The organism is Pseudomonas sp. KH_046_1, from assembly GCF_057839025.1.
In genome coordinates, this window is record NZ_CM174481.1 from 170,195 (window position 1) to 227,048 (window position 56,854).

Below are 56,854 nucleotides of genomic sequence, written 5' to 3' on the forward strand. Positions count from 1 at the left end.
GCCCTGGACCGGCAAGAGCTGCGGGTCCATTACCAGCCGGTTCACGACCTCAAGACCAGCCGCCTGATTGGCGTCGAGGCGCTGGTGCGTTGGCAGCACCCGCAGCGGGGGCTGGTGTCGCCAGCGGAATTCATTCCGGTCGCCGAACGAACCGGTCTGATTGCTGAAATCGATGCCTGGGTCATGACGCAGGCATGTCGGCAGATGTGCCAGTGGCAGCAGGGCGGGGTGGTGCTGTCGTTCGTCGCGGTCAACATTTCTTCGCGTCTGTTCGCCCGTCGAGAGCTGTATCAGCAGGTGGCGCAAATCCTGCGCGAAACCGGGCTGGAGCCGGCGTTTCTGGAGCTGGAAGTCACCGAAAGCGCGGTGATGGAGGACCCGGAAGTCGCACTGGAACAAATGCATCGCCTGCGCGAGCTGGGTGTGCGCCTGGCCATCGACGACTTCGGCACGGGTTATTCATCGCTGCTGCGGCTCAAGCGCCTGCCGGTGCAAAAGTTGAAAATCGACCAGGGCTTCGTCGCCGGGTTGCCGTGGGATGAGGACGATGCGGCGATTTCACGGGTGATCATTGCCCTGGCCCAGAGCATGGGCATGCAGGTGCATGCCGAGGGGATCGAGCAGGTCGAACAGGCTGCTTTCCTGCTCGAGCAGGGGTGTGATCTGGGGCAGGGTTACTGGTTCGGGCGGCCGGTGCCGGCGGTGCAGCTCGATTGGATGCATGCGCCGGTGATTGGATAGGCGCAAACCCTGTGGGAGCGAGCTTGCTCGCGATAGCGGAATATCAGTCGACATTTCTGGTGACTGATACTCCCTCTTCGCGAGCAAGCCCGCTCCCACAGGTTTTTTTGTGTGTCTGAAAAAGGGTGATTCACCTCAAACCCTTGTCCCTCCAGTTAATCTCTTATGGTTATATAAACATTCTTAAATAGTCTTTTTAAGAATATCTGTGTCTCTCTAGTATTGCTCTCAAGCCGCAAGCAGTGCCGACACTGCGAGGCAACCTCTCAGTTGAAGGAGCAGCAATATGAGCGCATCCCTGCGTAGCGTCGACGGTCAAGACGAAGCCACCATCCTGCGGGAAATCCAGAGTGCCCTGCGCGATCTGCGCTTTGGCGCCGTGGAAATCACCGTGCATAACGCCCAGGTGGTGCAGATCGAGCGCAAGGAGAAATTCCGTTTGCAGCAGCCGGGCAACAAGCCGGGCTGAGGCGAATCAGGCAACGCGATATCCCATAAGAAAAAGCCAACAAACCAAGAATTCCAGGAGCTTTCACCATGTCGTCGATTCGTCATTTTGCTTTGGCCGCCCTGGCCAGCGCCCTTTTTGCCGGTTCCGCCGTTGCCAAGGACTACGAGCTGCTCAACGTGTCGTACGACCCGACCCGCGAGCTGTATCAGGACTACAACGCCGAGTTCATCAAGTTCTGGCAAAAGGACCACGCCGGTGACTCCGTGAAAATCCAGCAATCCCACGGCGGTTCGGGCAAGCAAGGTCGGGCGGTGATCGATGGCCTGCGTGCCGACGTCGTGACCCTGGCCCTGGCCGGTGATATCGACGAAATCGCCAAGCTCGGCAAATCCCTACCGGCCGACTGGCAAAAACGCCTGCCGGACGCCAGCACGCCTTACACCTCGACCATCGTGTTCCTGGTGCGCAAGGGCAACCCTAAAGGCATCAAGGACTGGGGCGACCTGGTCAAGAATGACGTCTCAGTGATCACGCCGAACCCGAAAACCTCCGGCGGTGCGCGCTGGAACTTCCTCGCGGCGTGGGCCTATGGACTGAAAGCCAATGGCGGCGACGAAGCCAAGGCCAAGGAATACGTACAGACCCTGTTCAAGCACGTGCCAGTGCTGGACACCGGCGCTCGCGGCTCGACCATTACCTTCGTCAACAACGGTCAGGGCGACGTATTGCTGGCCTGGGAAAACGAAGCCTTCCTGGCCCTGAAGGAAGAGGGCGGCGCCGACAAGTTCGACATCGTCGTGCCTTCGCTGTCGATTCTCGCCGAGCCACCGGTGGCGGTAGTCGACAAGAACGCCGAGAAAAAGGGCAACGAGCAGATCGCCGAAGCCTACCTCAAGCACCTGTACAGCCCGGCCGGCCAGGAAATCGCGGCGAAGAACTTCTATCGTCCACGTGACAAGGACGTGGCCGCCAAGTACGCCCAGCAGTTCCCGAAACTGGAACTGGTGAGCATCGACAAGGACTTCGGCGGCTGGAAAACCGCACAGCCGAAATTCTTCAATGACGGGGGCGTGTTCGACCAGATCTACCAGGCGCAGTAATCTTAAATAGCCATCAACGAGCCCCAATGCAAGTCAGCTAAGGTGCTTAAAAGGTGGGAGCGGGCTTGCTCGCGAAGGCGGTGTATCAGGCGACATTTACGTTGACTGGCACACTGCTTTCGCGAGCAAGCCCGCTCCCACATGAATTGCCTTCAGCTGATAAACCTCCAACCAAGGACTTTTATGTCGCGTCGTATCTCCCCCGTCATACCCGGCTTCGGGCTGACGCTGGGCTACACCTTGGTGTACCTCAGCCTGATTGTGCTCATACCACTGGCGGCGATGTTCGTGCATGCCGCTCAACTCACCTGGGATCAGTTCTGGGCAATCATCTCGGCGCCACGGGTGCTGGCCGCATTGAAGCTCAGCTTCGGCACCGCCCTGTGTGCCGCGATCATCAACGGCATCATCGGCACGCTGCTGGCCTGGGTATTAGTGCGCTATACCTTCCCTGGACGAAAAGTGATCGATGCAATGATCGACTTGCCGTTCGCTTTGCCCACGGCGGTAGCCGGTATTGCACTGACAGCGTTGTACACCCCTACCGGTCTGGTGGGTCAGTTTGCAGCGGATCTGGGTTTCAAGATCGCCTACACCCCTCTGGGCATCACCCTTGCCCTCACTTTCGTGACACTTCCATTCGTAGTACGTACCGTACAGCCAGTATTGGCGGATATTCCCCGTGAAGTGGAAGAAGCGGCAGCGTGCCTGGGTGCAAAACCGTTGCAGGTTTTCCGCCATATCCTGCTGCCGGCACTGCTTCCGGCATGGCTTACCGGTTTCGCTTTGGCCTTTGCCCGCGGGGTCGGCGAGTATGGTTCGGTGATTTTCATCGCTGGCAACATGCCGATGAAAACCGAGATTCTGCCGCTGCTGATTATGGTCAAGCTCGACCAATACGATTACACCGGCGCTACCTCCATTGGTGTACTGATGCTGGTGGTTTCCTTTGTCCTGTTGCTGCTGATCAACTTGTTGCAGCGGCGCATCGAAACCCCATAAGGAGGCGCACCCATGTCCCAATCGTCTATTGCTGCCGCTTCCTCGAATGCTGCCCGCCGTGGCAGTGCGACTTCGCGGCGAATCCTGATCGGCCTTGGCTGGCTCATTTTTGCGCTGTTCCTGTTGCTGCCGCTGTTCATCGTGGTGTCCCAGGGCCTGAAGCTCGGCCTCGGGGCGTTTTTCACCGCGATCTTTGAGCCGGACGCGCTGTCGGCACTGAAACTCACGGTCATCGCCGTACTGATTTCGGTGCCGCTGAACCTGGTGTTCGGTGTCAGCGCTGCGTGGTGCGTGAGCAAGTACTCGTTCCGCGGCAAGAGCATGCTGGTGACTTTGATCGACCTGCCATTCTCGGTGTCGCCGGTGATCGCGGGACTGGTCTATGTGCTGATGTTCGGCGCCCAGGGCCTGTTCGGCCCATGGCTTTCGGACCACGACATCCAGATCGTCTTCGCCCTGCCGGGCATCGTGCTCGCGACGATCTTCGTCACCGTGCCGTTCGTGGCGCGGGAACTGATCCCGCTGATGCAGGAACAAGGCACTCAGGAAGAGGAGGCCGCGCGCTTGCTCGGGGCCAACGGCTGGCAGATGTTCTGGCACGTCACCGTGCCCAACATCAAATGGGGCCTGATCTACGGCGTGGTGTTGTGTACCGCGCGGGCCATGGGGGAATTCGGTGCGGTGTCGGTGGTTTCCGGGCACATTCGCGGGGTGACCAACACCCTGCCGTTGCACGTCGAGATCCTCTACAACGAATACAACCACGTGGCCGCGTTCGCCGTGGCGAGCCTGTTGCTGATCCTGGCGCTCTTCATCCTGCTGCTCAAGCAGTGGAGCGAAAACCGTATTAACCGCCTGCGCGCCAGCGCCGCGGAGGAATAATTCATGTCGATCGAAGTGCGTAACGTCAGCAAGAATTTCAACGCGTTCAAGGCGCTGGACAACATCAGCCTGGACATCCAGAGCGGCGAACTCGTCGCGTTGCTCGGCCCGTCGGGCTGCGGCAAGACCACGCTGCTGCGGATCATCGCCGGCCTGGAGACCCCGGACCGGGGCAACATCGTGTTCCACGGTGAAGACGTTTCCGGCCACGACGTACGTGATCGCAACGTCGGTTTCGTGTTCCAGCACTACGCCCTGTTCCGCCACATGACGGTGTTCGACAACGTCGCGTTCGGCCTGCGCATGAAGCCGAAAAACCAGCGCCCGAGCGAAAGCCAGATCGCAACCAAAGTTCACGAACTGTTGAACATGGTGCAACTGGACTGGTTGTCGGATCGCTATCCGGAACAACTCTCCGGCGGTCAGCGCCAGCGTATTGCCTTGGCCCGAGCGCTGGCGGTGGAGCCGAAAGTGCTGCTGCTCGACGAACCCTTCGGTGCCCTCGACGCCAAGGTCCGTAAAGAGCTGCGCCGCTGGTTGGCGCGCCTGCACGAAGACATCAACCTGACCTCGGTGTTCGTGACCCACGATCAGGAAGAAGCGATGGAAGTCGCCGACCGCATCGTGGTGATGAACAAGGGTGTGATCGAGCAGATCGGCTCACCGGGTGACGTTTACGAAAATCCGGCCAGCGATTTTGTCTATCACTTCCTCGGTGATTCGAACCGTCTGCACCTGGGCGAAGACAAGCACGTGCTGTTCCGCCCGCACGAGGTGTCGCTGTCACGTCATGAACTGGAAGATCACCACGCAGCGGAAGTGCGCGATATTCGTCCGCTGGGCGCGACGACGCGGGTGACGTTGAAGGTCGAAGGGCAGAGCGATCTGATCGAGGCCGAAGTGGTCAAGGATCACGACAGCCTGATCGGGCTGGCGAAGGGTGAGACGCTGTTCTTCAAGCCGAAGGTTTGGCAGAAGGTTGCCAACATCTAAAGCAAAAGCTTCGCGAGCAAGCCCGCTCCCACAGTGGATCGGGGTTGAGCACAAAACTTGTGGCCAACCCAAAAAACCTGTGGGAGCGGGCTTGCCCGCGATTGCTATCTAAACAGCGGCACGCTTCGGATTGACCCGCACCCTACCCGCCCGCGCCTCGATCTGCTCTTTGAGCTCATGCCGCATCCCCAGCATGAACGCCAGCTCCGCCACCACGAACAACGGCCCGACAATCAATCCGGTCACGTCATCGACAAATGCCGGTTTGCGTCCTTCGTAGTGATGGCCGACAAACTGGATCGCCCAGCCGATCACGAACATCGCCACGCCGCTACCCAGCCAGACCAGCGTGCTTTGCTGCGCCAGCGCATGACCTGCCCACACCGACAGCCCGAGCAACACGGTCATCAACACGCCCAGGCGCAGCTCCAGGCGCAGGTAAAACCACGCCGATGCCAGCGAGACGAGCACCGCCGGTGACATCCATACGCCGCCCAGCGACCACTCCGGCCGCGACAGCAACACCGCGACGGCCACCACGATCAGCGGAATGCCGATAAAGTGCGAGGCGATGTTGCGCGGGTCACGGTGGTAGGCGGCGTATTGACTGAGGTGGTCGACGAGGCTTTTCATTGTTGTTCTCCTGTGGGGTGATTGATCATGCCCCGGGGCCACTTCCCGCTCTGTCAGCCAGGCGACAATCTTTAGGAGTTTTCATGGATATGCAGGTCTGGCGTCCACGCCTGATGAGCGGTCAGTGGTTCAGCCATTTACCTGTTTCCCTACAGGATAGCCTGCTGTCGGCGGCCAGGCTGCGGCGGCTGTCGCCGGGCCAGCGGCTGTTCAAGCGTGGCGATCCACCCTGCGGCCTGTACGCGGTGCTTGAAGGCGCGGTGCGCGTCGGTGCCGTGAGCGAGCAGGGCAAGGAAGCGTTGCTGAGCCTGGTGGAGCCGCCGCACTGGTTCGGCGAAATCTGCCTGTTCGATGGCCAGCCACGCACCCACGATGCGTACGGCGTGGGCCAGTGCACGCTGCTGCACATTCCCCAGAACACCTTGCTGGCGCTGCTAAACGAGCATCCGCAGCATTGGCGACAACTGGCCTTGCTGATGAGCCAGAAACTGCGCATGACCTTCATCAACTTCGAACAACTGAGCCTGTTGCCGGCCCCGGCAAGGTTGGCGCATCGCTTGCTGATGATCGCTGAAGGCTATGGCGAGACCGCTCCCCCGCGTCGCGTCCTGCAACTGCCCCAGGAACAGTTGGCGTCGATGCTGTCGCTGTCGCGCCAGACCACCAACCAGATCCTCAAGGAGTTGCAGGGGCAAGGGATCATCGGGCTGAGTTACGGCGAAATTGAAATTATCGATGCCGAGCGGTTGCGGTTGTTGGCGTTGGTTTGATGCCAGGTAGGGGCGTCGGCAAATGTAGCTGGACTTCAGTCTCTAACTGCACTAAATACAATGCATAATTATTAATTTGATAAATTATGCACTGTATACGATGCATGGTGGTGAAATGGAAAACCTTGGCAAGCTGATCCGAACCTTACGCAAGGAAAGAAAACTCTCCCAGCAGGCATTGGCACAGCAATACGGAATGAGCCGGGCGACGATCTCCGGCATCGAAAACAACACCCTCTCCGAAATTGGTCTGCGCAAGGTCGAGGCGATCCTAAATGGCTTCGGTTATGAGCTGACTGCCGTGCCGCGACAGACGAAGCGGCCGACGCTGGACACCCTGAAAAAGGTGGATTTCCATGGATGAGCCGCAGGAGAAGGATCGACTGACTATCAGCGTTTCCAACAGTGCGGTGGGAGTCCTTGGCCGTGGTCAGTCACCTGTTGATACCGTGTTTGCCTACGCCGAAAACGCGCCCGAACAAAACGCCGTCTCGTTGACCATGCCGGTGCGGCTGGAGAGTTACGCGTGGGAACCAGGTGTTCCGCCGGTTTTTGAAATGAATCTGCCTGAGGGAGCCCTGCGCGATGAATTGACTCGTCGCTTCAGCAAGGCCGTCCGAGGATTTGACGATTTTTCGATGCTTGCCATCGTAGGCCCGCACCAGCTCGGAAGAGTCGGCATTTCAAAGGCCCAGGGTCTGAGCGACCAGCCACCTGAAACCAGCCTGGCGGAGCTTCTTGTACATGATGGTGCGCAAGGTCTGTTCGAAGACCTCTTGCAGACCTATGGCCAGTATTCAGGTGTTTCCGGTGTACAGCCGAAGGTACTGGTGCGTGACAGCGCGTCAACCATCGATCGGCTGTCCCATCGGGGTGCCACACATCTGGTCAAAGCCTTTCGTCCTGAGCAATACCCGGAACTCGCTGCCAATGAATACTTCTGCATGCGGGCGGCGTTGCATTCGGGTCTTGAGGTGCCGAAGTTTGAACTCAGTGAGCACGGCAAGTTTTTGATCGTTGAACGCTTCGACCTGAATGAAAAGGGTTACCTGGGGTTCGAGGACTTCTGCGTGCTCAATGCCTGGCCATCAAAAGCCAAATACGATGGTTCGTACGAGGGTGCGGCCAAGCAGATCAAGGCCTTTGTTTCTCCGCCTTTGCTCAATCAGGCACTGGAGTCGTTTTTCAAAATCGTCGCGCTGTCATCGGGTCTGAAAAATGGCGACGCGCACCTCAAGAACTTTGGCGTTCTGTACGAAGACTGTGGTGTCGATGCACCAATCAGCCTGGCACCTGCCTACGACATCATCACCACGTCGGTCTACATCAAGACCGATAGCATGGCGTTGCTATTGGGCGGATCGAAGGCGTGGCCCAAGTACAAAATGCTGATGCGGTTTGGCCGCTCCGCCTGCAATTTGACCGAGGGACGCTGCAACGAATTGCTGCAACAAGTCATCCATGGGATGGCAGTGGCGATGGGCGAGATGGGCCAACACATAAAGGCAAACAGTGCTTTTGCCGAGGTTGGAGAGGCAATGCTGGAGCAGTGGAACGAGGGTATGGCGCGCAGCCTGGTCAAAGGCTGATCAGCGCAACCCATCCCGAAACTGCCCAGGCGTCATCCCCGTCCAGCGCTTGAACGCACGACTGAAGCTGCTGGTGTCGGCAAACCCGAGCAGATAACTGATCTCGCTCAACGAACATTGCGGGTCACGCAAGTGCAGCAGCGCCAGATTTTCACGGCTTTCGTTGAGCAGCGTATCGAACCGGTAGCCTTCATCGGCCAGGTGCCGTTGCAGGCTGCGCAGGCTCAGGTGCAGGGCCTTGGCGATGTGTTCGGCGCTGGGTTCGCCTTCGGGCAGTTGTTCTTCAATCGCGTCGCGGACCTTGCGCTCCCATGTCAGCGGCTTGAGTTGCGCCAGGGTGCGATTGAGCACGGTTTCATTGTGCTCGGCCAGTTCCGGGTTGGCGTCGTCCAGATGGCTGTCGAAGTCGACGAGGGCGAACTCCAGTCGATCCTCGTCGGCACCGAAGTGCACGGGCGAGCGAAAGACTTTATGCCATTGGTGTGCGTCTGCCGGCTCCGGGCGGCGCAGGTAGGTCGCCAGTGGTGCGTAGTCGCGGCCCAGGCGATTGCGGCAGGTGCGCACGTAAATCGCCATGAACGCGTCGATGGCTTCGAAGGCAGGAGTCGGGTTGCCCAGCGGAATTTTCAGACTGAAACAGTAGCGATCCTCGGCGCGGGTCAGCTCCAGTTCCAGGGCATCGCTGACCACCTGGTGATAACGCACGATGCGCTCGAACACTTCCCGCAGGCTGCCGCTGGCCACCAGCGCATAACCCAGCGCATGGAAAGTGGTCGGGCTGACGAAACGCGAAACCCGCAAACCGATCGCCGGATCGCCGCTGGCCTGCACCGCCAGATTCCACAGGTGCGTGGTGCCCGACAGCGGGTAGCGCGCGTTCGGGTCGTCCATCAGTTGTGGGTCGAGCCCCGCTTGCTGGCACAGGGCGGTGCTGTCGATGCCCAGGGCATCGAGTTGCTTGCGCAGGGCGCGGGTCCAGCTGGCGAGGGAGGTCGGTTCAGTCATGCTGATTGGCGCTTCCGGTCAACAGGTTGGCGTTCTCGGCTACCGCCTTGCACGGGTTCGCAAGGCAGGATGCAACCATCAATAACCAGAGGATGGAAGCATGGACCGTACTTCTGCAAGCCCCCAACGACTGAATGCATCCCAACGATCAGCCCATATCCGTGAAGTGGTGCTGGCCAGAGGCGTCGAGCTGCGCGAGCAATACCCGATTCTCAAGCATCAGGACGCCCTCGGCGCGGGCATTCTGGCCTTCGCCCTGGCCGGCATGTTCGGTTCGGCGGCGCTCTACATGACCGGGCACATGGCGTGGTGGGCGTGCCTGTTGCTCAACGCATTTTTCGCCTCGTTGACCCATGAGCTGGAACACGACCTGATCCACAGCATGTACTTCCGCAAGCAGAAGATGCCGCACAACCTGATGATGGGGTTGGTGTGGCTGGCGCGGCCGAGCACCATCAACCCGTGGATTCGCCGCCATCTGCACCTCAATCACCATAAGGTGTCGGGTTCTGAAACCGACATGGAAGAACGCGCTATCACCAATGGCGAACCATGGGGTATCGCACGGTTTTTGATGATCGGCGACAACATGATGTCCTCGTTCATCCGCATGCTGCGGGCCAAGACCTGGGCGCAAAAGATCAGCATCGTCCAGCGCACGCTGAAGGTCTACGCACCGCTGGCGCTGATGCATTGGGGCGCGTGGTACGTGTTTCTCGGTTTCCACGCAGCGAACGGCATTGCGCATCTGATGGGCGCACCGATCGAGTGGTCGGCGACCACGTTGTCGGTGATGCAGGTGATCGACATCGCGGCGGTGGTGATCATCGGCCCGAATGTGTTGCGCACGTTCTGCCTGCACTTCATCAGTTCGAACATGCACTACTACGGTGACGTGGAGCCGGGCAACGTGATGCAGCAGACCCAGGTCCTGAATGCCTGGTGGCTGTGGCCGTTGCAGGCGTTCTGCTTCAACTTCGGCAGCAGTCACGGGATCCATCACTTTGTGGTGAAGGAACCGTTTTACATCCGCCAACTGACTGTGCCGGTGGGGCACAAGGTGATGCGCGAGATGGGCGTGCGGTTCAATGATTTCGGCACGTTTGCGCGGGCTAACCGGTTTGAGGGCAAGGAAGAAGTGGCTGCAGAAAAGGGGCGTACGGCTCAGGCTTAGTAGCGTTTGAAAGGGCCCCTTCGCGGGCAAGCCCGCTCCCACAGGTTTCTGCGTTGAATGCGAAATTTGCGTTCAGCATAAATCACTGTGGGAGCGGGCTTGCCCGCGAAGGGGCCGGATCAGGCAATATCAATCCGGCTGAAACGGCGACTCGCTCAGGATCACCCCAGTCTCATCCACATACCGTTGCCAATGTTCGATCAAGGTACCAAGCTTCTGCGGTTGGCTCGATGCCAGGTCATGAATCTCCCCCGGATCATTGCTCAGGTCATACAGCTGCCAGGTCGCCGGCCCCACCGGTCCCGGGATGTACACCGCCTTCCATTGCCCCTGTCGAATCGCCCGTCGTCCGAACAGTTCCCAACCGGTGACGGTGTGCTCGTCATGCACTTGCGCCGTCTCGCCCGACAGAAACCCCAGCCACGACTTTCCGCGAACTTCTGCCACGGGTTTGCCGTGCCATTGCTTGCCCGGATGGCGCACGCCGGCAAGATCCAGAATGGTCGGCGTGATGTCCATCACCGTGCCAAATCCATGGCTGATCTGTCCCTTGAGCGGCAGCTGCGGGTAGTGCACCAGCGCCGGAACACGGATCCCGCCTTCGGTGGTGAAGGCTTTGAACAGCCGCGACGGCGCGGTCGCCACTTGTGCCCAGTTCGGCCCATACCAGACGTAGGAGTTGGCGCGGCCGATGTTGTCCAGGCTGTTGTCGTAATGCTGGTTGAGGTAGGTCAGCAACTGCGGGCCGAATTTCGGAAAGGCCTCCAGCAACGCCCCTTCGGCACCGTTATCGGACATGAACAGGATGAAGGTGTTGTCCAGTTGCCCTTGCTGGCGCAAGTAATCGATAACCCGCCCGATGTTCCAGTCCATGCGCTCGACCATCGCCGCATAAACCTCCATGGCCCGCGCGGAAACCTGCCGTTGCTCGTCGCTCAGGGCAGCCCATTGTGCAGTCAACTGGATCAACGGATGGGGCTCGACATCGGCCTCGATCAGCCCAAGTTTTTTGAGTTTTTCCAGGCGCTCAAGGCGCAGCACTTCAGGGCCGGCGTCATAGCGCCCGCGGTATTTTTCCACCACCTCGGCCGGCGCCTGCAGCGGCCAGTGGGGGGCGGAAAACGGCAGGTAGGCGAAGAACGGACGGGTCTGGTCGCGCTCTTTGAGGTATTGCAGCAGCTTGTCGCCAAAGGCGTCTGAGGAATAGAAATCCTTGGGCAGTTCATCGATGAATTGGTCGTCTTCGATGTACAGCGCCGGGGTGGATTTCAGCAGCCGTGGCGTCGTTTCATCGTAGGTCGGCTCGAAGCCGTAATGATTGGCGGCGCCGGGCAGCAGCGAAAACGAACGCTCGAAACCCCGGGCGTGAGGCGCCAGTACTGCGGTCAGGCCCAAGTGCCATTTGCCGCTCATCAAGGTCTGGTAACCGGCCTCGCGCAACAGTTCGGGCAGGGCGACCACGCGGTCGTTCAAATGCCCTTCGTAACCCGGCTTACCGATCAGGTCCGGGGTCAATGCTTCGGCCATGGTGCCGATGCCGGCGATGTGGTGATCGGTGCCGGTGAGCAGCATCGAACGGGTCGGCGAGCAGGTCGGTGCGGTGTGAAAATCGGTCAGGCGCAGGCCATTGTTGGCCAATGCATCGAGGTTCGGCGTATTGATTTCGCCACCGAAGGCACCGAGGTCGGAAAAGCCCAGGTCATCGGCCAGGATCACTAGAAAGTTGGGACGTTGCGGCATCAAGCATTTCCTTTTTCAGTAGGCAATGAAGGACAACGGCAGATCGCGGACCTGCACCGGCACGGGGGGCTGGTAGTGATCGTCGCTGGTGAGTTCGTGAAGCAGTTCCTCGCGCAGCTGGTGGAAGTCGAAACTGCTGCGCTGGCGTGGATGGGGCAAGGCAATGTCGACCACTTGCTTGATCCGGCCCGGACGCGGCTCCATCACCACCACACGGTCGGCGAGGAAGATCGCTTCCTCGACATCGTGGGTGACCAGCACGGTGGTGATTTTTGCTCGGGCGCGGATCGCCAACAGTTCGTCCTGCATCTGTTGGCGAGTCAGGGCGTCGAGGGCACCGAAGGGCTCGTCCAGCAGCAGAATTCGCGGGCTGGCCACCAAGCCACGGGCGATAGCCACGCGCTGCGCCATGCCGCCGGAGAGTTGGTGCGGATAGGCGCGGGCGAAGTCGCCGAGGCCCACCAGTTCGATGAAATCGCTGATGCGCTTTTGCTTTTGCGCAGCGCTCAAGGGCTCGTTGACCAGGCCTAGGCCGATGTTGTCGGCCACGCTCAACCACGGGAACAAGCGGTGTTCCTGGAAGACGATGCCGCGCTCGCCGCCGATGCCGGTGACGGCTTTTCCGTCCACACTGATCTGCCCGCGAAACTGCGTATCGAGGCCCACCAGCAGCCGCAGCAAGGTGGATTTGCCGCAACCGCTGGAGCCGACGATGGCGACGAACTCGCCCTCGGCGATGTCCAGGTTGAATTCGCGAATGGCTTCAAGTGTAAAGCCGTCGACGTCGAAGATTTTGCCCACGTGATTGAAGCTGACAATCGGTGCGTTCATGCGTGTCTCCAGCGAGTGGCGCGGATTTCCAGGCGTTGGCCAATGAGGTTGAGCAGGGCACCGGTCAGGCCCACCAGCAGCATGCCGGCCATGATCAGGTCCATGCGCAGCAATTGCTGGGCGCCGATCATCTGGCTGCCGATGCCGCCGTTGGACGGCATGAAATATTCGGCGCCGATGGTGCCGAGCCAGGCGTAGATCAGGCTCAGCCGAAGCCCTGCAAAAATCCCCGGCGCCGCGCCCGGTAACACCAGTCGACCCAGGCGCTGGCGCAGGTTCAGACGCAACACCTGCGCGGCTTCGTTGAGTTGTGGCGACAGGTGGGCGACGCTGCGTTGGGTGGCGATGAACAGCGGGAAAAAGGCGGCGAGGGCAACGAACACCCACTTGGCCAATTCCCCCAGGCCGAACCACGCGGTGAGCAGTGGCACCCAGGCGAAAATGGCGATCTGGCGGATGGCGGCGAGGGTTGGGCCGAGCACGCGTTCACTGGTGCGCGACAACCCCAGCAGCAGCCCCAAGGCAAAGCCGAGTCCGCCACCGAGCAGCAATCCGCCAAGGGTTCGGCCCAGGCTCAGGGCCATGCCGCCAAGCAGTGTGCCGTCGAGCAAACCATCCCGGGTGGTCTGCAGGACGGCCAGCGGGCTGACCAGAATGTTCGCGTCAATCCATTGCTGATCCGAGGTCAGTTGCCACAACGCCACAAGCGCCAGTGGCAGCAGCCACGGTTGCAGGCGTTGCCAACCCTGATAGCGCGGCCCGCGACGGATTTCGGCGGTGGCCGGGTGCGGCCAGTGCACCAGTTTCTTGTCCAGCAAACCGATGCCGCGATCCATCGCCACGCCGATCAAACCGATCACCACAATGCACACGAACACGATGTCGAGCATGAACAACTGCCGCGCCCAGACCATCAGGTAGCCGATGCCTTCACTGGAAGCGAGCAGTTCGACAGCGAGCAGTGAAGTCCAGCCGGCGGCCAGTGCGAGGCGCACACCGGCCATGAATGCCGGCAGTGCGGCAGGCAGCACCAGGCGTCGGATCAACAAGTGCCTGGGCAGGCGCAACACGGCGGCGGCTTCGCGCAGCTTGGGTTGTGCGTCGCGCACACCGACCAGTGTATGCAGGGTCACCGGCACCACGATGGCCTTGATCAACACCACCAGCTTCAGCACTTCGCCAATGCCGAAAAACACCATGAACAATGGAATCCAGGCCAGGGTCGGGACTTGCGCCAACCCGGCGAAAGTTGGAAACACCAGACGCTCCAGTCGACGACTGAAACCCAATGCCGCACCCAAAACAGCACCAGCGCTGATCCCGGCCAGCAGTCCCCAGAACAAGCGTTGCAGGCTGACCCACAAATGGCTCCACAACTCGCCTTGGGACAATTCAACGGCGCTGCTCCAGACCAGCGTCGGCGCCGGCAGGATCTGCTCGCTCATCCAGTGATTGCGGCTGGCGAGCCACCAGAGGCTGAACAGGGCGGTTGGCAATAACCATGGCAACAAGCGTTGGCCCAGGCTCGGCCATGTTCGCTTGTGTTTAAGCGATGGCGCGGACAGCGGCAGGCTGAGAAGGGAAACACGGGCCATGGGTGACCTCCGTTGTCTTCCTGCGGGAGCGGGCTTGCTCGCGAAAGTGCTGTGTCAGTCAGGAATGAAGTCGACTGACAGTCCCTATTCGCGAGCAAGCCCGCTCCCACAGGGTTAAAATGTATGCAAAATTGATCTATAAAAATTTAAATCAATGCCATTGAGAGATAAGCGGGTTCATTTAAGGCCTGCCGTTACACCCGCATCCAATGCATTCGAAGAATATTTTTGATGCCGTTTTTGCATACACGCTCTTGAGGCCCGAAGGGATTGATATAGATCTAAATGGTCTAAAAATGTGAATTTATAGTATTTAAGTGTTTGTTCCACTTCGGCCTACTTTCGGCTCCTCAACGCCCGTTGCCCCAAGGAGCCGCACCCATGAACCTTCCCTTCAAACGTGTCATCAGTCTGTTCGCCGCACCGGCCCTTGCGGGGCTGCTGGTTTTCACGGCCAACGCCGATGAGCTCAAGGAAATCCGCATCGCGGTGCCGGACCTGAGTGCCGGAACCCAGCACAGTGGTGGCGGTGTCGTGGATGTGCTGCGTGATCAACAGATCTTCGAAAAGGCTTTCGCCGATCAAGGCATCAAGATTCAGTGGAGCTTCTTCAAGGGCGCAGGTCCGGTGATCAACGAGGCATTCGCCAACGGTCAGGTTGACCTGGCCTACCTCGGCGATCTGGCGGCCATCATCGGCAAGTCCAATGGACTGGATACGCGGTTGCTCAGCGCCTCGGCGCGCGGGGTGAAGCACTACCTCGGCGTGGTGCCGGGTTCGGGGATCAAGACCCTGCAGGACCTCAAGGGTAAACGCGTGGCCATCTTCCGTGGCACCGCCAGCCAGTTGTCCTTCGATGCGGCGCTGGCCAGCCAGGGTTTGAGCGAGAAAGATGTGAAAGTCATCAACCTGGACTTCAACGCGGCGGTCGCGGCGCTGGCGGCGAAGCAGATCGATGCCTCGTGGGGCGGTTCCGGGCTGACGGCGTTGCAGGCCAAGGGGCTGGCCGAGTTGCCGCTCAATACTAAGGACCTGGGCGGCGCCGGCAGTGTACAGGCGGTGCTGATAGGGACCGGGAAGTTTGTCGATGCGCATCCGGAGGTGGTGGCGAAACTGCTCAAGGCCCAGCAGCAGGCCGTGGAGTGGTTGACCCAGGACAGCAACAAGGACGCCTACATTCAGCTGGTGTCGGGGCTGGCGAGTTATCCGGCGGTAATTCTTTCTCAGGATTTGAAGGATCAGAAACTGAGCGAGGTTTTCCCGTCGACGCTTGACCCGGTGTTCCTTGGCAAATTGCAGGACGCGGTGGATTTGGCTTCGCAACAGAAGCTGATTCGCAAGTCGTTCAAGGTCAGTGATTGGGTGGCGCCGGAACTGGCTGCGGCCAAGCTCTGAATCTTCAGTGAGCTCACTGGCCTCATCGCGAGCAGGCTCGCTCCCACACTGACCGTGTGAACACCGGAGATCCCCTGTGGGAGCGGGCTTGCTCGCGAAGAGGCCCTAAACCGCGACGCTGATCTGCTGCCTGTCCACCGCCACCAACGTCTCGATCATCGCCCGCGCCGCCGGCGACAAGCGGAACCCGGTGCGGCTGACGATCCCGCACCGCGCATTCATGCTCTCGATGTTCTGCGGCAGGTTGCGCCAGTGCAGCAGCACCAGTGAACCCTGGGCAATGTCTTCAACAAACGCTTCTTCAGTCCCCACGCCAATCGCATTCGATTGCAGCACCACTTTCACCAGCGCCGGGAAATGCTCGGTCTCGATGGTCGGCGAAAAGTCCACCCGTCCACTGAGGTTCGCCAGCAGTTTGCGAATGCCCGGCGGGATCATCGTGGTTGCCAGTGGGTAATCGAACATGTCGTTGGTCGACAGGCTTTCCTTGGCCAGCAGCGGATGCCCGGGCCGGCAGAAAAATACGCCGCGCTTGGGCGTCAGGGCCTGGGTCTGGAAGTTCGGGTCGGACTCGAAATGGCGGATGTCGGCGATGAAGAATTCGATCTCCTCACGGCTCAGCGCACGGCTGAGTTTTTCCCAGTTATCCACCTCGAAACAGGTGCGTACTTTCGGATGCGCATTGATGAATTGCGCCACCGCATCCGGCACCAGTTTCACCGCCGGTGCCGGGCCGCAACCGAAGCGCAGTTCACCGGCATCGAGCTTGGTCATCTGCGTCACTTCGCAGCTGAGCAACGCCGCACCCTGCACCAGGCTGCGGGCATGTTGCAGCACCACCAGGCCTTCGGGGGTGGGGCGCAAGTCCTTGTTGCCACGGTCCACCAGCACGCAGCCGAACTCGTGTTCGAGCCCCTGAATGCTGCGGCTGAAGGCAGGCTGGGTAATGCCCATGGCCTCGGCCGCGCGCACGAAACTGCGGTGTTCGTCGAGGGCGATGAAGTAACGCAACTGGCGAAGATCCATATGCTTTTCCGGCATCCTAAAAATAGCTCGAAGGCATTTGCGACGAGGGTTGGCTGAGGTTTTAAATGCAACCTCTTATTCCGTCAACGAAACATTAAGATATCTATTAGATCTAAATAGAATATAGATAGAGCAGTGTTTCGCGGCCGGTTCAACCGCAAGCAGTCTGATGAGGGTCTACCCATGAGCAATGCCGCTTTCGCAGTACAACCCGCTGTTCACGCGCTTGAAATCCATCCGGTGGCCGGTCGCATCGGTGCCGAAATCCGTGGCGTACAGCTTTCGGGCGAGCTGGATGCCGCCACTGTTGAAGCCATTCAACAGGCACTGCTGCAATACAAAGTGATCTTCTTCCGCGAGCAGACCCAGCTCGACGATCAACGCCAGGAGGCGTTCGCCCACCTGCTCGGCGAACCGGTGGCGCACCCGACCGTGCCGGTGCGCGAGGGCACGCGTTTTCTGCTGGAACTGGACGGTGCCGAAGGCCAGCGAGCCAGCTCCTGGCACACCGACGTGACCTTCGTCGAGGCCTACCCAAAAGCCTCGATCCTGCGCTCGGTGGTGGCCCCGGCTTTCGGCGGCGACACCCTGTGGGCCAACACCGCCACTGCCTATGACGGGTTGTCGGCGGAGCTGCGTGAGCTGGCCGACAAACTGGTCGCCGTGCACAGCAACGAATACGACTACGCCGGCACCCGGCCTGACGTCTCGGCCGAGAAGCTGGAGCGCTATCGCAAGATCTTCACTTCGACCGTCTACGAGACCGAGCACCCGGTGGTCCGCGTGCACCCGATCAGCGGTGAGAAGAGCCTGTTGCTAGGGCATTTCGTCAAACGCATCAAGGGCTATTCCCAGGCCGATTCGGCGCACCTGTTCGGCTTGCTGCAAAGCCATGTGATCCGCCAGGAAAACGTCGTGCGCTGGCGCTGGAAGGCCGGTGATGTGGCGATCTGGGACAACCGCTCCACCCAGCATTACGCGGTGGATGACTACGGGACCCAGGACCGCATCGTGCGGCGGGTGACGCTCAAGGGTGAAGTGCCGGTGGGTGTGAACGGGCAGGTCAGCCAGACGGTGAAAGGGCCGGATATCGACGGCGTCTGAGCCGACGCTATCGCGAGCAGGCTCGCTCCCACAGGGGATCTTCGGAGTTCACAGGACCAGTGTGGGAGCGAGCCTGCTCGCGATGGCGGCCTATCAAGCAACAAAGAATTTACTTTGATCGGGAACCCCGCCTTATGAGTCCGTTGCACGTCGCTTCAACCTCTTCACCCCAACGGCTCAAACGCCTGCCACTGGCCTTGTTGCTGGCAGGCAGCGCCAGTTGGAGCCAGGGCTATGCGGCCGAAAGCACGCCCCCTGAAACCACTCCAAAAAAAACCGCCACGGCCGACAGTGCACAACTGGAAACCGTGACCGTAACAACCCGCCGTCGCGAAGAAAGTTCGCAGGACGTACCGACGCCCATGAGCGTGGTCAGCGGCCAGACCCTGGAAATCCAGCGGGTCTATCGCATCCAGGATCTGCAACAGCTGGTGCCCAGCGTCAACGTCGCCTATATGCATGCGCGCCAGTCCAGCGTGTCGATTCGTGGCCTGGGCAACAACCCGGCCAGCGATGGCCTGGAAGGCAGTGTCGGGCTGTACATCGATAACGTTTACCTCGGCCGACCCGGCATGGCGGTGTTCGACCTGATGGACATCGAGCAGCTCGAAGTGCTGCGCGGTCCGCAGGGCACCTTGTTCGGCAAGAACACCACTGCCGGCGTGATCAACATCAGCACCCGCGCGCCGACCTTTACCCCTGAACGCAGCATCGAATCTTCGGTGGGCGAGGACGGCTACTTCCAGACCAAGGGCACAATTTCCGGCCCGCTGAATGATGAACTGGCCGGACGCTTTTCTGCGTATCGCACCCGCAGCGACGGCGATATCAAGAACGAATTCGATGGCCACGATTTGAACGGCGGCTCCCGCGAAGGCTTCCGTGGCCAGTTGCTGTTCAAACCCAACGAGTCGTTCAACCTGCGCTGGATCGGCGACTACAACGAAGAGGACTCCAGCGCCGGCACCCGGGTGTTGTTCAACACCGGGCCGACCATCAATGGCTTCAATCTCTATCAGTCGCGGGCCAATGCGGCGGGCGCGACACTGGTCGACGGCACGCACCGCAAGGTCAACCTGAACAACGACCAGCACGTCACCGTGCATCAGGGTGGCACATCGGTCGAGGCCAACTGGACGCTGCCGAGCGACTTCACCCTGACCTCCATCAGCTCCTATCGCTGGTGGAATTTCACCCCGCGCAATGATGACGGCCTGAACGTCTCCACCTTCTTCAATGCCGGCGTTTCGGTGGAGGATAAGCAGTATTCCCAGGAGTTTCGCCTGGCGTCGCCTACCGGTGGATTCTTCGATTACGTGCTTGGCGCCTATTACTTCGGTTCCGACCTGGACAACAAATCCTTCACCTTTTACGGCCCGCAAGCGGACATCTGGAACGGCACGCCCAACGGGGCGCTGAACAACATCGACAGCGTCGGCAACGGTCATATCGAAACCAACAGCTTCGCGCTGTTCGCCCAAGGCACCTGGCACCTGACTGAACGCCTGGATTTCACTGCCGGGTTGCGCGGCACCTATGAGGAGAAAAACGCCTGGGTCACCCGTGATGCGCCAGTGGGTGGTGCAGCGGTTACCGGTGCGGCGGCCGCGGCACGACGTGCTCGCGCTGGCGTCTTCGATTCCGGCGATCTGAACCAGTACAGCTCCAGTCCCTCGGGCCTGTTGAACCTTAGCTACCGCCTCACCGACGACCTGCTCACTTACGCCACGTTGTCCCATGGCGAAAAATCCGGTGGGGTCAACCTGGCCGTCGGCACGGCGCCGGTGGCCGGTGCCGACTCGCTGCTGATCGGCACCGAGCGCGCCAACAACGCCGAACTCGGTTTCAAGAGCACCCTGTGGGACCGTCGCCTGCAACTCAACGCCAACCTGTTCTGGACCCAGGTCAACGGCTATCAGACCAACGCCTACGACGACGTCAATCGCGTGCAATACCTGACCAACGCCGGCTCCGTGCGCTCCCGCGGCGTGGAGTTCGAAAGCACCCTGATCCCGCTGCGTGGCCTGACGCTGAACATCAATGGCTCGTACAACGACGTCAGCTACCTCTCGTACAAGGACGCGCCGTGCCCGCCGGAAGTCAGCCTGGCGCCGGGCGCTCCGGCGTCCTGCGACCTCAGCGGCCATCAAGTGGTGGGCGCCTCGAAATGGATCGGCAACGCCAATGGTGAATACAAATGGAACCTGAGCAACGGCTTCGAAGAGTACGTCACCGCCAGCTATGCGTTCCGCTCCAAGGCGGTGGGCACGGTGGAAGATTCCGACTTCGGGCAGATCCCGAGTTATGCGGTGGTCAACCTGTCCACCGGCCTTCGCGGCGACTTCAACCAGGGGCAGTGGGACGTTTCGCTGTGGCTGAAAAACGCCTTCGACAAAACCTACTACACGACGCTGTGGACGGCCGCGAACGGCGGGTATGAAGGCCTGCTTGGCACGCCTCGGACATTGGGTCTGACCGGTCGATATGACTTTTGAACGGCACAAAAAAACCTGCGGCTTTCCGGGGAAAACCGCAGGAGGAAATCGCCTCAGTTGCCGGTGATCAATACGCAGGTTTGGGCTTTACAACCCTTGCCGGTACTCAGTGAAACGAACCTGATGACCGCTTCGGGTGTGGAGGTGGAAAAGGTGAGGGTTGCGTCTTTGAAATCCTGGGTCTGAAAGCGTTCATCCGGCAATACGACGCCTTTCCATTTTCCCTGGAAGACGTTGATCGGGTAGCTGGTCTTGTTTCTGATCTCGAGTTCAATCGCTCCCGTGTCCTTGGGGGTGGCCGCAAAAATCGAGAGTGGCGCCAGTAACAGCGCCATGCAGATCAATGGCCGGGTAGTGAATGTCATGGGTACTCATCCTGAGTTGATTGATTGGTGTGGGTACATCGCTTGTCGTTCTAAAACGGGCGGTGGCGCTTTAGCAATGTTGCGGTTGTAAGGGGGCATGTGCGTTTGCCGAAAGCGGCCAAAAAGCATGCCTGCCGAGAATATTTTCCATGCCTTGTAAGCATGTGGTTGCAGGCCCATGGCCAGACGCCTTGCGGAATCAGGCGTGCAGCCATTCGAACATTTCTGCTATTCGTTTTGGTTCTATTTTTAACTTTAAAAATTACTTTCGGGGATAAGCGTGCCGACCAATGATTCACCCAGCGACCTGTCGTGTGGGGGATGTTGAGCACGATGTTTCGCTAATCCGCAAAGAGACCGCATGGAGTTAAACAATGGGCAATGTCCAGATCGCCGCCGGTGCACATGAGGTGCTGTGGCGCCAGGCACCCGGTGGTGAGTTGGTCGACCTCGGCCGACCACACCGGGTGCCCTTGGGCCAGTTGCGTTTGCAGCGCGCGCCCAAGGGCGTTCTTCGCCGGCGGGAAGCGATCGTGCTGGGCGTGCTGGCGTTGCTGGTGCATGGCGCGGTGATCTATTGGGTCAATCAGCAACCGACCACCGTGCTGCCCATCGTGCCACCGGAGATACCGCCGATGACCATCGAGTTCTCGCGTCCGGCGCCACCGGTGGTCGAGCCTCCGCCTCCGCAACCTGTCCAGCCTGTGGTGGAGCCGCCTGCGTCCGTGGAAGACGAACTGGCGGTGAAGCCACCTCCACCGAAGCCGGTTCCCAAACCAAAGCCGGTGGCCAAACCTGTACCGAAACCGGCGCCAAAAGCCGTTGAGCAACCACCTGCGCCGCCACAACCGGCAGCGCCTGTCGCGGCCCCGGCGCCACCTGCGCCCGCACCTGTGACACCAGCCTCGGCCACCGCCGGTTACTTGAAAAACCCGGCACCGCAATACCCGTCACTGGCCCAGCGTCGCGGCTGGGAAGGCACGGTGTTGTTGCGCGTGCAGGTGCTGGCCAGCGGCAAGCCCGGCGAGATCCAGCTCCAGAAAAGCAGCGGTCGCGATGCACTCGACGAAGCCGCGCTGAATGCAGTGAAACGCTGGAGTTTCGTGCCGGCCAAGCAGGGCGATGTCGCCCAGGACGGCTGGGTCAGCGTGCCCATCGATTTCAAGATTCATTAAACCGAAACCAATTTCGCGCGAAACGTTTACACGAGGAATACACCATGACGTTACTGGCCTCTCCACTTGAATCCATCGAAAGCGCGGTGATCTGGCTGCTGGTGGTTTTTTCCGTCGCGACCTGGGGTCTGGCATTGCTCAAGGGCGTGCAGTTCGGTCGCCTCAAGGCACAGGATCGAAAGTTTCATCAACAGTTCTGGGCCGCTTCGAGCCTCGACTCGGCGGCCGAACTGAGCGAAACCAAACCCGGAGCGGCAGCCCGGGTTGCACAGGCCGGTTATGCGGCAATCCAGGTAGGCGAGGCGCCGCAGGCGGCGGACTTGAGCCAGGCGATCAATCATCAGGATCGTCTGGAGCGTGCCTTGCGTCAGCAGATCGTGCGTGAGCGCCGGTCGCTGGAAACCGGGTTGGCGGTGCTCGCGAGCATTGGCAGCACCTCGCCGTTCATTGGTTTGTTCGGCACGGTGTGGGGAATCATGGAAGCGTTGAAAGGCATCAGCGCGGCAGGCTCGGCAAGCCTTGAAACGGTCGCCGGACCGATTGGCGCGGCACTGGTCGCCACCGGTGTAGGGATCGCCGTCGCGGTGCCGGCGGTGCTGGTTTACAACTATTTTTTGCGTCGTTTGAAACTGACGGCGGCGGACCTGGATGACTTCGCCCACGACTTCTACAGCCTGGCGCAGAAGAGTTCGTTCCGCGTGCTGATCCACCCGACGGTGCACAAGGCGGCAGCCCAGGGCAATGCGCAGAAAGTGAAGGAGGCGTCCTGATATGGCCTTCTCCACGCAAGACACCGATGAGGTGCTCAGCGAGATCAATGTGACGCCGCTGGTGGATGTGATGCTGGTGTTGCTGGTGGTGTTCATCGTCACCGCGCCACTGCTGACCAACGCGATACCGATCAACCTGCCCAAGACCGAGGCGGTCGCGCCGGTGGAGCAGAAAGACCCGTTGGTGGTGAGTATCGACGGTGCCGGCAAACTGTTCATCAACAAGGACGAGATACAGCCGGACTTGCTGGAGTTCAACCTCAAGTCGGCGAAGGCCAAGGACCCCGAAGTGCGCGTGCAGTTGCAGGCGGACGATGGGGTGAATTACGGCGAAGTGGCGCGGGCCATGGCGTCGATCGAGCGGGCAGGGATTACCAGGTTGTCGGTGATTACTGCGCGATAACAGATTTTCGTTTTCCGGGGCCGTCTCCTTGGCAGGGTGCGGCCCTTTTTTTGCCTCGATTTTCGCGAACACCGCAGTACCCCTGTGGGAGCGAGCCTGCTCGCGATGGCGTCTTCAAATTCAACATCAAGGGTGGCTGATCCATCGCTATCGCGAGCAGGCTCGCTCCCACAGGTCATGTGGTTTATATTCGATATGGGTCTTAATAAATAGCTTCTTATTCCTTAACGAATATAAATCCTCTCCCTATACTCGACCGGGAACAGACACGCAGCAGGAGAGCTCCCCCATGCGCAACGAATCAATTCGCTACCTGATTGTGCCGGGCTGGCAAGGATCGCCAGAAGATCATTGGCAAAGCCACTGGCAGAACAGCCTGCCGAACAGCGCACGGGTGGAACAGGCCGACTGGCTGACGCCGCGCCGTGAAGACTGGGTCGCGGCGCTGGCCGAGGCGATTGCCGCCGACAGCACGCCGGTGATTCTCATTGCCCACAGCCTGGGTTGCATCACCGTTGCCCATTGGGCGGCGAGCGCCCCCGTGCAGTTTTTGCGTCAAGTGCGCGGCGCCTTGCTCGTCGCGCCGGCAGACGTCGAACGCCCGGCCTGCGCGCCGGCCTTGCGCAACTTCGCGCCGATTCCGACGGATCTGCTGCCATTCCCGAGCCAGATCGTCAGCTCCGACAACGACAGCGCCGTCAGTGCACCGCGAGCCTTGGAACTGGCGCGCCACTGGGGCGCCGAAGCGGGGATTCTGGCGGGGGCAGGGCATATCAACGTGAAGTCCGGTCACCAGCGTTGGGAGCAGGGTTTTGCCTATCTCTATCGCCTGCAAAACCGCATGGAACACCACGCCCTGCGCCGCGCTTGAACACTTTTTTTATTTAACGCCCCCGTCTCCCGGCGGTCTTGGGCGGGAGTCTGCCATGAGCTTTGAAACCTTTGGTCAGCCGCTGCTGACCTTTCCCGATGCCGAAAAAAGTCCCCTGAGCATTCGCGCCAAGGCACTGGTGTTTGTCGATCCACGGTCACGGCAACTACGTGAAGACCTTGAGCAACTGGCCACGCGCTCAGTGTCAGTGCTGATCCGTGGCGAAACCGGCACCGGCAAGGAATTGCTGGCCCGCCATATCCACCGCGCCAGTGATCGCGGCGGGTTGTTCGTGTCGGTCAACTGCGGGGCCATCAGCCCGACCTACGCCGACGCCGAGTTGTTCGGCTATGCGGCGGGCAGCTATAGCGGCTCGGCGAGCAGCCGCGCCGGGTGGTTCGGTTCGGCCAACGGCGGCACGCTGTACCTGGACGAAATCGGCGACCTGCCGCTGCCGATCCAGACCAAACTGCTCGCTGCGCTGGAAAACCACGAAGTCACCCGCGTCGGTGCCCAGCAGCCGAGTCCGGTGGATGTGCGGCTGGTAGCGGCCACCAGCATCGATCTGGCCCAGGCGGTTGCCGCCGGAAAATTCCATGAACGGCTCTATCACTACCTCAGCGAAGGCCAACTCGAACTGCCGGCACTGCGTGAGAGGGTGGGTGACATCCTATCGCTGGCCGAATACTTCCTCGGGATCTACAGCCAGCGCCTCGACTTGCCAGTACCGCTGATCAGCGAGGAGGCGCAACAAGTGTTGGAGCGGCACAGTTGGCCGGGCAATACCCGGGAGCTGGAGAATGTCATTCACTTTGCATTGCTGGTCAGCACTGGTGACGAAATCTTGCCGGAGCATTTGAATCTGTCGGTTGTCCGGCCATCTGCGGTTCTTATACAAGGATGGATAGATCAACTTGTTCAACAAGGAGATGTCGCTGAAGTCCGGGCGCTGAAAAAATATTTCACAAGCATCAATATATAAGCTCATTGATTATATTTATAACGAAACCAGGCAATTGATTGTTGCTTGGTTTTTGTGGGCGCTGATCCTTGTTGTTATATTTTGTACTATTTGTAGTGTGGTTGTAACAATTTTGCGTTTTGCAGGCTGATGGGGTTTGACATATCTTTTAATTTCTCTTGGATACATTGATATCCGTCATTGTTAAATATCATATGAAAAGGGATTTTTCTGTGAGGTTTGTTGAAAATAATGCTGCGATAGCTCCAGGTACCGAGGATGAGTTAAAAGATATCAATCCCCTTGTCGAGGGCCATATGCCTGCTGATCCGGGGATGGCACCTATGTCTTTTAAAGAGGCTGATTCTCCTGAGTGGATAGACCTCAAACGATTTCAGGTCTTCTCGACTTCGGGCGGAAATATAATTTACGCCAATGGGTATCAGCAGTTGAAATTGATGGTAGTTGTGCAAGCTGTAGACGATGGGCAAAAGGCAGTAGGAATTTCCCAAAGCGAGTTCGACAGCATTCAACTGCTGGATGCCTATTCCGACAAAGCCCTGCCGATAGACAACATTCGAGACGGAGAGGAACCGGCGTGGAAGTACACGTTGGAGCGACACGTATCATACGAGCCGTTTCGCCACGCGGGTGAACTGCATGGCCCGGTTGTGCGGGGGAAAGCCATCTTTCTCAAGGAGTTCTACGTCAGCAGCAACTCTCCCGATCCCATCAAGCTCGTTGCGGCCATTACCCGTTCGGACGGGGAGGTGTTCTATTCGGAAGAAACCTCGGAATTCGGTGAAATAAGCTTGAGGACCGTTCCTCCGCCGATCTATCGAAAAGAACAGTTCAGGGTCAAACACCTATCCGGCAACTGGGAACCGACAGAGAACGTTGCCAAGGTTGATCGATATGTTCTGGACCTGTTAGTGGATCAGCACCATATAAAATTCATCGATTGCTCGATAGCCGGCGTGTTGCATGCACGCAGTGAGCATCCCGACTATCTCGGGTATTACGCCGTTGGCTATTTTAAAGGGCTCAGGGCTAATCATGGCGCGGAGGTATTGTGGGAAACAGCCGATACACTTGCGACCTACCATGAAGAGCAAGGAAAAGTCACTTTTTTGATGCACTTTGCCAGAAAGGGCGGAACGTCCCAGGTTCGACATGATCATTTGTTGGTGAAGGTGTTTGTTCGGGATATGTATGGGAACAGGCATGAAATCGACGTCGCAATGAACACCCGAAATCCTTCGATGATCGAAGTTGTTTAATTTTACTGTATCTGCAAAATCAAGGAATGATGATGAGTACAGCAGTGCCAGAAGTGGAATCCAACGCATTCAATTTTTCTGAATTTATCCAGTCTGGAGTTGATGTCCGTACCGGCTCTTATAGTACCAGCATTAATCTCGCGGGGTGGGTGGCTAACAATATCAACGGTCCACAGATATCCTTCAGTATTTCATTCGATAGTTTCCGCACAACAGATTTCGGTTGGGGACGCGGTTGGTCATTGGGTTTGAGCTCCTACAATCGGAAGACCCGTAAACTGACCCTTGCAAGCGGTGTTTCTTATCGTGTCTACATCAGCAGAGGGCAGCTCATCGTCAGGGATAAAAAGCTTCAAGACACTTGGGTCACGCTCGACGGCGACAATCTGGTTGTCAGCCATAAAAACGGTCTGATCGAGAGGTTGGTCAGGCCGGATGAAACGTATGACGAATGGTTACCCGAACATGTTCACTCCAACGAAGGGCGCTCGATCAGTCTGAAATACATGTTGGTACGGGGGCGCCGCGTCCTGCACGAAATTCACGATCAGCAACACCGCGTCGTGGCCCTGAGTTATGAAGCGAAAGATCAACCCGCCAGTATTACCGTATGGCCTGATCATCCGCAAAGACGCTTGAAGTTTGTTTTAGGGGTTCGCGATGGATGGCTCCGGCAGATAACCCTTGATCACTGTCCCGCCGAGCACCTTGTATGGTCATTCGATTACCAGTTACACGATGGTTTTCTGGTCATGACGGAGGTCCGCGCGCCAGGTGGCAGTGTCGAGAGTATTGAGTACGCTCCTCAGCAGCATCGGTTGCCGCTCGGGGCACCAATCAGTGCTTTGCCGGCGGTACGGCGCAGTGTTCTGGTGCCGGGTTCAGGGTTGCCGACGATCACCCGTGTCTATGAATACTCCGACAAAAATTTCCTCGGCTATCAATCGGGACTTCGTTGGGTGCAGGACGGGGACCATCTGCATGGGCACAAAGGGCCTTACACCTACTCCTGTACCGAAAGCCTGGTTAGGGGCGTGGGCAAAAAGACAGTTGAACTGAGTCGCATCGAAAGAACCTACAACCGCTTCCACCTGATGATCTCGGAAAAGTCACTTACCAACGGGAAAGTGCAGCAAAGAACGATTAGCTATCACGATGTTGACGGTCTGTACTTCTCCGATCAGCCCGCCCATTTCCAACTGCAGAAAACATCTGTCGTCAGTTATGTCGATACCTCTACGAGCGCCGCGTCCCGAACCGAAACCACCCATACGACCTATGATGAATCCGGCAATCTGATAACGCAGATAAATCCGAGCGGAGCCCGGGAGGATTACGTCTATTATCCGGCAGAAGGTGCCGAGGGTTGCCCCCCCAACCCACTGGGTTTCATCACGGCATTGAAGGAGCGATCGGTCACGCCTTCACCTGATTTTGCCCCGGTGCCGACGGTCATTGTCCGTTTTTCCTACATTGACTTGCCCTCCATGCGCGAAGACGGTCATCGGTTTTTGTTGCCTCAAAGCGAAAGGCTGTTTGAAGGAGGGAATAAACAGCCAAGCGTGGATACTCGATTCGAGTACATCGATGATGCCAGTGATGCGTTTTACGGACGCCTCAAGAGTCGCTCGCAAGTCGAGCACAACCGCAACCGCCGTCTCGAATTCAAATATTCAATTGATGGAGATTGGGTAGAAACCCTTCAACAATTGTACGTGGGTAGCGAAAGGCATGATCGCAAAGTCTGGCATGACCGATTTATCGGACAGGAAGTCAAGGTTCGGGATGGGGCCGGTAATGAGTTGTTGAAGTCGTACGACAATCTGAACCGTGTTGTTTGCGAGACAGTGGCATTCGATGGAACGGATATCGCGTCACGCATCACCGAATTCTACGGTGAAAGCCAGCCAGAGGACGGCGCAACCATCGGCATCACCAGCATACGGGGTGTGCTGAGCAAGATTTGGCTCGACGGGGTCGGGCGCACGACCAAAGTCGAAGTTCAGGATTTCGATTCAACCGACAGGCCAATGCGTCTGAGCTATGAGGCCCACTACGACAATTTTGGTCGACTGGTGAGCGAAGTCAGCCAGGACTGGTTCGATGGCAAGGCCACTGCGTCAACCACGACCTACAGCCACGACGACTGGGGGCGCGTATGCAGAACGGTAGGTCCTGATGGTGTCGCGGTGAACGATGTGTTTGACCCGGTTTCATTGACTCGAACATGCTGGTGCGACGGCGCTGGAAAAACCCGTTCTGTATTGAACGTGTTCGGTAAGCCAGATCGGGAAGAACGCATCGATTCCGAGGGTGTGGTCACGATTACCGCGACTTTTTCCTACGACGGACTTGGGCGTTGCCTGACGCAAACCAACGAGGCAGGATTCGAAACGAGCTTCCGTTATGACCTTTTCGGTCGTCTGATCGAGACGACTCTGCCGGATGGTACTTCGATTAAAAAAAAGTATGACCCTCTGAGCACGGGTGATCATCCGATCGAAATCAGTGCCGATGACTACGTGTTGGGCGCCCGGACTTATGACGGTTTGTTGCGTGTCACCAGTACGACTGTCGGCGGCAGAACCGAAACAAGGACCTATGAGGGTGGTGGCGTTCAAGCTTTGCAGCAAGTGACGGCGGCGGGCGATATTTTCAGGTTCACCCTTGATCCCATGCTCAACGGGGCAGTGACCGAGCGGATGGGCAGCCACGCTCAATCAGCCAGATATCGATTTGATCCATTGACCGGGCAACTCGTCGAAACCTCCAGCCCTGCCATCCAGCGCCGGGTTGAGTACGCCAGGTCAGGCAAAGAGAAGTCCCAGGAGTGGATCTCCAGTGAAGGCCGCTTCGGCACCGCCACTACCCGTTCATTGAATGGGCTGCCCATCAGCTTTACCGATGTTAACGATGTAGAAACTACTTATATCTATGACGCTGCGGCGCGGCCCGTAGAAATTCAGCAGGGACCGGTTCTAGCGAAGTACACCTACGGTGCCCGGGGCCAGTTGCTGACATTGAGTGTCGAAGACACCACCTCGAAACGTTCGCTGACGACCACCTTGATTCACGATGAGTTCGGTCGTGAGATCCAGCGTACTTCACAGTTCGGCGACGGATCTCGCCTGGAAATCCTTCAAGTGTTTGGGGCCGATGACAAACTTCAGCAGCGATCGTTGGTATCCGGTGCGCAATCACGTACAGAAACCTTCACCTACGACTGTCGCGGGCGCCTGAAGCGCTATGATTGTGCAGGCACGCAGGCACCGACCGATGCCTGGGGGAAACGCATTGATTTTCAGAAATTCACCTACGACTACCTCGATAACCTGTTGACGGTGCGTACGGGTTTCGATGGGGGGGAGGACCTGTGCACGTTTTCCTACGATCGTCCTGACAAAACCCAGTTGAGTTCACTGACTCACAGTCATGCGCACTATCAGCCCGGGCATGTGAGCTTCGAATACGATGCCAACGGTAATCTGCTCAACGATAACAAAGGGCGCACGTTCCGGTATGACACTCTGAGTCGGCTCGAAAGTGTGGCCAGCGCTGGCGGTGGTGCGCATTATCAATACGACGGCGAAGATCAATTGCATGCGGTGGCTGCCGAATCCGGAGAGCTGATCAGGTTTTTCTATAGCGAGCATGCGCTGTGCAGCGAAGTGGCGGGTAACCACCGACGCAGTCTGTTGTCAGGCGACGGCAAGTCCTTGGCCGAGCAGCAAGGTGACGACGTTGTCTTGTTTGTCACGGATGGTCAGGGCACGGCCCTTGCTCGTCTTGGATCTCAAGACGAATCTGTTTTGTCCTGTCTTCCCTATGGTGATCGCCCCGCATCGAGCGGATTTGGCGCCCTGCTGGGGTTTCAGGGTGAGCGACTGGACCCGTCAACCGGGTGCTATCTGCTCGGCAGGGGTTATCGGGCCTACAACCCCCGATTGATGCGGTTTCACAGCCCCGACAGTTGGAGCCCCTTTGAGGGTGGCGGCATCAATGCCTATGCCTATTGTCTGGGAGATCCGGTCAATCTCAAGGATCCCACCGGGCATATCTCGACCTTGGGGTGGGTGAAAATCGGTGTGACCGCTGCCCTGGCCGCCGCTGCGATTGCGCTGACAGTCGTTACCATGGGCGCAACCGCACCACTCGTGCCGATCTCGGCTAACGCCTTCGCCTTGTTAACACTGGAGGTCATTTCCGCGACGGTTTCAATTGCCTCGGCGGTTGTCGATGAGCTGGCTCCGGATACCGTTGGCGCCCAGATATTGACCTACTCGTCGATAGTGCTGGGTGTGGTGTCGTTCGGGGCCACCGCGGTTGCAAAAGTTGGCGGTAAAGGCATTGGCTTTGCGTTGACGAAAAGTGTGGACTCCCTGGCGGACGTGATGACTGCACAGCGAGGAGTCGCGCGCGTGGCGGTGGGGCGGCGTCTATACGGCGCTGTTTCCACGGCAAATGAGGCATTGAGAAGTACAGTCAAATTGCAGAGCCGGCTCAACAACGTGTTGACGGCAAAAAAGGTAATCAGTGGGGCGAGTATCGCTTCTACAACAGCTTTCATGGTCGCGAATTCGGAAAAGTACGCCGCCAAAGCCGACGCATTTCTTCAAGATCACTGGTCATCACTGGCTGAGGATTTCAGTGCTCAGAGGTTTCGAAGCGATGCGGTGGACGCTCTGGAGTCATTCACCCATGAGATTGGCGAGCAGATTGTCACGCTGCGTGGCATTTGAGCAATGATGACCGGAGATTTGGATGCTTTCAAAATGGAATATAAACTTGAATAAAAGTTATTATTCGGGAATAAAAAATCCCGGTATTGTCCGCTTCACGCCAGCGATAGCACTTCACTGGCACCCTCATGTTCAAGCCGTCGCCACAAGCGACTGTGATTTTCGATAAGGACACTGCATGAAAAAGGTTCTGTTGTTCACCGCACTGGCGGCTGCCCTGACCACGGGCCTGGCCCAGGCTGGCGAGAAACTGGTGGTTGCCGCGACCCCGGTCCCACACGCCGAGATTCTCGAGCTGATCAAGCCAACCCTCGCCAAAGAAGGCGTGGACCTGGAAATCAAAGTCTTCACCGACTACGTTCAGCCAAACGTGCAGGTCGACCAGAAGCGCCTGGACGCCAACTACTTCCAGACCCTGCCGTACCTGAAGAGCTTCAACGAAGGCAAAGGCACTCACCTGGAAACCGTGATCGGTGTTCACGTTGAACCCTTCGGTGGCTACTCGAAGAAAGTCAAAACCCTGGCTGAGCTCAAAGACGGCGCGACCATTGCCATCCCGAACGAAGGCAGCAACAGCGGCCGTGCCCTGATCCTGCTGCAGAAGGCTGGCCTGATCGAGTTGAAAGACCCGAAAAACGCCGTGTCGACCCCGAAAGACATTGCCAAGAACCCGCACAACTTCAAGTTCAAGGAACTCGAATCGGCCATGTTGCCGCGTGTGCTGGATCAGGTCGACCTGGACATGATCAACACCAACTACGCGCTGGAAGCGGGCCTGAACCCGGCGAAAGACGCGCTGATCATTGAAGGTGCCGATTCGCCTTACGTGAACTACCTGGTGGCCCGTCCGGACAACAAGGACAGCGTTGCCATCCAGAAACTGGCCAAGGCCCTGACCAGCCCGGAAGTGAAAGCCTTCATCGAGAAGAAGTACAGCGGCGCGGTACTGCCAGCGTTCTGATTCGCGAAGCAAACCCCTTCAAGGTTTCAAACGCTGACGGCTGATTTAGCGTCGGCGTTTTTTTATGTGTGTCGGTTTACCAGTGGCGAGGACGCTTTTGTGGCGAGGGGGCAAGCCCCCTCGCCACAAAGAGCCTGTTGACCCTGGAGTTGCTCAGACCGGTCCGGCCTTCAACGCCCTGCGCAACGCCATCAATAATTTCAGAATGTCCTGCGGATCCAGCCGTTGCGGCGTTTGTTCGTCTGCCATGTTCTCGTCCTTGTGAGATTTTGCCCGGGAGTCTGGCCAAAAGTGGTTCGTCCTTGGCGCTGTGTTTCGAAAAAAGATCCTTCCTACGGTGCAAGGGAAAATAGACGTCTTCCATTGCCCCGGCAAATCAGGCGCCGCTCAATCCGGCCAATACCATGCCGGCTCATCCAGCATGCGCTGGCCCACGATCCCGGTCTGGCCAAGATTTTTCTCCAGCACGATGCAGTTGCAGTCGGGGTCCTGCTGCAAGGCCGAAATCAAGCGCCGGGCATGGGACACCACCCACACCTGGCACTGCCCGGAGGCGCGGATGATCAAGCGTGCCAGCGCCGGCAGCAGGTCCGGGTGCAGGCTGGTTTCCGGCTCGTTCAGCACCATCAACGTGGGTGGGCGTGGTGTCAGCAGTGCGGCGACCAGCAGCAAATAACGGAGTGTGCCATCCGACAATTCGGCCGCCGATAACGGCCGCAATAGCCCTTCCTGATAAAACTCAATGGCAAACCGCCCGCCCTGCAACGGCGCGATGTTCAGTCGCGCGCCGGGAAAGGCATCGCTGATCGCCGCCTGCAACACCTCGGGATCGCCGATTTCCCTGATCGTCTGCAAAGCCGCCGCCAGGTCACGACCGTCGTGGTGCAACACGGGTGTGCGGGTACCGAGTTGCGGTTGGCGAACCGGCGCGTCGGCGTCACTGCGAAAGTGATCGTAGAAACGCCAGCGACGAATAAATTCACGCAGTTGCATGACTTCCGGCGTGGTGCGAAAGCTGCCGATCTGATCAAACAGGCTGTCGAAATCCGGCGTGTGTTGGGCCAGCACTTCCCACTGGCGACCGTCCCGCGCACGGACCATCGGGCCATTGCGGTCCACCAGCAGGCTGGCAGGACGGTACACGGCGCCGGCCCAGATACATTCTCGTTTGATCTCGGGGTCCAGCGAAAAGTACGTGATGTGATCCGGCTGCGGCATCGGCAGTCCCAGTGCGATCGCGTAGCTGAAGTCTTCACCGGAAAATCCCAGGCGTAAACGCATGGGCGATTGACGGACGCTGCCTTCGACCTGAACTTCACCATTACGCATGCGCCGGGTGATGGTTTCCGGGCCGGCCCAGAAGGTCGAATCCAGGCCTCCTTCACGGGCCAGGGCATTGACCACGCCGCCGTGGGCGGTTTCCGCCAGCAGGCGTAGCGCACGGTACAGGTTGGATTTGCCGCTGCCGTTGGGGCCGGTGATCAGATTCAACCGGCCCAATGGGATCACCAGTTTGTTGATCGAGCGGTAGTTGGCTACCGCGAGGGTCTTGAGCATGTGGGTTCCTGAGGCGGGATCGACCGGGGCTCATTGTCAGGCATGCGCAGGCGTCTATGGCAAGTGTTTCAGGGCCAAAATGGTGCGGATTTTTTCTTCATAAGACGCTCGTGCAAGGTTTAGATCCTGTTCTAAGCTCTTTGTCGTGTTGTACATGAAAAAGGCCAAGGAGTTTGCATGGTGGTTCCCGGATTGAAAGCAGTAATGGCCTTGAGTGTCGTCACCCTGCTGACGGCTTGCGACGAGAAAAAACCCGTGCAGGAATACCTGCCGCGGGTGTTCGTGCAAGTCGTCAAGCCGGCGGATTACGCGGCCTCGGTTACCCTCACCGGAGATATCCAGGCGCGGATACAGACCGAACTGTCTTTTCGTGTGGGTGGCAAAATCATCCAGCGTTCGGTTGACGTCGGTGATCGAGTGACAGCCAAGCAAGTGCTGGCCCGGCTCGACCCGAAGGATTTGCAGACCAATGTCGATTCGGCCCAGGCGCAAGTCGTCGCCGAGCAGGCGCGGGTGACGCAGAGTGCGGCGGCGTTCGTGCGTCAGCAAAAATTGCTGCCCAAGGGCTACACCAGCCAGAGCGAATACGATTCGGCCCAAGCCGCCTTGCACAGTAGTCAGAGTGCCTTGAGCGCTGCCCAGGCGCAGTTGGCCAACGCCAAGGATCAGTTGAGCTATACGGCGCTGATCGCCGATGCGCCGGGGATCATTACCGAGCGCCAGGCCGAAGTCGGCCAGGTGGTGCAAGCGACCATGCCGGTCTTCAGCCTGGCCCGTGACGGCGACCGGGATGCGGTGTTCAACGTCTATGAATCACTGCTGGCCGAGAAGCCGAAAGATCAAACCATCGTCCTCAGTCTGCTCGACAACCCGGCGATCAAAACCACCGGCACCGTGCGTGAAGTCACCCCCGCGGTGTCGGCGCAATCCGGAACCGTGCAGGTCAAGGTCGGCCTCGACAAACTGCCCGACGGTATGCAACTGGGCTCGGTGGTGAGTGCCACGGCCAGGGGATCGGGCAAGTCGGTCATCGAGTTGCCGTGGTCGGCGTTGACCAAAAACATCAGTGTCCCCGCTGTCTGGATTGTCGACGACAAGGGCAAGGCTCAATTGCATTCGGTCACGGTCAGCCGCTACCTGACCGGCAAGGTCATCATCAGCGACGGGTTGAAGGACGGGGACAAAGTCATCATCGCAGGCGGACAACTCTTGCACCCGGACATGGAAGTCGAGATTGCCGAAAACACTTACAAGGATCTGACGTGGGGAGCCAAGCCATGAAGCCTTTATGGGCGTTGTCCATCGGGCTGGTGCTGAGCGCCTGTTCTGAAAGCGAACCGCCGCCGGCGCCGGTGCGGCCGGTGCTGTCGATCAAGGTCCAGACCTTGAACGAAGAGGACCTGGGCCGCTTCGCCGGCAGCATCCAGGCGCGTTATGAAACCGATACCGGCTTCCGTGTGGGCGGGCGAATCGCCAGCCGTAACGTCGATGTCGGCACCGAGGTGGAGAAGGGTACGCTGCTTGCCACCCTCGATCCTTCCGACCAGCAGAACCAATTGCGCTCGGCCCAGGGCGATCTGTCGAAAATCCAGGCGCAACTGATCAACGCCAAGGCCACGGCCCAGCGTCAGCAAGCCTTGTTTGACCGCGGGGTCGGTGCACAAGCGCAACTCGACGAGGCCAACACGGACCTGAAAACCACCCAGGCCTCACTCGATCAGGCCCGGGCGGCCGTCAACCAGAGCAAGGACCAACTGGGCTACACCGAGCTGCGCGCCGACCATAAAGCCGTGGTCACCCAGTGGAGTGCCGAGGCCGGGCAAGTGGTGTCGGCCGGTCAGCAAGTGGTGACCCTGGCGCAACCGGACATCAAGGAAGCGGTGATCGACCTACCCGATACGCTGGTCGATCAACTGCCCAGCGATGTGGTGTTCCTTGTCGCTGCGCAACTTGATCCGAGCATCAATACCACCGCCATCATCCGCGAAATCGAACCCAAGGCTCAAAGCGCCACACGCACCCGTCGCGCCCGCCTGACCCTGGCCGAAACGCCGCCCGGCTTTCGCTTGGGAACGGCCATCAGCGTCACCCTGAGTTCTGCGATCAAGCCGCGCATCGAGTTGCCTGTCACCGCGTTGCAGGAGGTCGATGGCAAGCCACGCATCTGGGTGATTGATGCACAGAGTAAAACCGTCTCTCCCCGTGACATCCAGGTGATCAGCCGTACCGACAGCACCGTGGTGCTGGCTGGCGGCGTGAAGAACGGCGAGCGGGTGGTCAGTGCCGGTGTCAACAGCCTCAAACCGGGGCAACAAGTGAAAATCGACGAGGACAGTCAATGAAAGGGCCTTTCAACCTCTCGGAATGGGCCCTCAAGCATCAGTCGTTCATCTGGTATCTGATGTTCGTCGCATTGTTGATGGGTGTGTTCTCGTACTTCAACCTGGGGCGCGAAGAAGACCCTTCGTTCACCATCAAAACCATGGTGATCCAGAGCAAATGGCCGGGGGCAACCCAAGAGGAAACCCTCAAGCAGATCACCGACCGGATCGAGAAAAAGCTCGAAGAGCTCGACTCCCTCGACTATGTGAAAAGCTACACGCGCCCCGGTGAGTCCACGGTGTATGTGTACCTGCGCGACACCACCAGTGCCAAGGACATCCCGGAAATCTGGTACCAGGTACGCAAGAAGATCAACGACATCAAGTACCAGTTCCCGCAAGGCATACAGGGGCCGTCGTTCAACGACGAGTTCGGTGACGTCTTCGGCTCGATCTACGCCTTCACCGCCGACGGCCTGACCCTGCGTCAGTTGCGCGACTACGTGGAACAGGCGCGCATGGAAATTCGCGGCGTACCGGGGCTGGGCAAGATCGAAATGGTCGGCCAGCAGGACGAAGTGCTGTACCTGAACTTCTCCACACGCAAACTCGCAGCGCTGGGCATCGATGAGCGTCAGGTGGTGGAGAGTCTGCAAACCCAGAACGCCGTGACCCCGGCAGGTGTCATCGAGGCCGGGCCGGAGCGGATTTCGGTGCGCACTTCCGGGAAGTTCGCTTCGGAGAAAGACCTGGCCGAGGTCAACCTCAAGCTCAACGACCGCTACTATCGTCTGGCCGACATCGCCGAAATCAGTCGCGGCTATGTCGATCCGGCCTCGCCGGAATTCCGCTACAACGGCAAACAAGCCATCGGCCTGGCGATTGCCATGCAGACGGGTGGCAACGTCCAGGCGTTCGGCAAGGCCTTGCACGCCCGTATCGACCAGTTGACCGCCGACCTGCCGGTGGGTGTCGGCATTTACAACGTTTCCGACCAGGCCGTGGTGGTGGAAGAGGCCGTCGGCGGCTTTACCAGTGCCTTGTTCGAGGCAGTGGTAATCGTGCTGCTGGTCAGCTTCGTCAGCCTCGGCGTGCGCGCCGGGCTGGTGGTGGCGTGCTCGATCCCGTTGGTGCTGGCGATGGTGTTCGTGTTCATGGAATACAGCGGCATCACCATGCAGCGGATTTCCCTCGGTGCACTGATCATCGCCCTCGGCCTGCTGGTGGACGATGCGATGATCACTGTGGAAATGATGGTCACGCGCCTGGAAATGGGCGAGACCAAGGAGCAGGCGGCGACGTTCGCCTACACTTCCACGGCGTTCCCGATGCTCACCGGTACGCTGGTGACGGTGGCAGGCTTCGTGCCGATCGGCTTGAACGCCAGCTCCGCCGGAGAGTACACCTACACCCTGTTTGCGGTGATCGCCTGCGCGATGCTGGTGTCGTGGGTGGTGGCGGTTCTGTTTGCGCCGGTGATCGGCGTGCACATTCTCAGCACCAAGGTGAAACCCCACGAAGGCGAACCCGGGCGTATCGGCAAGGCGTTCAACGGCGGGCTGTTGTGGTGCATGCGCAATCGCTGGTGGGCCATTGGCATCACCGTGCTGTGCTTTGTACTGGCGGTGTTCAGCATGCGTTTTGTGCAGAACCAGTTCTTCCCGTCCTCGGACCGCCCGGAAATCCTGGTCGACCTGAACCTGCCGCAAAACGCCTCGCTCGACGAAACCCGCCGGGCCGTCGATCGCCTCGAAGCCACGCTCAAGGACGATCCGGACATCGTGCGCTGGAGCACCTACGTCGGTCAGGGTGCGATCCGTTTCTACCTGCCACTGGACCAACAACTGCAAAACCCGTTCTACGCGCAGTTGGTGATCGTCAGCAAAGGCCATACCCGTGAAGCCATGATGCAGAAGCTTCGCGAGCGCTTGCGCAACGACTTCGTCGGCATCGGCAGTTATGTCCAGGCACTGGAAATGGGCCCGCCGGTAGGGCGTCCGATCCAGTACCGGGTCAGCGGCAAAGACATCGACCAGGTGCGTCGACATGCCATCGACCTGGCCACGGAGCTGGACAAGAACCCGCACATTGGCGAGATCATCTACGACTGGAACGAGCCGGGCAAAGTCCTGCGCATCGACATCGCCCAGGACAAGGCGCGGCAGTTGGGGCTGTCTTCCGAGGATGTGGCCAACCTGATGAACGGCATCGTCAGTGGCCAGACGGTGACCCAGGTCGATGACGACATTTACCTGATCAACGTGGTCGGGCGTGCGGTGGATTCCGAACGCGGTACGCCGGAAACCCTGCAGAACCTGCAAATCGTCACGCCTAGCGGCACGTCGATTCCGCTGCTGGCGTTCGCCACGGTTCGCTATGAACTGGAGCAGCCGTTGGTATGGCGTAGGGATCGCCTGCCGACCATCACCATCAAGGCGGCGATACGTGACGAGATCCAGCCGACGGACCTGGTGAAAATCCTCAAGCCGTCCATCGACGCTTTCGCTGCCAAACTGCCGGCGGGCTACAAGGTCGCCACCGGTGGTACGGTGGAAGAAAGCGGCAAGGCCCAGGGTCCGATTGCCAAGGTTGTGCCGCTGATGCTGTTCATGATGGCGACCTTCCTGATGATCCAGCTGCACAGCGTGCAGAAGCTGTTCCTGGTGGCTAGCGTTGCGCCGCTGGGGCTGATCGGCGTGGTGATCGCGCTGGTGCCGACGGGCACGCCTATGGGCTTCGTGGCGATCCTCGGGATTCTGGCGCTGATCGGTATCATCATCCGTAACTCGGTGATCCTGGTGACCCAGATCGAAGAGTACGAGCAGAAGGGCTACGCACCGTGGGATGCGGTGGTGCAGGCCACCGAACATCGACGTCGGCCGATCCTGCTGACCGCTGCGGCGGCGAGCATGGGGATGATCCCGATTGCCCGGGAAGTGTTCTGGGGGCCGATGGCCTACGCGATGATCGGCGGGATCGTCATCGCCACCTTGCTGACGCTGCTGTTTTTGCCGGCGCTGTATGTGGCCTGGTACAAGATTCGCGAGCCGAAGAAAGAGGCTGTTTAAAAAGCGAGCGCTTCGCGCTCATCGCGAGCAGGCTCTCTCCCACAGTTGACCGCGATTAACTGTGGGGGGCGAGCCTGCTCACGATTGTTTCGGAACGGTCTGACTTACAGCCTGGGTCGAGTGCCTTAGTCTGTCCCTCCTTCAATCAGGAACGGAGGGGACAACTCATGCTTGACCTCATTCGCGGGGCGCTGCTGTTTGGCTTGTTGCTGGCCTGGTCGACATCCGCGACAAGTGCCGTGCTGGAAAACCCGCTATGGCGTATCGATATCGACCCTGCGACCCTGGCGATAAGCGTGACACCGGCTGGCCATGAAACCGTTCAGGCTTCCACCGGCGTTGCGGCGCGGCGGGTCAGTGCGCTGCAACAGGCGGCCGAGCGTCTGGAGTGGCAATGGGATGAGGGCACGTATGCCCTCAGCGCCGAATTACAGGGCGCGGATCTTTCCCTGTCGATCAAGGCGCATGCAGCCGCCGACCTGACGTTTCTCGACCAACCCGGTAGCGCCATGGGTCAAGGCCTGAGCTGGCCGATGGCCGAGGGGCATTACGTGCCGGCCGGCGATCGGCAGTGGCAAACGTTTTTGCTGGAGCAGGGCGCAGTCAATACCACCCAGGATTTGAGCCTGCCGCTCTGGGGCGTTGACCATGGCGGATTCAGCCTGCATTGGCTGATGACCAATCCCTACAACAATCGCCTGACCTTCAGCGCCGACGGCAGGACTCTGGCGCTGACGGCGAGGCATGAATTCACGTCGCTGGAGCCCTCGGCACCGCTGACGTTCACCTTGTTTCTCGGCGATGCCGACCCGCTGGCAGGGGCGAAACGCTACCGTCAATGGCTGATCGACAACGGGCGCTACGAGCCCTTGAGCGGCAAACTCGAGAAAACCCCGCAAGCTGCAAAGCTGCTGGGCGCCAGCCATGTCTATCTGTGGGGCAACGATCTGTTGGGGCGCAAGGATGTGCGCAACTGGCCGGCTCTGCTCGCGCAGTTACGCAGTCAGACACCGCTGGCGCGGGACCTGCGAGGCGGGCTGGATCACGAAACCACACAGATACTCGACAGCGGCGATACCCCATTGGATCACTACCGGCAAACTGTTTTGCTGCGCAGTCTCAACGCCGCGCTTAACACGCTGGCGCGCAAGAAATGGCAGGCGCGAGCCGTGCCGGATATGCAGCTGCTTGCCAACGCTTATGGTGAGCTGCGCACGCGTCTGGCGCGTGACTTCGCGGATGCCTTGAGCGCCACACCCGAGCGCTGGGGCAGCACCTTGTCGCTGAACACCTTCGAGCAATTGCGCAAGGCCGGTCTGTCGCGACTGTGGCTGGGTCTTGGCGAGGGCTGGGAAGGCGGCTTGTGGCACCCGGAAACGGTGCGCGCCGGTGTGGCGGCGGGGTATTTGCTGGCGCCTTACGACTCTTATGAAACGGCGTTGGCGTCCAATGAAAACCCGGACTGGACCACGGCGCATCTGGGCGACAAAGCCCATGCCGAATGCGCCATCGTGCTCAAGGACGGCACATTGAAAAGTGGCTTCCAGCAATCGGGTCACTACACCGATCCGGGATGCATGCGCTCGTTGCTCAAGGCCCGGATCAGGGCTGTCCAGGCGCGGGCCGGGTTTAACAGCTGGTTTCTCGATGCTTATGCCACTGGCATGCTTTACGACAGCTATCGCCCGGGCGCGACGCTGACGCAGGCGCAGAATGCACAGGACAAAATTGACGCTTCGCGCTGGATCAACGAAAGCCTGCAACTGCCCAGCGGCTCCGAGGATGGCAACGCAACCACCGCCCAAGGCGTGTTCTTCACCCACGGCATGCAAACGCCAGTGATTGGTTGGGGCGATGTCGATCTGAGCAAAAAAACCGACTCCGACTTTTTCCTGGGCAAGTGGTATCCATCCGAGCAGCCGGCCGTGTTCTTCAAGCAAGTGCCCTTGAAAGAACCCTATCGGCGCATTCACTTTGATCCGGCGACCCGATTGCCGATGTATCAAACGGTGTTCCACGGCTCTGTCATCAGCACCCATCACTGGTTGTTCGACAGTCTGAAACTGAGCAACGTGCGGGTGCCGAATGAACTGACCCAACTGCTCTATAACGTGCCGCCGCTCTACCATTTGAGTGCCGCTACCCTGAGTGAGCGGTTGCCGCTGATGGCCCGTCAGGATGCATTCTTCCGGCCGTTGCACGAACGTCTGGTCACGCAGGCGATGACGGACTTTCGCTGGCTCAGCGCTGATCGTCTGATACAGCAAACCACGTTCGCCGACGGCACGCGGCTGCTGGCCAATTTTGCTGCACAGATGCGCGAAGTGAACGGTTTACGTCTGGCCGGCCAAAGCATTACCGCGCTGATGATGGACGGCTCGACCCTGAGTCATGAGGTTTCTACGCCGCGCTGAAAAACTCGATCATGCGGGCTTACGCCAGACACTCGCCAACCAAGGCTGCTGCTCCCGCGGCAGCCCTGCCGGCCGGTAGTAATGCTCCAGCTCGGCAAACCCCGCCTCGATCAACAATTGCTGCCAAGCCGCCAGATCGTGATACGACCCAAAACGCGACCCATTCCAGCCTTCCTGATTCTCGCCACGGGGATTGGAACTGAACAACACCCCACCCGGTTTCAGCGTTCCCCACAACTGCTTCAACACCCGTGGTAATTCCTGACGCGGAACATGAAACAACACTGCATTGGCAAAGATCCCGTCGAAGCGTTCGGCTGGCAGATCAAGCTTCAAGAAGTCCTGCTGCCACACCTCGCAGCCGCTGTCTTCATGGGCCATCTGCGCGAATTTTTCCGAACCGTCGAGGCCAACCGCCTTGTGGCCCATGCGGGTGAAGGTTTGCAGATCCCGACCGGGGCCGCAGCCGAAGTCGAGAATGTCGAAAGGCGCTTCGCCCTGAATGTGCCGCAACAGGGCATCGATGTTCTGACTGACATCGTGATCTCGCGTCCCTTCACGGAAATCCTCAGCCACCGAGTTGTAGTGGCCCAGGGTCGTGGTGGTGATCTGTTCGAGGTCGTCGGGTGTTTGCTTCATGGTCGGCTGCGCAGGCAATTTGGATTTACCGAATATACGCCATGGCGCTGGGGGCTGCTGCGCAGCCCATCGTCGGAACGCCGCCCGGACCGAACCCGCTACCACAGGTGTCCACGGTCAACTGTGAGCGAGCCTGCTCGCGAAGAACGATAACGCGGTCCTTCTGAGGACATGCAAATGCTGGAAATTTCGCTGTGGATAACTCCGTCAGCAACGACCTATGGAAGCTTCGGCAAGGTCCTACAAAACAAGACACCTTGTCGGCTATCGCCAGCCAGTGGCTCGAACATATAGTCCGGACTGTCGCTGCCAAATCAGCGATCAGGTTTGGTCACCTGAGAACAACGCACATAGTTGTGCCATCATTCGCGCCGCGGACATCTATGTCCTCGCAGTGCATTGTCATGGCGACTGTGTGCGGGACGCCTTCGGGCGAGCCGAGTTGTTGTTCTCGGTTGACCAAGCCTGCGCACAGTCCGCCTCCCATCGTTTGGTCACGGTGCTGGCGGTTAATTAACAACAAACCGAGTACATGCCATGTCAACTCTGAACCCGTTTCCAAATCGCTACCGCCCACTCCACACCAACCTCACCGACACCCCGGCCCTGATCATCGACACAGAGGCCAACCCACAAGACATCCTCGAAGCCGCCCTCCAGCGCATCCGGGCCTCCAGCGACCTGCTGCAAACCCTGCACTGCCAATGCTTCAAACACGGCGACCTCGAAGACATCCCGCACATCACCCACGCCCTCTACCTGCTGACACAGGACGGCTGCGACCTGCTCAAAGTTGCCCAGCAACGCATGTTGAACTGGAAAGCCCCAGCCTGACGCCAATCATCAGAGCGATAAAGTGGAATTATTCTGGCTGTTTCAATATAAAACAGCTGGAATAATGCCAGTTAACATGCCTTCCTTAAGGAAATCAGCGTCACGAGAAGGGTGTCTTTTTCAATGTCCCAATCGCAGCTCACCCTTTTTCTTTAAGTGCTATTATTCTGGCAGTTATAGCGCCTTAATGAAGGAATATTGGCACATGGCCAAGAAGACAGCTCCGCTCTTGCCTGCCGCTTCCAAACTACTTTCCGAGTTCGGCGAGCGACTGAAACTCGCTCGCCTACGCCGCAAACTCACCGCTAAACAAGTTGCTGAGAGGGCGGGCATGTCCCTGACAACCTTGCGCTCCCTGGAATCAGGTGGCTCAGGGGTGACCATCGGAGCCTACCTGTCTGTCATGCAAGTTCTGGGTCTGGAAAAAGACTTGAACAAACTCGCGACAACCGATGAGGTGGGCCGTCAACTGCAGGACGCACAACTGAAATCCAGGACCACCTCCACTGCAGGCTCAAGCCAGCGAGCACGCAGAACGAGTGCAGTGAGAAAAAATGCTCCAATACCTGAAAAAAGCACTGGAGTGACTGAAATATCCACCACAGCAGATCTATCCGCTGACTTCCCCTTCAACACCCACTCACTTTCCAATCTGTTGACCAAGAAAAAAACCAAGTCCACGACAGGTGAGAAATGACGCAAATTGCGGTGTATGCCGATTGGGAATCCTTGAATGGGCCCAGACGTCTCGGTTTCCTGCATGCCCGAAACGCCGGCTCCACAGAAGTCTTCGAGTTTGAGTACGACAAGGCTGCGCTGGCAGATCCCGAGTTGAACTTCACACCCCTGGACCCTCGAATCGGACTCTATGAGGGTCGTCAGTTTCCGGGGCAACATCAAAGCCGGTTTGGCGTGTTCGCTGATTCAAGCCCGGATCGGTGGGGTCAATTACTGATGAAGCGACGGCTGGAGCGCGATATCCGCGACGGCTTGGCTGCCAAAGGCAGCAAGCTCCACGAGTCAGATTTCCTGTTAGGCGTACATGATCTCTATCGGGTCGGTGCAATCCGCTACAAGCTCGATGACCAAGGCAACTTTCTCGATGATCGTGATGGCGTGGCCGCTCCACCGTTCATTGAGCTGCGGGCGTTGGAACAAGCAAGCCGAGCTCTGGAAAACGATCCGGACAACACCTCACTCGATGGCCGCGAGTGGCTGAGAATGCTGATCGCACCTGGAGGCTCACTGGGTGGCGCCCGCCCCAAGGCCAGCGTTGCAGACGAGCACGGTCACTTGTGGATTGCCAAGTTCCCCAGCACCCGCGATGACTATGACATTGGCGCTTGGGAACTGGTGGTGAATGCCTTGGCCAATCATTGTGGCCTGCGAGTCGCGACCGGTATCGCCCGACGCTATGCCAGTGATCATCACTGCTTCATGGTCAAGCGCTTCGATCGCACTGAACGCGGTGGCCGTCTGCACTTTGCCTCAGGCATGACCATGACTGATCGCGTTGACGGTGACGATGCCTCCGTCGGCGCGAGCTACCTTGAGTTGGCTGAAGTGCTCATGGAACACGGCTCGGAAACCAAAGCAGACTTACGGGAGTTGTGGTCTCGGATTGTGTTCAACATCCTGGTCTCCAACAGCGACGATCACCTGCGTAACCACGGCTTTATCCTTGATCCGGGTCGGGGATGGCGATTGTCTGCCGCCTATGACATGAACCCGGTGGCGCACGCAGACGGCTTGAAGCTCAACATCACAGATACCGATAACGCACTGGATCTGGAGTTGGCCCGGGAAGTGGCAGAGTATTTTCGGGTCGGTCGTGTGGATGCAGAAAACATCATCGACAGCTTCAAAGAGGTTGTCAGCCAATGGCCAACACTAGCGGGGGCTTTGGGGATATCGAAACGTGAGCAGGATAATATGGCGCCTGCATTTCGATTAGCGGAGCCTACGCAATGAACCTCGCCCCCAACCTCCCCGACGACCACTTGATGCAGCAACTCATGCAACTGCTGCATGAAGAACTCGGCTTCCCCGAACGCAAAACCATCAACCTCGGCACCTCGATCAATTTCGACTTGGGCTGCAACGGTGCAGACGCCCGGCATTTGATCGAAACCCTGGAAGACCACTTCGCCATCGATTTCGTGGATTTCGACAGCTATCGCTATTTCCAGCCCGTCGGCTTTGACGTGAATCTAAAGCGAAAAGCCAAGGGTCGCGGCGAGAAGGTGCCATTGACCATCGACATGCTCTACCGGGCCATCAAGGCCCAACGCTGGGACACGGATGAGCTCGAAGGCCTCTAACGGCCCGACGCATTCTGACTTGCCCGCGAAAAACCGAATTTTGCGCACAAAAAAGCCGCCCTCTCAAGACTTATACCGTAACGGTACATAGTTCAGGGGCGGATAGCTCAGAAGCCAACCTGGTCAAGGGTCTGGCCCATCTGAGTTAGCGATGTATCGCTACATCAGAATACATCGTTACTTTCGAGCGCCGGCGGCAATGTCGGCGCTTTTTCATTGCGACGGTCAGTCGTCAAGCACCTTGCGAATCGCACGGGTAGCCGATCACCGACTGTGGGTAGCTCAAACGCGAAGGCGGGTTGAAGGCAATGTGTCAGTCCCGGTTCGTGCCCAGGCTGTACGCGCAAGCGGATCTGGCAAATATCTCCCTTCGCAAGGGCGACAAGCTCCTCGAAGGAAGTCGGCGATGCGAGAATGGCTTGTCGATCGGGGTCGACGTTGTCCGCGCAGAGCCAAGCTGCGAGGTCACGGTATATCAAACAAAGAATCAGGCCATAGAAAATGGCATGACCAAAGAAATATGCATTGTAGAGGGCAGCAGTGCATTTAGTTTCGACCACAGCACTGAAGGTGCAATCAAAAACCATATCAACAAATTATGCCAGTGCGGAGTTAGAAACGCTTACATTGAGTCAGCCCACACAGAGTCCCAAATGGGTATGAAGGGCATATCCTACATAAATCTGGTTGGGTTCAAATAGCACCTAACAAACAATGCGTATATGGACTCTCCTCACAAGTAGTGAGTAAAGCTCTTCCAACCCTGTCGTCAGTGCGGTTGCATTCGTATATTCGGCCTGTAGTGGGCGTTACCGCCCTGGCCACTCTGTAGTTCGCGCAGCGGGGATAACCAGGGACAGTCCACGATTAGTCAGACAAGATCGAAATAGATAACCGTGGTCTGTACCCGATTGTCACGACCCCTTTGCAGCGTGATGGCACCGAAGATCGACACCAGTATCACCACCTCGGCGTGTTCGACCGCTTCATTGGTGGCTGCCATCACGCCCAGCGCCGAAGCCTACGTCGTCAAGCCGTCATACTCGCAGGCACGCCGATAGCCAAAGCCATCCCGGACAGACTGATCATTCGTCCGATAGATTTCAACTGCTTGCTCCTCACTTGTCCGCATTGAGCCCGTTGAAATGCGGACGGTACGTTCCAAAGTCCTTCGCCTTGGAGGCTAAGTGACCCTGAGGATTTCGATGCCCCGGGCCGTCCGGGCCGGGGCCATCCGTTGTGTTCAGAACCAGCAGGAAGCCTTCACGCCGAACTCGCGCACCATGGTCACCGACAGGTCTGGGCACAATTTGAACCTATCTGGCACCGGCCGTTGCCTCGGGGCGATCTCTCAACGTGACCAACCCGTTCCGCACGCCGGCAACCATCACACCGCCAGGCAGGAAATTGATTGACAGCATCGGGCTGTCCAGCCTCTTTCCACTTCCAATAAATATTTCTGAAGCTAGTTTGCCAGTCTGGAAATCGAGGGCACTGAGATAAAATGCGTCCTGCTTGTCTCCAGCGCCCGATTTCATAGTGTATTGATAAACATAACCATCGGCAGTCGAAAGTTTGGGTGGAACCTTTGACGAAACCGAGTAATTCTCCCAGATCGTGTTGCATCCACTGTATCCAGGCCTGACATCGACTCTCGCAAGCCCGGGTTCGGATGCTGCCGGTTCAAAGAACTTCGACCCATAATTATTTTGAATTACAAGTGACTTTCCGTAACCCACAAATGTATTATCAAGATATCCTCTATCTTCTTTAAACACGGGATGCTCACATACGACCCTGGAGCTGCTTGCCATTGCTGCGCCGTCGGTTTTAAGTACCAGCACCCTCGCAAAGCGATGCGAGTCATCGTTCAAACCGAATGAGATCAACTTACCTTCATCGAACAGCGTCGGAGCGGTCAAATCACCACTTGAGTTGGACTGTCCATATTCATATCGCCAGCGAGTGATAATCTTTCCATCATCATCTATTTCAAAGCGATAAAGTGCCATGGTAGTGAGTACGAACGTCGCATCCGCGTTCAACGCCAGTGCCGTACCTGAAACCTCACCCCCCGGAAGTTTCATACGTTCTATCTTGCCGGTCATTTGGTTGATGTAGCCGACATAGCCATACATCGTGCTAAACCAGAGATTATTTTTCCAGTCAGGATGAACATCTGAAATTGGTTGGCCATCAGGCAAGGCGCTGCTTAGGTCATACTCTTTTTCAAGAGACCATTTGTATTGGTCATTGCTTCCAACAATAGAATATATCTGAACTTTTTGTTCCGGGTTCGCCACGATGGCCCGACCCAGAGCGTCGAGGCCGGTGTACCATCCCATTCCCGGCTCCAGGAAATTCATTTTCTTGCTGGTCGTGGCGACCTGCGCCGCGACCTTGAAATTGTTCTTGGGATCAAAAAGCACCAGCTGGCTCGGATTGCCCAAGCCGACGCACAAGGACGCCAGTTTTTCACCGGGCGTCATGAGCATGGGCGTGCACATCGAAATCTCGTTGCCGGGGCGTGTCGGCACATATGTCGCTATTGGCGCGATCCCGAGAGGCCCCGCATATGGCGTGGTACTGGAATTATACGTATCCCCATGAACCCCGCCGCTCGCGGTTTCATCCATAAGAAATGGATGGTCTGGCATAGGCAGTCTCGGCAGGGGGTGCGGAATCAGCGGGTGGCTTCCAACCAGCGTTGGCACCCTGATTCCGTCTGCCACTTGAAATTCGCGGTTTGCCGATCCGTTGGCCAGGTGGCCAATATCGCTAGCCCCCCCGAGGATCTCCCGGAAGGCGGTCAGCGAGAGGGGCAGCTTATCCGCAACCAGGAACTTTATACCAATACAGGCCAGCACCAGCATCGAAGCTGACAGAAGAATATAGATCTTTTTCCTGGACCTGCGCTCATGGATATTTGTTGGCATGATTGGCAAATTCCGGATTAATTGAGAAGTCGCCATTGTCGAGCGCGCGCAAGCATCATTCTTCGTCCAATGGGACTATACCAAGGCCCGCTCAAGGAGCACCAGTCGGTAGGCGTGACGGCTAATTCCTCGAACAGCCGCCACGGACTTACTTCAATGGCGCATCAGCCGCCGCTACAGCCATCGCCCCATACAAGGTATTCAAGGATATGCCGCTGACCCTTGGAGTCCTTATAGGTCTACGTGTAGGCACGACCTCACAGGCGTAGGGAAGGGGGGGCTGTGGCGATGACCTTGGCAATATCCAGGTTCATCGAGTAGTTGTAGATCTCCACTGGCAGTTCATTGGACGCATCCATGCTTGCCAAGGCAAGGGGGCAAAGGCTGGCCAGGGCAAGGCCGGTAAGGATTGTCTTCATGGTTTTCACCGTGATGCTATTGGCAAAAGTTGGTTGGTGCCCTTGGGGGGGCAGTAATAAAAGGACAGTTCTCTGTGGGTTCAGCCCATGGCGATTTGGGCCCAGTGGCGAGAGGTAGACCCCAATTAGGGTTTATGACCCCTGGATGCACTGAAGAGGCTGCTGGCTCGCTGGCTATAGTTAGTTGAAGCGTGATGACCGTTGTGACGGGGCCCGCAGCTGAGCTACGCGGGGGGGCTGCCCCCGGTTTACGCGGTTTACTTTATTCAGGATATCCGGGAGCGTGCCCATGGCAGCTGTTACCGATACGCTGAAGCTGTTTCTCGCCGGCGACGTCATGACCGCTCGCGGCATCGACGCAGTGCTGCCGCAGCCTGGCGGGCGGCGCTTGCTGGTGTTCGGCCTCGGCACAGCCGACAGCGGCATTCCGCCAGACTGGCTCGCCACGGATAGGCACGCGGGCATCGCGCGGTTGGAGCCGGGACGGCGTGCCGCCGCCCTTTGGCTTAATCGTTAGCCGCTAAGGAGATCGTGGTGCTGAATGTCGGAGAGCAACTGGTGTCATCGTATCTGCGGTACATCCGCAAATGCGACTTCATTCAAACCAATCTCTACACCGTTGAGGCTCACGGCGAGATCGACGTTGTGGGCATCAATCTCAAAGAGAAGCAGGTCTACATTTGTGAGGTTGCCATTCACCTGACTACAGGACTACAGGACTACAGGACTACAGGACTACAGGACTCCAGTACGTCAAGGACAAACGGCCCAACAACGTACAGAAACTCACCGATAAATTCTCAAGAGACATTGAGTACGCAAACAAGTACCTGTCGGAGTACAGCCGACACTTCATTCTTTGGAGCCCAATTGTTAAGGACAGCCAAGGCCAAGCGACGTACAACCAGCTCGGGCAACTGGACGGCCTCAATGAAGAACTGGGCGGCGTTGAGCAGCAGCTCAACCGCGATCTGTACGGCAGTGACTTCACCTGGGTGGTCGGCGAATGGTTGGTGGGGCATAGCAAGCCGGCCGAGCTGATGACCCTGGAGCGTCGCGAGTGGGGCAACTTACGGTCGAGCTTGATCCAGTGGCTGTGAGGCGGGGCCACGCTCGACACCTCGTTAATTGCGCTGAAGAAGTTCCCCACACTCACCACGTCTGAGGCGCGGCGCGGATCGCGGGCGGCGACCAGTATTGCTTTGTCATACACGTGCTGCACCTCGAACCAGATCGAGCAGGAACCGGCGCGGACGAACCAGCCGGGCTGGACGCCGATCTGCTTGAGGTTGGTTTTGGCTTCGACGCGGATGACGCTAGGGAGAGGGGTGGCCATGACGTTTTCCAGGTGAGTCAGATCAGATGAGCAAATGATCCACCTGGTGGAAGCGTGCCAGTAGACAGGGTGCCATTGTCAGCGACCGAAGCCCAGCCACATTCACTTTTGGCTGGGTGGTTGTCTTGGCCTTTCATAGTCAAGACCGAAGAAATGACGGACTGACATTAAGGCAAAAAGGCGGCTTCTCCGGCTTCTCCGGCTTGTCCCTGCTTTGTTGCTCCGATAACGCATTACGTTCTTCCCCTATAGCCGAACCGCTCAACGGCGATCCGCTTGATCCCCTCTTCAAATGCAACACGCCTGTGCTCCAGCGCCTCTGCGGGGTAGGTCTGTTCGTCACTCATCTTTTGTATCCCCATATTCGGCGGCGTATTCGGCTGCATTGCATTTCGGGCATGGAATATCGCCGCCGTTATGCAAAGCGCCACCCGGTTCATCGCAGCTGTCTTCGTCCCAGAGAAAACCATCAATGCACTGAGCGTCAAGGTACGGAGCGCCAAAGTGCTTGCCGTGATAGTCGCAACCCAGTGCGGCTGGAGAATTCGGTGTGAGCCCCTGAAGCTGTCAGCATCTATCCGTACACACGGTCAACTCGCCGGAACCTGCAAACTCTGCCGAGGAGCACAACGTGGTCATGCATAAGACTGGGCCTCGCCTGCATGCCATGCTAAATCATGGTATGGCTTTCACATCTACGGATAAAAAAATACCCCTCATAGAGGGGTATTGATGCAGTAACTGGCTGAAAAGGGCCTAACTATGTATTCCCAAGAGGGGGGAATAACCGAGGGGCGGCTTCTTCGTTAGCTCAATCCAGCACTTACAGCTTTGGACCCGCAGCCTTGATCGCGTCGCTCACTTCGAACTTCTTGAAGTTCTCGATGAACAGGCCGGCCAGTGCTTTGGCGGCTTCGTCGTAGGCGGCTTTATCGGCCCAGGTGTTGCGTGGGTTCAGCAGGCCAGTCTCAACGCCCGGTACGGCCACTGGCACGTCGAGGTTGATGGTGTCCAGGTGCTCGGTTTCGGTACCGATCAGCGCGCCGCTCTGGATCGCTGCGATCACGGCACGAGTGGTCGGGATGTTGAAGCGTTTGCCGACGCCGTAGCCACCACCGGTCCAGCCGGTGTTGACCAGGTAGACCTTGGAACCGAAGCCGCGGATGCGCTTGATCAGCAACTCTGCGTATTCGCCGGCCGGACGCGGGAAGAACGGTGCGCCGAAGCAGGTGGAGAAGGTCGACTTGATGCCGCTGCCCGAACCCATTTCGGTCGAACCGACCAGAGCGGTGTAACCGGACAGGAAGTGGTAAGCCGCTTGTTCTTCGTTGAGGATCGACACTGGCGGCAGCACGCCGGTCAGGTCGCAGGTCAGGAAGATCACAGCGTTCGGCTCGCCACCGAGGTTCTTCTCGGAGCGCTTGGCAACGTGCTCCAGCGGGTAGGCGGCGCGGCTGTTCTGGGTCAGGCTGACATCGGCGTAGTCGGCGTGCTTGGCGTCGTCGATAACGACGTTTTCCAATACCGCGCCGTGCTTGATGGCTTTCCAGATAACCGGCTCGTTCTTCTCGGACAGGTCAATGCACTTGGCATAGCAACCGCCTTCGATGTTGAACACAACGCCTTCGCCCCAGCCGTGCTCGTCGTCACCGATCAGGTAACGGCTTTCGTCGGCCGACAGGGTGGTTTTACCAGTGCCGGACAGACCGAAGAACAGGGTCACGTCGCCTTCTTCGCCGATGTTGGCGGCGCAGTGCATTGGCAGTACGTCGGCAGCCGGCAGCAGGAAGTTCTGCACCGAGAACATGGCTTTCTTCATTTCACCGGCGTAACGCATGCCGGCGATCAGCACTTTCTTCTGTGCGAAGTTGAGGATCACGCAGCCGTCGGAGTTGGTGCCGTCACGCTCTGGCACGCACTCGAAGTTGGCAACGTTGAGCACTTGCCACTCGTCACGACCCGCCGGGTTGTACTGAGCCGGGTTGATGAACAGGCAACGGCCGAACAGGTTCTGCCAGGCAGTCTGGGTGGTCATCTTCACGGCCAGATAGTGCTCGGAAGCCGCACCTACATGCACGTGGGAAACGAAATGCTCTTGCGCGTTGTTGAATGCCTCAACGCGAGCCCACAGGGCGTCGAACTTGTCGGCCGGGAACTTGCGGTTGATCGGGCCCCAGGCGATGGCGGCCTGGGTGCTTGGCTCTTCAACGATGAAACGATCGACTGGCGAACGGCCGGTACGGTGACCGGTACGAACAACCAGTGCGCCGGTATCGGCAAGCTCGCCTTCACCGCGGTTGAGGGCTTCTTTAACCAGATCATCAACACTCAGATCGGTGTACACGGCGTTATTGGCTTGCGTCATGAGGTTCCCCGTCGGCCAGTGGCCGAGTGCTCCAAACGTTTTTGTAGTAGAAAGTCGTGCACTACTACCGCGAAAAAAGTGGGCCGGATTATGCCAGAAAAGCCCAAAAAGAGTAGGCCCCTCCTGTCGTAACGGCATTAATCCGGCGGCAGCCAGTGAATTTACCTGCGCTGAACCGTTTTAGTGACGAGTATCTGACGGCGTCTCGATACCCGCGCCGGCGAACAATTGAGTGACATCGGCCGCGTCAAACAGGTAGCGCTGGTTGCAGAACTGGCAATCGATTTCGATGTTGCCACCGTGTTCGACCACCAATTGCTGCGCGTCTTCCATACCCAGACTGACCAGCGCATTGGCCGAACGTTCGCGCGAGCAGCTGCAACGGAAGCGCAGCTTCTGCACATCGAACAGGCGCACCTGCTCGTCGTGGTACAGGCGATGCAGCACGGTTTCGTTGTCCAGGCTCAACAGCTCATCGGCGGTCAGCGTACCGCCCAGGGTGGTGATGTGCTGCCAGCTGGCGGCACGCTCGTCTTCGTCTTTCAAACGGTCGGCCGGCAGTTGTTGCAGCAACAGGCCACGGGCGCGACGACCATCGGCGCAGAGCTTGATGCGGGTGCCAATCTGCTGGGACATGACGAAGTAGTTGGTGAAGCAGTCGGACAACGTTTCGCCATCCAGATCGACGACGCCCTGGTAGCGTTGGCCCCGTTTCGGGTCGACGGTCAACGTCAGCGAGCCATCCGGCATCAAGTCAGCCAGGGTAGCGTCGGGGGCAATCCGGTCCGCCTCGTAACGGGCCAGGCCACGGATCTCGCGCTCGCTGGAGCACTCGATCATCAGCAGCGGGATCGGGCCTTCGGAGCGTGCCTGCAGAATCAGCAGGCCATCGAACTTCAACGTGCCAACCAGCAACGATGCGGCCGCCATCAGCTCGCCGAGCAGTTGCGCGACCGGCTGTGGGTAGGCGTGTTTGGCCAGGACTTCGGCGTAGCTGAGCTCCAACGAGACCAGTTCGCCACGGGTGTCGCTGTCATCGAAGATGAAGCGTTGTGTGAAGTCGTTATCCGCGTGATCGGTCATAGGTCTGGGTATCTGAATTAGTGAAAAAGGTTACAGGAAACAAGAAATTTACCCTGCGCCACCCCTCGGGTGCGCAACGTTCAGCCATGAAAGGCATTTTATGAACAATCCGGGCCTGATCCAAGCAAGGTGGAACAAGCGCTGATGGGTTTTGGGTCGTTTCCCGCCCCGCACTGCTGGCAATGTGGTTATGGCCTACAGGTCAGAGACTGTGTGTGATTTTCGACGAGCGGCGATATCGTCCATGCGATGCACTGCTGGCGAAGCACAGATATGGATGCGCAAAGGGTCAATTGCAAGTCTTGGCCTTAAGACGTGGTGAGGCCGGGCGAGTGCGCGGCAATCGCCCGAGAAATATCTGAATTAGTCGTCGTTACTGCTGCCACGAAACTTGAACAAATCCCGCCGCTGTTTCTTGCTCGGCTTACCGTCAGTGCTCACGCCCAGGGCTCCGGCTTTTCTTTGTGTCGCGGCCTCTTCGCGCTTGGCGATGCTGGCCAGGGTTTCGGCATACAAGGATTGCGCCTCCGGTGCGCCGCGACGAACGATCGACAGTGCCAGGACCACCACCGTGCGCTCCTCGAATCCGGTGCGAATCACGAACTCATCGCCGATTCGTGGCTCTTTACCCGGCTTGCAACGTTCGCCCCGGCAATGCACCTTGCCGCTTTCAATCGCCGCCTTGGCCAAGGCGCGGGTTTTGTAGAATCGTGCAGCCCACAACCATTTATCGAGGCGGACTTTGTCGTCCTCTTCGTTTTTTTGTGCCATGGAATTTCCTCATTCTGAAATATTGGTGAACTGTACTACCGTTTCTGTCGTACCAAGAATTACTCCATCCCGGACTACAATGCTGACATTCCATAACCTCCTTGCGAGACTGGAAATCCGGGCTGTAGATATCTGTCGCCTTTTAACCATTATTCTGCGTGAATACCGCGAATTTGGCCGCCTGCGGCCACTGCGGTTTCTACCGGTTGAGCAATTTTGAAGACATTTGACCATTTGACCGTTGTCGGTCTGCGCGAGTGGGTGGCGCTCCCTGATTTGGGAGTCGCCGGCCTTCGGGCAAAAATCGACACCGGCGCCAGCACCTCCAGCCTGCATGCCACCGACATCGAGACATTTGACCGGGACGGTGAGCAGTGGGTGCGCTTCACGGCGCACCTGGGCACGGTGGTTCAGTTGCGTCACCGGCGCTGCGAAGCACCGCTGGTGACGAGGAAAACCATTAAAAGCTCAAACGGTCACGCGCAGGTGCGATACGTGATCAGCACCACCCTGGCCCTTGGTGATCGGGTCTGGCGGGTCGAGTTCACGCTCGCCTGCCGCAAGTCCATGCGTTATCGCCTGCTGCTCGGTTCCAAAGCCCTGATCCACGGCCAGTTGGTGGTCAATCCGGGCATCAAGTATGTACAAGACAAGCCGGTGTTCCCGGTATCTACCTCCTCCACAGGTGTTGCATGAAGATCGCTGTGCTGTCGCGGAATCCGCGTCTGTATTCCACCCGTCGTCTGGTCGAAGCCGGTACCGAGCGTGGCCATGAAATGGTGGTGGTCGACACCTTGCGCGCCTACATGAACATCGCCAGCCACAAGCCGCAGATCCACTACCGCGGCAAACCGCTGGAAGGCTTCGATGCGGTGATTCCACGGATCGGCGCATCCGTGACCTTTTATGGCTGTGCAGTGCTGCGCCAGTTCGAAATGATGGGGGTATTCCCGCTCAACGAATCGGTGGCCATTGCCCGTTCGCGGGACAAGCTGCGTTCGCTGCAATTGTTGTCCCGTCGCGGGATCGGTCTGCCGGTGACCGGGTTTGCCCACTCCCCCGATGACATTCCCGACCTGATCGAAATGGTCAACGGCGCGCCGTTGGTGATCAAGGTGCTGGAAGGCACCCAAGGCATCGGCGTGGTGCTGTGCGAAACCGCCACGGCCGCAGAATCGGTGATCGAGGCGTTCATGGGCCTCAAGCAGAACATCATGGTTCAGGAGTACATCAAGGAAGCCGGTGGTGCGGACATTCGCTGCTTCGTCGTCGGTGACAAGGTGATTGCGGCGATGAAGCGCCAGGCCAAGCCCGGCGAGTTTCGCTCCAACCTGCATCGCGGCGGCAGCGCGAGCCTGATCAAGATCACGCCGGAAGAACGCATGACGGCGTTGCGTGCGGCGAAGGTCATGGGGCTGGCGGTGGCAGGTGTCGACATCCTGCGCTCCAATCACGGGCCGCTGGTGATGGAAGTGAACTCGTCGCCGGGTCTTGAGGGGATTGAGACCACCACCGGGAAAAATGTGGCGGGGATCATCATTGAGCATCTGGAGAAGAATGGTGGGCCGAATATGACGCGGACCAAGGGCAAGGGTTAATCCTCAAGCCTTGTGGCGGCAGGGATGCCGCCTTCGCGAGCAGGCTCGCTCCCACAGTGGATCGTTGGCGGATGCAAATTTCGCGTCCGACACCAATCAATGTGGGAGCGAGCCTGCTCGCGATGGGGCCATAAGCCCCACTGAAAAAATCAGGTTTTAAACGGCATCCCGCGGCAGCATCAACCCCAACGGCAACCGTACCCGCGCTTCCAGCCCACCGCCCGAGCGGTTACGCAGCTCAACGTTGCCGCCATGCATCGAAGCAATCCGCTTCACGATTGCCAATCCCAACCCGGTGCCCTTGCCACCCCGGGCACGATCACCGCGGGTGAACGGGTTGAAGATCGCCTCCAGCTCCGACGGATCGATCCCGGCACCACGGTCCATGACGCTCAGCACCACATACGGTGCGCTGGTGTCCCCGGATACATACGCCGCCACCTCCACACCACTACCGGCATGATGCAACGCATTACCGATCAGGTTGTTCAGCAGTCGTTTCATCGACACACGACGCAACGGGAACGGCTGGATAGGCTCCAGGCGCAGTCGCACTCTCTCTTCATTCTGGTTATAGGGCGCGGCGACCTCACGGACCAGGTCACTCAGGTCGACCTCTTCCACTGACTCGTCACGCCCGTCGCGAATGAACGCCAGGAACTGATCGAGAATCGCGTCCATGTCTTCGATGTCACGCACCATGTCGTCAGTCAGGTCGGTGTGATCGCCCATCAGTTCCAGGGACAGGCGCAAGCGGGTCAGCGGCGTACGCAAATCATGGGAAACCCCGGCCAGCATCAGTTCACGCTCGCGACCGGCCTGTTCGACGTCTTCGGCCATCTGGTTGAAGGCGCGGTAAACCTCGGTCATCTCACTCGGCGTATCGCTGATTGGCAGGCGCACGCTGCGGCCTTGGCCAAGTTGCCGCGCGGCATACACCAGACGCTTCAAAGGTTGATTGAGCTGGCTGACGAAGATCCAGGCCGAAGCGGTGGACAGCAGGCCAATTGCGAGGAACCAGCCCAGCACGTTCCAGATTTTCTGGCCGCGCAACGGATGGGGATAAAGCGGTACCTTCAGCCAGCCATCGCCCAGGCTCGGTGCCCGAACCCACAGCGCTGGTGGCGAATGCATGCGTAAC

The 56,854-nt window shown here is 58.5% G+C and carries 47 protein-coding genes and 3 pseudogenes (2 of these 50 cut by a window edge); 33 read left to right on the forward strand and 17 right to left on the reverse strand.

What is annotated here, in order from left to right; translation table 11 throughout:
* The 6 genes from dibA to AC3IT9_RS00800 form a co-directional block, all read left to right on the forward strand.
* Nucleotides 1-741, forward strand: the end of a protein-coding gene (dibA, locus tag AC3IT9_RS00775; protein ID WP_489271679.1) for a phosphodiesterase DibA. Its footprint begins 1,179 nt before the window's first position; the window shows 741 of its 1,920 coding nt (coding positions 1,180-1,920); the start codon falls outside the window, past its left edge; its stop codon occupies nucleotides 739-741.
* Nucleotides 742-1,027: 286 nt separating this feature from the next.
* On the forward strand, nucleotides 1,028-1,210 hold the full coding sequence (gene oscA, locus AC3IT9_RS00780; protein WP_007975618.1) for a sulfur starvation response protein OscA: 183 nt from the start codon (nucleotides 1,028-1,030) through the stop codon (nucleotides 1,208-1,210).
* A 68-nt stretch (nucleotides 1,211-1,278) separates the two neighbouring features.
* Nucleotides 1,279-2,292, forward strand: coding sequence for a sulfate ABC transporter substrate-binding protein (locus tag AC3IT9_RS00785; protein ID WP_150812072.1), 1,014 nt, complete (start codon nucleotides 1,279-1,281; stop codon nucleotides 2,290-2,292).
* 183 nt (nucleotides 2,293-2,475) lie between these two features.
* Nucleotides 2,476-3,294, forward strand: coding sequence for a sulfate ABC transporter permease subunit CysT (gene cysT, locus AC3IT9_RS00790; protein ID WP_007972956.1), 819 nt, complete (start codon nucleotides 2,476-2,478; stop codon nucleotides 3,292-3,294).
* A 12-nt stretch (nucleotides 3,295-3,306) separates the two neighbouring features.
* Nucleotides 3,307-4,176, forward strand: a complete 870-nt coding sequence (gene cysW / locus AC3IT9_RS00795; RefSeq protein ID WP_150726413.1) for a sulfate ABC transporter permease subunit CysW — start codon at nucleotides 3,307-3,309, stop codon at nucleotides 4,174-4,176.
* 3 nt (nucleotides 4,177-4,179) lie between these two features.
* Nucleotides 4,180-5,169, forward strand: a complete 990-nt coding sequence (locus AC3IT9_RS00800; protein WP_489271681.1) for a sulfate/molybdate ABC transporter ATP-binding protein — start codon at nucleotides 4,180-4,182, stop codon at nucleotides 5,167-5,169.
* 108 nt (nucleotides 5,170-5,277) lie between these two features.
* Here AC3IT9_RS00800 and AC3IT9_RS00805 read toward each other — a convergent pair whose 3' ends face one another.
* Nucleotides 5,278-5,802: an Mpo1 family 2-hydroxy fatty acid dioxygenase gene (locus tag AC3IT9_RS00805; protein ID WP_150726415.1), complete on the reverse strand. Its 525-nt coding sequence runs from the start codon at nucleotides 5,800-5,802 to the stop codon at nucleotides 5,278-5,280.
* Between the two features lie 83 nt (nucleotides 5,803-5,885).
* On the opposite strand from AC3IT9_RS00805, the gene AC3IT9_RS00810 reads away from it, so the two are divergent.
* From AC3IT9_RS00810 to AC3IT9_RS00820, 3 genes are all read left to right on the forward strand, one after another.
* Entirely contained in the window at nucleotides 5,886-6,572 is a 687-nt protein-coding gene (locus AC3IT9_RS00810; protein ID WP_489271682.1) for a Crp/Fnr family transcriptional regulator, read from the forward strand.
* A 115-nt stretch (nucleotides 6,573-6,687) separates the two neighbouring features.
* Nucleotides 6,688-6,936: a helix-turn-helix domain-containing protein gene (locus tag AC3IT9_RS00815; RefSeq protein WP_150755905.1), complete on the forward strand. Its 249-nt coding sequence runs from the start codon at nucleotides 6,688-6,690 to the stop codon at nucleotides 6,934-6,936.
* The gene (locus AC3IT9_RS00820) at nucleotides 6,929-8,161 is read left to right on the forward strand and encodes a type II toxin-antitoxin system HipA family toxin (protein ID WP_489271684.1); all 1,233 of its coding nucleotides are present in this window, start codon (nucleotides 6,929-6,931) and stop codon (nucleotides 8,159-8,161) included. The genes AC3IT9_RS00815 and AC3IT9_RS00820 overlap by 8 nt, the downstream gene beginning before the upstream one ends.
* Here AC3IT9_RS00820 and AC3IT9_RS00825 read toward each other — a convergent pair whose 3' ends face one another.
* A complete protein-coding gene (locus AC3IT9_RS00825; protein WP_150726417.1) occupies nucleotides 8,162-9,166 on the reverse strand; it encodes an AraC family transcriptional regulator in 1,005 nt (334 codons plus the stop codon).
* 100 nt (nucleotides 9,167-9,266) lie between these two features.
* Between AC3IT9_RS00825 and AC3IT9_RS00830 the strand changes: the two genes are divergently transcribed.
* Nucleotides 9,267-10,340, forward strand: a complete 1,074-nt coding sequence (locus AC3IT9_RS00830; RefSeq protein WP_353741828.1) for a fatty acid desaturase — start codon at nucleotides 9,267-9,269, stop codon at nucleotides 10,338-10,340.
* Nucleotides 10,341-10,469: 129 nt separating this feature from the next.
* Here AC3IT9_RS00830 and AC3IT9_RS00835 read toward each other — a convergent pair whose 3' ends face one another.
* From AC3IT9_RS00835 to AC3IT9_RS00845, 3 genes are read right to left on the reverse strand one after another with little or no spacing between them, the layout of a single operon-like run.
* Nucleotides 10,470-12,080, reverse strand: coding sequence for an arylsulfatase (locus AC3IT9_RS00835; RefSeq protein WP_489271685.1), 1,611 nt, complete (start codon nucleotides 12,078-12,080; stop codon nucleotides 10,470-10,472).
* Nucleotides 12,081-12,095: 15 nt separating this feature from the next.
* The gene (locus tag AC3IT9_RS00840) at nucleotides 12,096-12,911 is read right to left on the reverse strand and encodes an ABC transporter ATP-binding protein (RefSeq protein WP_150726420.1); all 816 of its coding nucleotides are present in this window, start codon (nucleotides 12,909-12,911) and stop codon (nucleotides 12,096-12,098) included.
* Nucleotides 12,908-14,506, reverse strand: a complete 1,599-nt coding sequence (locus AC3IT9_RS00845) for an ABC transporter permease (RefSeq protein WP_489271687.1) — start codon at nucleotides 14,504-14,506, stop codon at nucleotides 12,908-12,910. Before AC3IT9_RS00845 ends, AC3IT9_RS00840 begins: the two co-directional genes overlap by 4 nt.
* Before the next feature lie 381 nt (nucleotides 14,507-14,887).
* Here AC3IT9_RS00845 and AC3IT9_RS00850 point away from each other — a divergent pair, with 381 nt between their 5' ends.
* Nucleotides 14,888-15,901, forward strand: coding sequence for an ABC transporter substrate-binding protein (locus AC3IT9_RS00850; protein WP_489271688.1), 1,014 nt, complete (start codon nucleotides 14,888-14,890; stop codon nucleotides 15,899-15,901).
* Nucleotides 15,902-16,006: 105 nt separating this feature from the next.
* Here the strand turns inward: AC3IT9_RS00850 and AC3IT9_RS00855 are convergent, their stop codons facing one another.
* Nucleotides 16,007-16,927, reverse strand: a complete 921-nt coding sequence (locus AC3IT9_RS00855) for a LysR family transcriptional regulator (RefSeq protein ID WP_489271689.1) — start codon at nucleotides 16,925-16,927, stop codon at nucleotides 16,007-16,009.
* A gap of 183 nt (nucleotides 16,928-17,110) precedes the next feature.
* On the opposite strand from AC3IT9_RS00855, the gene AC3IT9_RS00860 reads away from it, so the two are divergent.
* Both AC3IT9_RS00860 and AC3IT9_RS00865 read left to right on the forward strand, forming a co-directional pair.
* Nucleotides 17,111-18,031, forward strand: a complete 921-nt coding sequence (locus tag AC3IT9_RS00860; protein WP_489271690.1) for a TauD/TfdA dioxygenase family protein — start codon at nucleotides 17,111-17,113, stop codon at nucleotides 18,029-18,031.
* 134 nt (nucleotides 18,032-18,165) lie between these two features.
* Nucleotides 18,166-20,526, forward strand: a complete 2,361-nt coding sequence (locus AC3IT9_RS00865; RefSeq protein ID WP_489271692.1) for a TonB-dependent receptor — start codon at nucleotides 18,166-18,168, stop codon at nucleotides 20,524-20,526.
* Between the two features lie 53 nt (nucleotides 20,527-20,579).
* Here the strand turns inward: AC3IT9_RS00865 and AC3IT9_RS00870 are convergent, their stop codons facing one another.
* Entirely contained in the window at nucleotides 20,580-20,891 is a 312-nt protein-coding gene (locus AC3IT9_RS00870; protein ID WP_150756841.1) for a hypothetical protein, read from the reverse strand.
* Nucleotides 20,892-21,265: 374 nt separating this feature from the next.
* Between AC3IT9_RS00870 and AC3IT9_RS00875 the strand changes: the two genes are divergently transcribed.
* The 8 genes from AC3IT9_RS00875 to AC3IT9_RS00910 all read left to right on the forward strand — a co-directional run bounded on the left by AC3IT9_RS00875 (nucleotide 21,266) and on the right by AC3IT9_RS00910 (nucleotide 32,051).
* A complete protein-coding gene (locus tag AC3IT9_RS00875; protein ID WP_489271694.1) occupies nucleotides 21,266-22,066 on the forward strand; it encodes an energy transducer TonB in 801 nt (266 codons plus the stop codon).
* Between the two features lie 44 nt (nucleotides 22,067-22,110).
* Nucleotides 22,111-22,836: a MotA/TolQ/ExbB proton channel family protein gene (locus AC3IT9_RS00880; RefSeq protein WP_489271696.1), complete on the forward strand. Its 726-nt coding sequence runs from the start codon at nucleotides 22,111-22,113 to the stop codon at nucleotides 22,834-22,836.
* Between the two features lies 1 nt (nucleotide 22,837).
* The gene (locus AC3IT9_RS00885; RefSeq protein ID WP_008045412.1) at nucleotides 22,838-23,239 is read left to right on the forward strand and encodes an ExbD/TolR family protein; all 402 of its coding nucleotides are present in this window, start codon (nucleotides 22,838-22,840) and stop codon (nucleotides 23,237-23,239) included.
* Nucleotides 23,240-23,528: 289 nt separating this feature from the next.
* Nucleotides 23,529-24,110 carry an alpha/beta hydrolase gene (locus AC3IT9_RS00890; RefSeq protein ID WP_223444204.1) on the forward strand — a complete coding sequence of 194 codons (582 nt, stop codon included), beginning with the start codon at nucleotides 23,529-23,531 and terminating at the stop codon, nucleotides 24,108-24,110.
* Nucleotides 24,111-24,165: 55 nt separating this feature from the next.
* On the forward strand, nucleotides 24,166-25,092 hold the full coding sequence (locus tag AC3IT9_RS00895) for a sigma 54-interacting transcriptional regulator (RefSeq protein WP_489271698.1): 927 nt from the start codon (nucleotides 24,166-24,168) through the stop codon (nucleotides 25,090-25,092).
* Nucleotides 25,093-25,304: 212 nt separating this feature from the next.
* On the forward strand, nucleotides 25,305-26,351 hold the full coding sequence (locus tag AC3IT9_RS00900; RefSeq protein ID WP_489271700.1) for a hypothetical protein: 1,047 nt from the start codon (nucleotides 25,305-25,307) through the stop codon (nucleotides 26,349-26,351).
* 32 nt (nucleotides 26,352-26,383) lie between these two features.
* Complete coding sequence (locus tag AC3IT9_RS00905; protein ID WP_489271701.1) at nucleotides 26,384-31,090, forward strand: RHS repeat domain-containing protein; 4,707 nt, start codon at nucleotides 26,384-26,386, stop codon at nucleotides 31,088-31,090.
* A gap of 178 nt (nucleotides 31,091-31,268) precedes the next feature.
* On the forward strand, nucleotides 31,269-32,051 hold the full coding sequence (locus tag AC3IT9_RS00910) for a MetQ/NlpA family ABC transporter substrate-binding protein (protein ID WP_008045406.1): 783 nt from the start codon (nucleotides 31,269-31,271) through the stop codon (nucleotides 32,049-32,051).
* A 387-nt stretch (nucleotides 32,052-32,438) separates the two neighbouring features.
* Here AC3IT9_RS00910 and AC3IT9_RS00915 read toward each other — a convergent pair whose 3' ends face one another.
* A complete protein-coding gene (locus tag AC3IT9_RS00915) occupies nucleotides 32,439-33,608 on the reverse strand; it encodes an AAA family ATPase (protein ID WP_489271702.1) in 1,170 nt (389 codons plus the stop codon).
* Nucleotides 33,609-33,785: 177 nt separating this feature from the next.
* On the opposite strand from AC3IT9_RS00915, the gene AC3IT9_RS00920 reads away from it, so the two are divergent.
* The 4 genes from AC3IT9_RS00920 to AC3IT9_RS00935 all read left to right on the forward strand — a co-directional run bounded on the left by AC3IT9_RS00920 (nucleotide 33,786) and on the right by AC3IT9_RS00935 (nucleotide 41,411).
* Complete coding sequence (locus tag AC3IT9_RS00920) at nucleotides 33,786-34,889, forward strand: efflux RND transporter periplasmic adaptor subunit (RefSeq protein ID WP_353741840.1); 1,104 nt, start codon at nucleotides 33,786-33,788, stop codon at nucleotides 34,887-34,889.
* Entirely contained in the window at nucleotides 34,886-35,950 is a 1,065-nt protein-coding gene (locus AC3IT9_RS00925; protein WP_489271703.1) for an efflux RND transporter periplasmic adaptor subunit, read from the forward strand. Before AC3IT9_RS00920 ends, AC3IT9_RS00925 begins: the two co-directional genes overlap by 4 nt.
* On the forward strand, nucleotides 35,947-38,997 hold the full coding sequence (locus AC3IT9_RS00930) for an efflux RND transporter permease subunit (RefSeq protein ID WP_489271705.1): 3,051 nt from the start codon (nucleotides 35,947-35,949) through the stop codon (nucleotides 38,995-38,997). Before AC3IT9_RS00925 ends, AC3IT9_RS00930 begins: the two co-directional genes overlap by 4 nt.
* A gap of 167 nt (nucleotides 38,998-39,164) precedes the next feature.
* Nucleotides 39,165-41,411 carry a glycoside hydrolase gene (locus AC3IT9_RS00935; RefSeq protein WP_489271707.1) on the forward strand — a complete coding sequence of 749 codons (2,247 nt, stop codon included), beginning with the start codon at nucleotides 39,165-39,167 and terminating at the stop codon, nucleotides 41,409-41,411.
* Between the two features lie 9 nt (nucleotides 41,412-41,420).
* Here AC3IT9_RS00935 and AC3IT9_RS00940 read toward each other — a convergent pair whose 3' ends face one another.
* Nucleotides 41,421-42,050, reverse strand: coding sequence for a class I SAM-dependent methyltransferase (locus tag AC3IT9_RS00940; RefSeq protein ID WP_353741844.1), 630 nt, complete (start codon nucleotides 42,048-42,050; stop codon nucleotides 41,421-41,423).
* 537 nt (nucleotides 42,051-42,587) lie between these two features.
* Here AC3IT9_RS00940 and AC3IT9_RS00945 point away from each other — a divergent pair.
* The 4 genes from AC3IT9_RS00945 to AC3IT9_RS00960 all read left to right on the forward strand — a co-directional run bounded on the left by AC3IT9_RS00945 (nucleotide 42,588) and on the right by AC3IT9_RS00960 (nucleotide 45,205).
* Nucleotides 42,588-42,884 (forward strand): hypothetical protein, encoded by a 297-nt coding sequence (locus AC3IT9_RS00945; protein WP_353741845.1) that lies wholly within the window; start codon nucleotides 42,588-42,590, stop codon nucleotides 42,882-42,884.
* 205 nt (nucleotides 42,885-43,089) lie between these two features.
* Complete coding sequence (locus tag AC3IT9_RS00950) at nucleotides 43,090-43,581, forward strand: helix-turn-helix domain-containing protein (RefSeq protein ID WP_150726439.1); 492 nt, start codon at nucleotides 43,090-43,092, stop codon at nucleotides 43,579-43,581.
* The gene (locus AC3IT9_RS00955) at nucleotides 43,578-44,855 is read left to right on the forward strand and encodes a type II toxin-antitoxin system HipA family toxin (protein WP_489271709.1); all 1,278 of its coding nucleotides are present in this window, start codon (nucleotides 43,578-43,580) and stop codon (nucleotides 44,853-44,855) included. The genes AC3IT9_RS00950 and AC3IT9_RS00955 overlap by 4 nt, the downstream gene beginning before the upstream one ends.
* Nucleotides 44,852-45,205, forward strand: coding sequence for a DUF1493 family protein (locus AC3IT9_RS00960; RefSeq protein ID WP_489271710.1), 354 nt, complete (start codon nucleotides 44,852-44,854; stop codon nucleotides 45,203-45,205). Before AC3IT9_RS00955 ends, AC3IT9_RS00960 begins: the two co-directional genes overlap by 4 nt.
* Before the next feature lie 871 nt (nucleotides 45,206-46,076).
* Here AC3IT9_RS00960 and AC3IT9_RS00965 read toward each other — a convergent pair.
* The 3 genes and pseudogenes from AC3IT9_RS00965 to AC3IT9_RS00975 form a co-directional block, all read right to left on the reverse strand.
* Nucleotides 46,077-46,208 carry a hypothetical protein gene (locus AC3IT9_RS00965; RefSeq protein ID WP_489271711.1) on the reverse strand — a complete coding sequence of 44 codons (132 nt, stop codon included), beginning with the start codon at nucleotides 46,206-46,208 and terminating at the stop codon, nucleotides 46,077-46,079.
* Between the two features lie 313 nt (nucleotides 46,209-46,521).
* The gene (locus AC3IT9_RS00970) at nucleotides 46,522-48,177 is read right to left on the reverse strand and encodes a hypothetical protein (protein WP_489271712.1); all 1,656 of its coding nucleotides are present in this window, start codon (nucleotides 48,175-48,177) and stop codon (nucleotides 46,522-46,524) included.
* Between the two features lie 128 nt (nucleotides 48,178-48,305).
* Nucleotides 48,306-48,560: pseudogene (locus AC3IT9_RS00975) on the reverse strand (DUF2790 domain-containing protein).
* 289 nt (nucleotides 48,561-48,849) lie between these two features.
* On the opposite strand from AC3IT9_RS00975, the pseudogene AC3IT9_RS00980 reads away from it, so the two are divergent.
* Both AC3IT9_RS00980 and AC3IT9_RS00985 read left to right on the forward strand, forming a co-directional pair.
* Nucleotides 48,850-49,038, forward strand: a pseudogene (locus AC3IT9_RS00980) (hypothetical protein); the annotation flags it as partial.
* Nucleotides 49,039-49,522: 484 nt separating this feature from the next.
* Nucleotides 49,523-49,648 (forward strand): annotated as a pseudogene (locus AC3IT9_RS00985) (hypothetical protein); the annotation flags it as partial.
* A gap of 481 nt (nucleotides 49,649-50,129) precedes the next feature.
* Here the strand turns inward: AC3IT9_RS00985 and AC3IT9_RS00990 are convergent.
* The 4 genes from AC3IT9_RS00990 to AC3IT9_RS01005 all read right to left on the reverse strand — a co-directional run bounded on the left by AC3IT9_RS00990 (nucleotide 50,130) and on the right by AC3IT9_RS01005 (nucleotide 54,115).
* On the reverse strand, nucleotides 50,130-50,384 hold the full coding sequence (locus tag AC3IT9_RS00990) for a hypothetical protein (protein WP_489271713.1): 255 nt from the start codon (nucleotides 50,382-50,384) through the stop codon (nucleotides 50,130-50,132).
* A gap of 335 nt (nucleotides 50,385-50,719) precedes the next feature.
* On the reverse strand, nucleotides 50,720-52,261 hold the full coding sequence (locus AC3IT9_RS00995) for a phosphoenolpyruvate carboxykinase (RefSeq protein WP_056726915.1): 1,542 nt from the start codon (nucleotides 52,259-52,261) through the stop codon (nucleotides 50,720-50,722).
* A 180-nt stretch (nucleotides 52,262-52,441) separates the two neighbouring features.
* Nucleotides 52,442-53,344, reverse strand: coding sequence for an Hsp33 family molecular chaperone HslO (hslO, locus tag AC3IT9_RS01000; RefSeq protein WP_150726443.1), 903 nt, complete (start codon nucleotides 53,342-53,344; stop codon nucleotides 52,442-52,444).
* A 363-nt stretch (nucleotides 53,345-53,707) separates the two neighbouring features.
* Nucleotides 53,708-54,115, reverse strand: coding sequence for an RNA-binding S4 domain-containing protein (locus AC3IT9_RS01005; RefSeq protein WP_489271714.1), 408 nt, complete (start codon nucleotides 54,113-54,115; stop codon nucleotides 53,708-53,710).
* A gap of 216 nt (nucleotides 54,116-54,331) precedes the next feature.
* On the opposite strand from AC3IT9_RS01005, the gene rimB reads away from it, so the two are divergent.
* Both rimB and rimK read left to right on the forward strand, forming a co-directional pair.
* On the forward strand, nucleotides 54,332-54,811 hold the full coding sequence (gene rimB / locus AC3IT9_RS01010) for a retropepsin-like aspartic endopeptidase RimB (protein ID WP_150726445.1): 480 nt from the start codon (nucleotides 54,332-54,334) through the stop codon (nucleotides 54,809-54,811).
* Nucleotides 54,808-55,713, forward strand: a complete 906-nt coding sequence (gene rimK, locus AC3IT9_RS01015) for a 30S ribosomal protein S6--L-glutamate ligase (RefSeq protein WP_007972871.1) — start codon at nucleotides 54,808-54,810, stop codon at nucleotides 55,711-55,713. Before rimB ends, rimK begins: the two co-directional genes overlap by 4 nt.
* A gap of 156 nt (nucleotides 55,714-55,869) precedes the next feature.
* On the opposite strand, the gene AC3IT9_RS01020 is transcribed toward rimK, so the two are convergent.
* Nucleotides 55,870-56,854, reverse strand: the 3' portion of a protein-coding gene (locus AC3IT9_RS01020; protein ID WP_150726446.1) for an ATP-binding protein. Its footprint extends 329 nt past the window's final position; the window shows 985 of its 1,314 coding nt (coding positions 330-1,314); its start codon lies off the right edge, out of view — the gene reads right to left on this strand; its stop codon occupies nucleotides 55,870-55,872.

What these genes read in the sequence shown, in the direction of transcription:
- oscA (WP_007975618.1), top strand. Translation starts at nt 1,028, where the DNA reads ATGAGCGCATCCCTGCGTAGCGTCGACGGTCAAGACGAAGCCACCATC.
- AC3IT9_RS00785 (WP_150812072.1), top strand. Translation starts at nt 1,279, where the DNA reads ATGTCGTCGATTCGTCATTTTGCTTTGGCCGCCCTGGCCAGCGCCCTT.
- cysT (WP_007972956.1), top strand. Translation starts at nt 2,476, where the DNA reads ATGTCGCGTCGTATCTCCCCCGTCATACCCGGCTTCGGGCTGACGCTG.
- cysW (WP_150726413.1), top strand. Translation starts at nt 3,307, where the DNA reads ATGTCCCAATCGTCTATTGCTGCCGCTTCCTCGAATGCTGCCCGCCGT.
- AC3IT9_RS00800 (WP_489271681.1), top strand. Translation starts at nt 4,180, where the DNA reads ATGTCGATCGAAGTGCGTAACGTCAGCAAGAATTTCAACGCGTTCAAG.
- AC3IT9_RS00805 (WP_150726415.1), bottom strand. Translation starts at nt 5,802, where the DNA reads ATGAAAAGCCTCGTCGACCACCTCAGTCAATACGCCGCCTACCACCGT.
- AC3IT9_RS00810 (WP_489271682.1), top strand. Translation starts at nt 5,886, where the DNA reads ATGGATATGCAGGTCTGGCGTCCACGCCTGATGAGCGGTCAGTGGTTC.
- AC3IT9_RS00815 (WP_150755905.1), top strand. Translation starts at nt 6,688, where the DNA reads ATGGAAAACCTTGGCAAGCTGATCCGAACCTTACGCAAGGAAAGAAAA.
- AC3IT9_RS00820 (WP_489271684.1), top strand. Translation starts at nt 6,929, where the DNA reads ATGGATGAGCCGCAGGAGAAGGATCGACTGACTATCAGCGTTTCCAAC.
- AC3IT9_RS00825 (WP_150726417.1), bottom strand. Translation starts at nt 9,166, where the DNA reads ATGACTGAACCGACCTCCCTCGCCAGCTGGACCCGCGCCCTGCGCAAG.
- AC3IT9_RS00830 (WP_353741828.1), top strand. Translation starts at nt 9,267, where the DNA reads ATGGACCGTACTTCTGCAAGCCCCCAACGACTGAATGCATCCCAACGA.
- AC3IT9_RS00835 (WP_489271685.1), bottom strand. Translation starts at nt 12,080, where the DNA reads ATGCCGCAACGTCCCAACTTTCTAGTGATCCTGGCCGATGACCTGGGC.
- AC3IT9_RS00840 (WP_150726420.1), bottom strand. Translation starts at nt 12,911, where the DNA reads ATGAACGCACCGATTGTCAGCTTCAATCACGTGGGCAAAATCTTCGAC.
- AC3IT9_RS00845 (WP_489271687.1), bottom strand. Translation starts at nt 14,506, where the DNA reads ATGGCCCGTGTTTCCCTTCTCAGCCTGCCGCTGTCCGCGCCATCGCTT.
- AC3IT9_RS00850 (WP_489271688.1), top strand. Translation starts at nt 14,888, where the DNA reads ATGAACCTTCCCTTCAAACGTGTCATCAGTCTGTTCGCCGCACCGGCC.
- AC3IT9_RS00855 (WP_489271689.1), bottom strand. Translation starts at nt 16,927, where the DNA reads ATGGATCTTCGCCAGTTGCGTTACTTCATCGCCCTCGACGAACACCGC.
- AC3IT9_RS00860 (WP_489271690.1), top strand. Translation starts at nt 17,111, where the DNA reads ATGAGCAATGCCGCTTTCGCAGTACAACCCGCTGTTCACGCGCTTGAA.
- AC3IT9_RS00865 (WP_489271692.1), top strand. Translation starts at nt 18,166, where the DNA reads ATGAGTCCGTTGCACGTCGCTTCAACCTCTTCACCCCAACGGCTCAAA.
- AC3IT9_RS00870 (WP_150756841.1), bottom strand. Translation starts at nt 20,891, where the DNA reads ATGACATTCACTACCCGGCCATTGATCTGCATGGCGCTGTTACTGGCG.
- AC3IT9_RS00875 (WP_489271694.1), top strand. Translation starts at nt 21,266, where the DNA reads ATGGGCAATGTCCAGATCGCCGCCGGTGCACATGAGGTGCTGTGGCGC.
- AC3IT9_RS00880 (WP_489271696.1), top strand. Translation starts at nt 22,111, where the DNA reads ATGACGTTACTGGCCTCTCCACTTGAATCCATCGAAAGCGCGGTGATC.
- AC3IT9_RS00885 (WP_008045412.1), top strand. Translation starts at nt 22,838, where the DNA reads ATGGCCTTCTCCACGCAAGACACCGATGAGGTGCTCAGCGAGATCAAT.
- AC3IT9_RS00890 (WP_223444204.1), top strand. Translation starts at nt 23,529, where the DNA reads ATGCGCAACGAATCAATTCGCTACCTGATTGTGCCGGGCTGGCAAGGA.
- AC3IT9_RS00895 (WP_489271698.1), top strand. Translation starts at nt 24,166, where the DNA reads ATGAGCTTTGAAACCTTTGGTCAGCCGCTGCTGACCTTTCCCGATGCC.
- AC3IT9_RS00905 (WP_489271701.1), top strand. Translation starts at nt 26,384, where the DNA reads ATGAGTACAGCAGTGCCAGAAGTGGAATCCAACGCATTCAATTTTTCT.
- AC3IT9_RS00910 (WP_008045406.1), top strand. Translation starts at nt 31,269, where the DNA reads ATGAAAAAGGTTCTGTTGTTCACCGCACTGGCGGCTGCCCTGACCACG.
- AC3IT9_RS00915 (WP_489271702.1), bottom strand. Translation starts at nt 33,608, where the DNA reads ATGCTCAAGACCCTCGCGGTAGCCAACTACCGCTCGATCAACAAACTG.
- AC3IT9_RS00920 (WP_353741840.1), top strand. Translation starts at nt 33,786, where the DNA reads ATGGTGGTTCCCGGATTGAAAGCAGTAATGGCCTTGAGTGTCGTCACC.
- AC3IT9_RS00925 (WP_489271703.1), top strand. Translation starts at nt 34,886, where the DNA reads ATGAAGCCTTTATGGGCGTTGTCCATCGGGCTGGTGCTGAGCGCCTGT.
- AC3IT9_RS00930 (WP_489271705.1), top strand. Translation starts at nt 35,947, where the DNA reads ATGAAAGGGCCTTTCAACCTCTCGGAATGGGCCCTCAAGCATCAGTCG.
- AC3IT9_RS00935 (WP_489271707.1), top strand. Translation starts at nt 39,165, where the DNA reads ATGCTTGACCTCATTCGCGGGGCGCTGCTGTTTGGCTTGTTGCTGGCC.
- AC3IT9_RS00940 (WP_353741844.1), bottom strand. Translation starts at nt 42,050, where the DNA reads ATGAAGCAAACACCCGACGACCTCGAACAGATCACCACCACGACCCTG.
- AC3IT9_RS00945 (WP_353741845.1), top strand. Translation starts at nt 42,588, where the DNA reads ATGTCAACTCTGAACCCGTTTCCAAATCGCTACCGCCCACTCCACACC.
- AC3IT9_RS00950 (WP_150726439.1), top strand. Translation starts at nt 43,090, where the DNA reads ATGGCCAAGAAGACAGCTCCGCTCTTGCCTGCCGCTTCCAAACTACTT.
- AC3IT9_RS00955 (WP_489271709.1), top strand. Translation starts at nt 43,578, where the DNA reads ATGACGCAAATTGCGGTGTATGCCGATTGGGAATCCTTGAATGGGCCC.
- AC3IT9_RS00960 (WP_489271710.1), top strand. Translation starts at nt 44,852, where the DNA reads ATGAACCTCGCCCCCAACCTCCCCGACGACCACTTGATGCAGCAACTC.
- AC3IT9_RS00965 (WP_489271711.1), bottom strand. Translation starts at nt 46,208, where the DNA reads ATGGCAGCCACCAATGAAGCGGTCGAACACGCCGAGGTGGTGATACTG.
- AC3IT9_RS00970 (WP_489271712.1), bottom strand. Translation starts at nt 48,177, where the DNA reads ATGGCGACTTCTCAATTAATCCGGAATTTGCCAATCATGCCAACAAAT.
- AC3IT9_RS00995 (WP_056726915.1), bottom strand. Translation starts at nt 52,261, where the DNA reads ATGACGCAAGCCAATAACGCCGTGTACACCGATCTGAGTGTTGATGAT.
- hslO (WP_150726443.1), bottom strand. Translation starts at nt 53,344, where the DNA reads ATGACCGATCACGCGGATAACGACTTCACACAACGCTTCATCTTCGAT.
- AC3IT9_RS01005 (WP_489271714.1), bottom strand. Translation starts at nt 54,115, where the DNA reads ATGGCACAAAAAAACGAAGAGGACGACAAAGTCCGCCTCGATAAATGG.
- rimK (WP_007972871.1), top strand. Translation starts at nt 54,808, where the DNA reads ATGAAGATCGCTGTGCTGTCGCGGAATCCGCGTCTGTATTCCACCCGT.